54 protein-coding genes (2 of these 54 only partly in view) are annotated in these 57671 nt (G+C 58.4%); 29 read left to right on the top strand and 25 right to left on the bottom strand.

The genetic code is table 11. The features are described from left to right. The 4 genes in view from cyoE to AAF659_RS07910 are tightly spaced (at most 14 nt apart) and all read right to left on the bottom strand, a layout consistent with a single transcriptional unit that may run on beyond the window. Window positions 1-863, bottom strand: the 5' portion of a protein-coding gene (cyoE, locus tag AAF659_RS07925; protein WP_349751190.1) for a heme o synthase. It extends 40 nt beyond the left edge of the window; 863 of the gene's 903 nt are visible here — the first part of the coding sequence; its start codon is at window positions 861-863; its stop codon lies off the left edge, out of view. 14 nt (window positions 864-877) lie between these two features. Next, window positions 878-1942: a COX15/CtaA family protein gene (locus AAF659_RS07920; protein ID WP_349751189.1), complete on the bottom strand. Its 1065-nt coding sequence runs from the start codon at window positions 1940-1942 to the stop codon at window positions 878-880. Between the two features lie 14 nt (window positions 1943-1956). After that, window positions 1957-2553: a redox-active disulfide-containing membrane protein gene (locus tag AAF659_RS07915; protein WP_349751188.1), complete on the bottom strand. Its 597-nt coding sequence runs from the start codon at window positions 2551-2553 to the stop codon at window positions 1957-1959. Then, on the bottom strand, window positions 2554-3264 hold the full coding sequence (locus AAF659_RS07910) for an SURF1 family protein (protein ID WP_349751187.1): 711 nt from the start codon (window positions 3262-3264) through the stop codon (window positions 2554-2556). It lies immediately after the preceding gene. Between the two features lie 46 nt (window positions 3265-3310). Here AAF659_RS07910 and AAF659_RS07905 point away from each other — a divergent pair, with 46 nt between their 5' ends. Further along, complete coding sequence (locus AAF659_RS07905) at window positions 3311-3517, top strand: DUF2909 domain-containing protein (protein ID WP_349751186.1); 207 nt, start codon at window positions 3311-3313, stop codon at window positions 3515-3517. Window positions 3518-3536: 19 nt separating this feature from the next. Here the strand turns inward: AAF659_RS07905 and AAF659_RS07900 are convergent, their stop codons facing one another. The 3 genes from AAF659_RS07900 to coxB are packed head-to-tail and all read right to left on the bottom strand — an operon-like array spanning window position 3537 to window position 6880. Continuing rightward, window positions 3537-4424 carry a cytochrome c oxidase subunit 3 gene (locus AAF659_RS07900; RefSeq protein ID WP_349751185.1) on the bottom strand — a complete coding sequence of 296 codons (888 nt, stop codon included), beginning with the start codon at window positions 4422-4424 and terminating at the stop codon, window positions 3537-3539. A 55-nt stretch (window positions 4425-4479) separates the two neighbouring features. Continuing rightward, window positions 4480-6066, bottom strand: a complete 1587-nt coding sequence (ctaD, locus tag AAF659_RS07895) for a cytochrome c oxidase subunit I (protein WP_349751184.1) — start codon at window positions 6064-6066, stop codon at window positions 4480-4482. A 31-nt stretch (window positions 6067-6097) separates the two neighbouring features. Then, window positions 6098-6880, bottom strand: coding sequence for a cytochrome c oxidase subunit II (gene coxB, locus AAF659_RS07890; RefSeq protein WP_349751183.1), 783 nt, complete (start codon window positions 6878-6880; stop codon window positions 6098-6100). A 261-nt stretch (window positions 6881-7141) separates the two neighbouring features. Here coxB and AAF659_RS07885 point away from each other — a divergent pair, with 261 nt between their 5' ends. From AAF659_RS07885 to AAF659_RS07875, 3 genes are read left to right on the top strand one after another with little or no spacing between them, the layout of a single operon-like run. Continuing rightward, window positions 7142-7795: a hypothetical protein gene (locus AAF659_RS07885; RefSeq protein ID WP_349751182.1), complete on the top strand. Its 654-nt coding sequence runs from the start codon at window positions 7142-7144 to the stop codon at window positions 7793-7795. Between the two features lie 22 nt (window positions 7796-7817). Continuing rightward, the gene (locus AAF659_RS07880; protein WP_349751181.1) at window positions 7818-8204 is read left to right on the top strand and encodes a DoxX family protein; all 387 of its coding nucleotides are present in this window, start codon (window positions 7818-7820) and stop codon (window positions 8202-8204) included. A gap of 12 nt (window positions 8205-8216) precedes the next feature. Continuing rightward, window positions 8217-9122: a transporter substrate-binding domain-containing protein gene (locus tag AAF659_RS07875; RefSeq protein ID WP_349751180.1), complete on the top strand. Its 906-nt coding sequence runs from the start codon at window positions 8217-8219 to the stop codon at window positions 9120-9122. 8 nt (window positions 9123-9130) lie between these two features. Here the strand turns inward: AAF659_RS07875 and AAF659_RS07870 are convergent, their stop codons facing one another. Then, window positions 9131-9403: a YheV family putative zinc ribbon protein gene (locus tag AAF659_RS07870; RefSeq protein WP_349751179.1), complete on the bottom strand. Its 273-nt coding sequence runs from the start codon at window positions 9401-9403 to the stop codon at window positions 9131-9133. 17 nt (window positions 9404-9420) lie between these two features. Continuing rightward, complete coding sequence (locus AAF659_RS07865; RefSeq protein ID WP_349751178.1) at window positions 9421-11472, bottom strand: M3 family metallopeptidase; 2052 nt, start codon at window positions 11470-11472, stop codon at window positions 9421-9423. 82 nt (window positions 11473-11554) lie between these two features. Here AAF659_RS07865 and AAF659_RS07860 point away from each other — a divergent pair, with 82 nt between their 5' ends. Both AAF659_RS07860 and AAF659_RS07855 read left to right on the top strand, forming a co-directional pair. Then, on the top strand, window positions 11555-12094 hold the full coding sequence (locus AAF659_RS07860; RefSeq protein ID WP_349751177.1) for a gamma carbonic anhydrase family protein: 540 nt from the start codon (window positions 11555-11557) through the stop codon (window positions 12092-12094). A gap of 136 nt (window positions 12095-12230) precedes the next feature. Continuing rightward, a complete protein-coding gene (locus tag AAF659_RS07855; protein ID WP_349751176.1) occupies window positions 12231-12689 on the top strand; it encodes an Hsp20/alpha crystallin family protein in 459 nt (152 codons plus the stop codon). A 69-nt stretch (window positions 12690-12758) separates the two neighbouring features. Here the strand turns inward: AAF659_RS07855 and AAF659_RS07850 are convergent, their stop codons facing one another. The 7 genes from AAF659_RS07850 to AAF659_RS07820 all read right to left on the bottom strand — a co-directional run bounded on the left by AAF659_RS07850 (window position 12759) and on the right by AAF659_RS07820 (window position 19075). Beyond that, entirely contained in the window at window positions 12759-13592 is an 834-nt protein-coding gene (locus AAF659_RS07850) for a flagellar motor protein MotB (RefSeq protein ID WP_349751175.1), read from the bottom strand. 12 nt (window positions 13593-13604) lie between these two features. Further along, window positions 13605-14378 carry a motility protein A gene (locus AAF659_RS07845; protein WP_349751174.1) on the bottom strand — a complete coding sequence of 258 codons (774 nt, stop codon included), beginning with the start codon at window positions 14376-14378 and terminating at the stop codon, window positions 13605-13607. A gap of 90 nt (window positions 14379-14468) precedes the next feature. After that, on the bottom strand, window positions 14469-15290 hold the full coding sequence (gene aroE / locus AAF659_RS07840; protein WP_349751173.1) for a shikimate dehydrogenase: 822 nt from the start codon (window positions 15288-15290) through the stop codon (window positions 14469-14471). Beyond that, complete coding sequence (gene hemF / locus AAF659_RS07835) at window positions 15283-16209, bottom strand: oxygen-dependent coproporphyrinogen oxidase (RefSeq protein WP_349751172.1); 927 nt, start codon at window positions 16207-16209, stop codon at window positions 15283-15285. Before hemF ends, aroE begins: the two co-directional genes overlap by 8 nt. Before the next feature lie 31 nt (window positions 16210-16240). Next, window positions 16241-16813 (bottom strand): L-threonylcarbamoyladenylate synthase, encoded by a 573-nt coding sequence (locus AAF659_RS07830; protein WP_349751171.1) that lies wholly within the window; start codon window positions 16811-16813, stop codon window positions 16241-16243. Between the two features lie 58 nt (window positions 16814-16871). Then, window positions 16872-18023, bottom strand: coding sequence for a DNA-processing protein DprA (gene dprA, locus AAF659_RS07825; protein WP_349751170.1), 1152 nt, complete (start codon window positions 18021-18023; stop codon window positions 16872-16874). Window positions 18024-18052: 29 nt separating this feature from the next. Further along, window positions 18053-19075, bottom strand: coding sequence for a LysM peptidoglycan-binding domain-containing protein (locus tag AAF659_RS07820; protein WP_349751169.1), 1023 nt, complete (start codon window positions 19073-19075; stop codon window positions 18053-18055). A gap of 191 nt (window positions 19076-19266) precedes the next feature. On the opposite strand from AAF659_RS07820, the gene def reads away from it, so the two are divergent. Genes def through AAF659_RS07790 form a run of 6 tightly spaced genes read left to right on the top strand, consistent with a single transcriptional unit; the run spans window position 19267 to window position 26833 of the window. Beyond that, the gene (def, locus tag AAF659_RS07815) at window positions 19267-19773 is read left to right on the top strand and encodes a peptide deformylase (RefSeq protein ID WP_349751168.1); all 507 of its coding nucleotides are present in this window, start codon (window positions 19267-19269) and stop codon (window positions 19771-19773) included. A 13-nt stretch (window positions 19774-19786) separates the two neighbouring features. After that, window positions 19787-20728, top strand: a complete 942-nt coding sequence (fmt, locus tag AAF659_RS07810) for a methionyl-tRNA formyltransferase (RefSeq protein WP_349751167.1) — start codon at window positions 19787-19789, stop codon at window positions 20726-20728. Then, on the top strand, window positions 20725-22041 hold the full coding sequence (rsmB, locus tag AAF659_RS07805) for a 16S rRNA (cytosine(967)-C(5))-methyltransferase RsmB (RefSeq protein WP_349751166.1): 1317 nt from the start codon (window positions 20725-20727) through the stop codon (window positions 22039-22041). Before fmt ends, rsmB begins: the two co-directional genes overlap by 4 nt. Window positions 22042-22071: 30 nt before the next feature. Then, window positions 22072-23454, top strand: coding sequence for a Trk system potassium transporter TrkA (gene trkA / locus AAF659_RS07800; protein ID WP_349751165.1), 1383 nt, complete (start codon window positions 22072-22074; stop codon window positions 23452-23454). An 11-nt stretch (window positions 23455-23465) separates the two neighbouring features. Then, window positions 23466-24914, top strand: a complete 1449-nt coding sequence (locus tag AAF659_RS07795; RefSeq protein WP_349751164.1) for a TrkH family potassium uptake protein — start codon at window positions 23466-23468, stop codon at window positions 24912-24914. Window positions 24915-24958: 44 nt separating this feature from the next. Then, window positions 24959-26833: a sensor domain-containing diguanylate cyclase gene (locus AAF659_RS07790; protein ID WP_349751163.1), complete on the top strand. Its 1875-nt coding sequence runs from the start codon at window positions 24959-24961 to the stop codon at window positions 26831-26833. 22 nt (window positions 26834-26855) lie between these two features. Here the strand turns inward: AAF659_RS07790 and AAF659_RS07785 are convergent, their stop codons facing one another. Further along, window positions 26856-28655, bottom strand: a complete 1800-nt coding sequence (locus tag AAF659_RS07785; protein WP_349751162.1) for an ABCB family ABC transporter ATP-binding protein/permease — start codon at window positions 28653-28655, stop codon at window positions 26856-26858. Window positions 28656-28667: 12 nt separating this feature from the next. Beyond that, entirely contained in the window at window positions 28668-29564 is an 897-nt protein-coding gene (locus AAF659_RS07780; RefSeq protein ID WP_349751161.1) for a lysophospholipid acyltransferase family protein, read from the bottom strand. A 116-nt stretch (window positions 29565-29680) separates the two neighbouring features. On the opposite strand from AAF659_RS07780, the gene glyQ reads away from it, so the two are divergent. The 3 genes from glyQ to AAF659_RS07765 all read left to right on the top strand — a co-directional run bounded on the left by glyQ (window position 29681) and on the right by AAF659_RS07765 (window position 33642). Then, the gene (gene glyQ, locus AAF659_RS07775; protein WP_349751160.1) at window positions 29681-30634 is read left to right on the top strand and encodes a glycine--tRNA ligase subunit alpha; all 954 of its coding nucleotides are present in this window, start codon (window positions 29681-29683) and stop codon (window positions 30632-30634) included. Window positions 30635-30636: 2 nt separating this feature from the next. After that, on the top strand, window positions 30637-32718 hold the full coding sequence (gene glyS, locus AAF659_RS07770) for a glycine--tRNA ligase subunit beta (protein WP_349751159.1): 2082 nt from the start codon (window positions 30637-30639) through the stop codon (window positions 32716-32718). 105 nt (window positions 32719-32823) lie between these two features. Continuing rightward, complete coding sequence (locus tag AAF659_RS07765; RefSeq protein WP_349751158.1) at window positions 32824-33642, top strand: substrate-binding domain-containing protein; 819 nt, start codon at window positions 32824-32826, stop codon at window positions 33640-33642. A 12-nt stretch (window positions 33643-33654) separates the two neighbouring features. Here the strand turns inward: AAF659_RS07765 and gyrB are convergent, their stop codons facing one another. The 6 genes from gyrB to dnaA are packed head-to-tail and all read right to left on the bottom strand — an operon-like array spanning window position 33655 to window position 42041. After that, a complete protein-coding gene (gene gyrB / locus AAF659_RS07760; protein ID WP_349751157.1) occupies window positions 33655-36063 on the bottom strand; it encodes a DNA topoisomerase (ATP-hydrolyzing) subunit B in 2409 nt (802 codons plus the stop codon). A gap of 25 nt (window positions 36064-36088) precedes the next feature. Beyond that, entirely contained in the window at window positions 36089-37192 is a 1104-nt protein-coding gene (gene recF, locus AAF659_RS07755) for a DNA replication/repair protein RecF (protein ID WP_349751156.1), read from the bottom strand. Between the two features lie 3 nt (window positions 37193-37195). Next, window positions 37196-37945, bottom strand: a complete 750-nt coding sequence (locus tag AAF659_RS07750) for a glutathione S-transferase N-terminal domain-containing protein (RefSeq protein ID WP_349751155.1) — start codon at window positions 37943-37945, stop codon at window positions 37196-37198. Between the two features lie 10 nt (window positions 37946-37955). Beyond that, window positions 37956-39338 carry an ABC1 kinase family protein gene (locus tag AAF659_RS07745; RefSeq protein WP_349751154.1) on the bottom strand — a complete coding sequence of 461 codons (1383 nt, stop codon included), beginning with the start codon at window positions 39336-39338 and terminating at the stop codon, window positions 37956-37958. Window positions 39339-39364: 26 nt separating this feature from the next. Continuing rightward, window positions 39365-40468, bottom strand: a complete 1104-nt coding sequence (gene dnaN / locus AAF659_RS07740) for a DNA polymerase III subunit beta (protein WP_349751153.1) — start codon at window positions 40466-40468, stop codon at window positions 39365-39367. 46 nt (window positions 40469-40514) lie between these two features. Further along, window positions 40515-42041 carry a chromosomal replication initiator protein DnaA gene (gene dnaA / locus AAF659_RS07735; RefSeq protein WP_349751152.1) on the bottom strand — a complete coding sequence of 509 codons (1527 nt, stop codon included), beginning with the start codon at window positions 42039-42041 and terminating at the stop codon, window positions 40515-40517. A gap of 618 nt (window positions 42042-42659) precedes the next feature. Between dnaA and rpmH the strand changes: the two genes are divergently transcribed. From rpmH to AAF659_RS07710, 6 genes are all read left to right on the top strand, one after another. Continuing rightward, complete coding sequence (gene rpmH, locus AAF659_RS07730; RefSeq protein ID WP_349751151.1) at window positions 42660-42794, top strand: 50S ribosomal protein L34; 135 nt, start codon at window positions 42660-42662, stop codon at window positions 42792-42794. A gap of 10 nt (window positions 42795-42804) precedes the next feature. Next, window positions 42805-43194: a ribonuclease P protein component gene (gene rnpA, locus AAF659_RS15115; RefSeq protein ID WP_502949203.1), complete on the top strand. Its 390-nt coding sequence runs from the start codon at window positions 42805-42807 to the stop codon at window positions 43192-43194. 4 nt (window positions 43195-43198) lie between these two features. After that, complete coding sequence (gene yidD / locus AAF659_RS07725) at window positions 43199-43447, top strand: membrane protein insertion efficiency factor YidD (protein ID WP_349751150.1); 249 nt, start codon at window positions 43199-43201, stop codon at window positions 43445-43447. A gap of 8 nt (window positions 43448-43455) precedes the next feature. After that, window positions 43456-45192 carry a membrane protein insertase YidC gene (gene yidC / locus AAF659_RS07720; RefSeq protein ID WP_349751149.1) on the top strand — a complete coding sequence of 579 codons (1737 nt, stop codon included), beginning with the start codon at window positions 43456-43458 and terminating at the stop codon, window positions 45190-45192. 15 nt (window positions 45193-45207) lie between these two features. Further along, a complete protein-coding gene (gene mnmE, locus AAF659_RS07715) occupies window positions 45208-46575 on the top strand; it encodes a tRNA uridine-5-carboxymethylaminomethyl(34) synthesis GTPase MnmE (protein WP_349751148.1) in 1368 nt (455 codons plus the stop codon). Between the two features lie 338 nt (window positions 46576-46913). Beyond that, a complete protein-coding gene (locus tag AAF659_RS07710) occupies window positions 46914-48965 on the top strand; it encodes a TonB-dependent receptor (RefSeq protein WP_349751147.1) in 2052 nt (683 codons plus the stop codon). A gap of 50 nt (window positions 48966-49015) precedes the next feature. Here the strand turns inward: AAF659_RS07710 and AAF659_RS07705 are convergent, their stop codons facing one another. Then, on the bottom strand, window positions 49016-50836 hold the full coding sequence (locus AAF659_RS07705; RefSeq protein ID WP_349751146.1) for an acyl-CoA dehydrogenase C-terminal domain-containing protein: 1821 nt from the start codon (window positions 50834-50836) through the stop codon (window positions 49016-49018). 165 nt (window positions 50837-51001) lie between these two features. Here AAF659_RS07705 and AAF659_RS07700 point away from each other — a divergent pair, with 165 nt between their 5' ends. From AAF659_RS07700 to atpE, 8 genes are all read left to right on the top strand, one after another. After that, entirely contained in the window at window positions 51002-51550 is a 549-nt protein-coding gene (locus AAF659_RS07700) for a DUF3833 domain-containing protein (protein ID WP_349751145.1), read from the top strand. Between the two features lie 284 nt (window positions 51551-51834). Continuing rightward, complete coding sequence (gene mnmG / locus AAF659_RS07695) at window positions 51835-53721, top strand: tRNA uridine-5-carboxymethylaminomethyl(34) synthesis enzyme MnmG (RefSeq protein WP_349751143.1); 1887 nt, start codon at window positions 51835-51837, stop codon at window positions 53719-53721. Then, complete coding sequence (gene rsmG, locus AAF659_RS07690; RefSeq protein ID WP_349751142.1) at window positions 53722-54375, top strand: 16S rRNA (guanine(527)-N(7))-methyltransferase RsmG; 654 nt, start codon at window positions 53722-53724, stop codon at window positions 54373-54375. A gap of 5 nt (window positions 54376-54380) precedes the next feature. Continuing rightward, a complete protein-coding gene (locus AAF659_RS07685; protein WP_349751141.1) occupies window positions 54381-55175 on the top strand; it encodes a ParA family protein in 795 nt (264 codons plus the stop codon). 46 nt (window positions 55176-55221) lie between these two features. Next, on the top strand, window positions 55222-56100 hold the full coding sequence (locus AAF659_RS07680) for a ParB/RepB/Spo0J family partition protein (RefSeq protein ID WP_349751140.1): 879 nt from the start codon (window positions 55222-55224) through the stop codon (window positions 56098-56100). Between the two features lie 142 nt (window positions 56101-56242). Then, window positions 56243-56584 (top strand): ATP synthase subunit I, encoded by a 342-nt coding sequence (locus AAF659_RS07675; RefSeq protein WP_349751139.1) that lies wholly within the window; start codon window positions 56243-56245, stop codon window positions 56582-56584. Between the two features lie 17 nt (window positions 56585-56601). Next, the gene (atpB, locus tag AAF659_RS07670; RefSeq protein ID WP_349751138.1) at window positions 56602-57456 is read left to right on the top strand and encodes a F0F1 ATP synthase subunit A; all 855 of its coding nucleotides are present in this window, start codon (window positions 56602-56604) and stop codon (window positions 57454-57456) included. A gap of 55 nt (window positions 57457-57511) precedes the next feature. Then, window positions 57512-57671, top strand: the 5' portion of a protein-coding gene (gene atpE, locus AAF659_RS07665; protein WP_077529949.1) for a F0F1 ATP synthase subunit C. 65 nt of this gene lie beyond the right edge of the window; the window shows 160 of its 225 coding nt (coding positions 1-160); the start codon lies at window positions 57512-57514; the stop codon falls past the right edge of the window.

Genomic DNA, 57671 nt, shown 5'->3' with positions numbered 1-57671 from the left:
ACCACAAACAAAAGCATCAGGTAAGTAATGGAATACTTGAATGTATCCAGCGCGACACGCCGATCATCGCCCCACCAGAGCCGGAACGCATACTGCAGAAAGCGCAGCCCCAGCAGGGTGGCCCCCACCAGGTAGATCAAGCCGGACATGCCAGTGGCAACGGGCAGTAGACTCACGGCGAAAAGCATGAAGGTGTACAACAGAATATGAAGCTCGGTGAAACGGTTGCCATGGGTAACCGGGAGCATGGGAATATCCACCTGGGCGTATTCTTCCTTGCGGTGGATTGCCAGAGCCCAGAAATGGGGCGGCGTCCACGCAAAGATGACCAGCACCAGCAGCAATGCATTGGGGTCCACCGAACCGGTGACTGCCGTCCAGCCCAGCAACGGCGGCATGGCACCGGCAAGACCGCCGATCACAATATTCTGTGGTGTCGCCCGCTTGAGGAAGACCGTGTAGATCACGGCATAGCCGACCAGAGACGCCAGTGTCAGCCACGCTGTCAGCATATTCACCTGCCAGACCAGCACGAGCATACCGGCGAGGCCGATCGTAGCGCTGAAACCAAGGGCATCGGCGTTGCTCAGGCGCCCGGTAGCAACCGGCCGGCGTCGCGTGCGCGCCATGCGCGCGTCGATCTCGTGGTCCACTACGTGGTTGATCACAGCGGCAGCCCCGGAAAGCAGGGCAATACCCAGGTTGCCCCAGAATACGGTAGCCAGTGACGGCAGACCCGGCTCGGCCACCAACATACCGATGATGACAGTTACCAGCATCACCGCAACCACCTTCGGCTTGGTCAGTTCAAGGTAGTCGCGCCAGGTGATGGTCTGTTTGGCGTAGGCGGTATTGTCACTCATAAAGGATTCGATACTCACGGATTCGGCGGCGCGACTCGCAGTCTTTCAACCCGCACAAGGAGATTGACGAGGCTCAGCAGCAGAAAGGCACCGAACGCATTATGCGCCACGGCGACCCCGAGGGGAATCTGAAGAACTATGTTCAAAACACCCAGGCCAACCTGCACCAGAAGAAGCGCCAGACCAATGCCGGCAGCCCCGGCGATGGCAGTTCCCCGCGCTTTTTTGATTACCGTCAAGAATAACGCACCAAAGGCCACCAGAACCACCACAGCGCCGATACGATGACTCTGGTGTATGGCAACGCGGGCCTCATTGCCCAGTTTGCCGCCAAGGTAGTTCGGACCTACCGCCTGAAAGAAATTGAAGCCTTCGGCGAAATCCATTTCCGGCCACAGCTGGCCCTGACAGGTGGGCAGATCGGTACAGGCGACGGCGGCATAGTTAGCAGCTGTCCAGGCCCCAAGCGCGATCTGCAGAACCAGCAACACCAGCCCACCATAAAGCCAGGGCCTGAGGGCGAGAACGCTTGCCCTGGGCTCGGGTGGCAGATTAGCACTGCCCTGCTGATTTTCCAGTCGTCGGAATAACAGGAACATCAGACAGAAAGTAGTAAAGCCACCCAGAAGGTGCGCCGCCACGACCTGAGGCCAGAGCGAAAGGGTGACAGTCCAGGCACCGAAGGCTGCCTGCAGCACCACGAAGCCTGCAGCAAAACTGGCCAAGCCAGCGGGAGCGCCAAGTTTCCGGTACCGTATGCAGGCAACGGCAATGGCGAAAATCACAAGGCCAAGGGTGCCGGCCGCATACCGATGGATCATCTCGGGCCAGCCCTTGCTCGCGTCAAAAGGGGTTTCCGGGAACCGGGCCTGGGCCTGGGCGATGGTTTGCTCGCCGCTTGGCACTGTGAGATGCCCGTAACAGCCTGGCCAATCCGGGCAGCCCAGCCCGGCATCGACCAAGCGTGTCCAGGCACCAAGCAGGATCACGATAGCAGCAAGAACCAGCGCAAATAGCGCCACCCGACGCAAGCGTGGAAAGTGAGTAACGCGTGAACAGGCAGAAGTATTTTTACTCATGGGAATTTCCGCATTCAGCCCAACGGGGAAACTTCAAGGAGGTGCTCCATGTCCTCGAGAATATCGTCGCCTGAGTGGCGTTGGTCATAACGCAGCACCAGGTTCCCCATCGGATCTACGATGAAGACGGTGGCCTCCGCATCAGCCGCAGCGTATTCGGCCAGTGGATTGGTCGTGGGAGCGGAGAACAGCACAAGCCGCCGGTCATCCACGTCCTCAGGCACACTCCCGTCCCCACTGATGAATCCCCGGCGTACACGATTCCATTCCCGATGCAGAAGCTGATGAACACTGCCCGTACGGTCGAGCCATTTTTTACAGGAATCGCCGCAATCTTCGGCGGTCACGAGAATCCACCATTTGGCGTCCTCGTTTTCCTGCAGCAGATGCTGGCGGAACGGCTTGCCTTCAGGATCCCGGATACCCTGATCCATAACCTGCTCCCGGCCCTCAACGAACTCCCCATTGTTAGTCGTGCCCCCGGGCATTCCCAGGCCGGTGTAGTACATAACTGTGGCCGCGATCAGCGGCACAATCGCAATGAGAAACAGCAGCGCCGCCTTACGGCGAGCATGCCGGGTTTGCTCTTCAGTGAAACTGTTCTGGCTCAATCAGGATTCCTCATCTCGGCGGAAACTGGTCGCAATGGTCAGGGTCAAAAGCACTATCGCCAGACCGAACCACTGAACGGCATAACCGTAGTGGGTCGCTGCATCCATGCGACTCGGGGTCCATCCGGTGCGCAGCGCCCCTGGCTGGCGGTCATTCACCAGCCGAATGGGGACGATGGCCAGTTCCGGAATACTGCTGCGGGCCTTCGCAAGCTTCAGACTGGCGACGCGCCGCGGCCAGTCGTCTGGGTTCACTGCATCAACAGGGCCAAGCACTAAAGGCGTGGGCCAGTCCCAGACCCGCCCCTGAACCATCTGCCTGCCCTCAGGCACCTCTGGTGCAGGCAGCCTTTGTCTGTCTTCCGGCGCCGGAACCCAGCCCCGATTAACCAGAACGGGTCCGTCCTTGGTATGAAACGGCTGAAGGACCTCGTAACCGGGCCTGCCATCGCGGGTACGGTTATCCAGAAGCCACTGGCGCTGGTCATCATAATGACCCGCAAGCACAACGGGCTGCCCCTCCAGAGGTGACGCAACCGGCCACTCAACAGACCCGTCGCTGTCTGACCAACGGGACCGGCGCTCAGCCTTGTCGAAACCACGGTCAAGCTGCCAGGTTCCCAGTCCCACCAACAAGGGAAACAGGCCAAGCGCAATACCCCACACGGCGCGATTCGGTCGCCAGCGCCAATGGCTCTTAGATCCCATCATGGTCTGTTATAGTGATCGCGTTGATCCAGCGTCAAGAGAAGCCGCCATGCTCAAGTTTCTGATCGTCCTCGTCCTGATCGCTATTATTGCCAGTCTTGCCAGCAGTTTCTTTTTCATGATGAAGGATGAGGGCAGTCGGCACAGGGTGGTGAATGGACTGATTGTCCGGGTTTCGCTGTCTGCACTTCTGCTTGTACTAATTGGGGTGGCTGCGATGACGGGCAATCTCGAACTAAACGCGCCGCCCTTCTGAGGACGGCGAGCCAGCTGGTTCAGATCACATAGACAAAAATGAACAGCATAATCCAGACCACATCCACGAAGTGCCAGTACCAGGCACCCGCCTCATAACCAAAATGGTCATGGGCACTGAAATGGCCCTTGATCAGTCGCATCAGGACCACGAACAGGATTATCCCCCCCAGCAGTACGTGCAAGCCGTGGAAGCCGGTCATCAAAAAGAAGATGCTACCGTAGATCCCGGAATCCAGTGTCAGATTCAGATGGCTGTAGGCCTCGATGTACTCTTCGATCTGGAAAAACAGGAAGACGGCGCCAAGGGCGACCGTCGCTGCCAGCCAATAGATGGTCGGCTTGCGCTTGTCGTATTTGAGCGCCTTATGCGAAAGCGTCAGCGTGATAGAGGACGCCACCAGAATCAGAGTGTTAAGTAGCGGCAGGCCCCAGGGAGCGATGACCGCGTCCGGGCCTGCGAATTGGCTGCTGTCCGGGTTACTCAGCAGCGGCCACTGCGCCTGGAAGCCCTCCCAAAGCATATTGGCACTGCCCTTGGCGCCTTCACCGCCAAGCCAGGGTACGGCAAAGAACCGGATATAGAAGAGGCTGCCGAAAAGGGCTGCAAAGAAAGCCACCTCGGAAAAAATGAACCAGCTCATACCCTGACGGAAGGAGCGATCCATCTGAGCATCGTAGAGCCCAGCGCGACTTTCGCGGATCACATCCCGGAGCCAACCGGTGATCATATAGATCAGAACCAGAGTGCCGACCGTGAACAGGACCCACGCTGTAGTTGTGGGATCCCCGTTAGATTGATTCACCAGAAGGGTGGAAAGCCCGAAGAAGGTAAGCAGCATCCCGATGCTGCCCACAATCGGCCAGATGCTCGACTCCGGGACGTAATAGGACTGGTTGCTCGACATGCAGCCTCCGCTGTTCTTGTTCCGTTACGGTTTCCGTTTTTCCGGTCCGCCGGGGTCAGTTGACCCGCGGCGGCTGCTCGAAGGTGTGATAGGGCGCCGGAGACGGAACCGTCCACTCCAGACCTTCCGCACCTTCCCAGGGTTTAGCTTCAGCCTTGCGGCCGTTCTTCACAGCGCGGTAAACAATGAAGACGAGCAGCAGCTGACTGGCGCCAAACAGGAAGGCACCAATGGTGGAGACCTGGTTGAAGTTGGCGAACTGAGTGGGGTAGTCCGCATAGCGCCGTGGCATACCCGCGAGACCCAGAAAGTGCATTGGGAAGAACGCGATGTTCAGACCAATGAACGACAACCAGAAATGGGCCTTACCCAGTGCTTCGCTGTACATACGGCCGGACCATTTGGGCAGCCAGTAGTAAACGGAGGCGAAAATCGCATAGATCGCGCCAGGAATCAGAACGTAGTGGAAATGAGCCACCACAAAATAGGTGTCGTGGTATTGGAAGTCCGCAGGTGCAATGGCCAGCATCACACCGGAAAGCCCGCCCACGGTGAACAGCACCACAAAACCGATGGCGAACAGCATGGGGGTTTCAAAACTGATCGAGCCACGGAACATGGTGCTGATCCAGTTGAAGATCTTCACCCCTGTGGGTACTGCGATGATCATGGTGGCGTACATGAAGAACAGCTCACCGGGAAGTGGCAGACCGACAGTGAACATGTGGTGCGACCAGACCAGAAACGACAGGATCGCGATGGCAGCTGTGGCGTAGACCATGGAGGTATAGCCGAACAGTGGCTTGCGCGAGAAGGTCGGAATGATCTGTGAGATGATGCCGAACGCCGGCAGGATCAGAATATAGACCTCCGGATGACCGAAGAACCAGAAAATATGCTGGTACAGAACTGGATCGCCACCACCAGCAGCATCGAAGAACGCAGTGCCGAAGTGGATATCCATGAGCATCATGGTTACCGCACCGGCCAGCACCGGCAGAACGGCGATCAGCAGGAAGGCGGTGATCAGCCACGTCCATACGAACATGGGCATCTTCATCAGAGTCATGCCGGGCGCACGCATATTGATGATGGTGGCGATCACGTTGATCGCGCCCATGATGGAGGAAATACCCAGAATGTGGATCGAAAAGATGAAGTAGGTGGTGCTGTCCGGCCCGTAGGTGGTAGATAGTGGCGCGTACGCCGTCCAGCCGAAGTTGGGCGCACCGCCATCCATGAACAGGGTGGACATCAGGATCAGCGACCCGGTGACCAGCAGCCAGAAGCTCCAGTTGTTCATCCGGGGCAGGGCCATATCAGGCGCACCGACCATCAGAGGGATCATCCAGTTGGCGAGCCCGACAAAGGCGGGCATGACACCACCGAAGATCATGATCAGGCCATGCATCGTGGTCATCTGATTGAAGAATGCCGGCTGCACCATCTGCAGGCCCGGCTCGAACAGCTCGGCACGGATAACCATGGCCATGGCGCCGCCCGCGAGAAACATCGCGAACGAAAACACCAGGTACATGGTGCCAATGTCTTTGTGGTTGGTGGTGAATAACCACCGTCCAATCCCCTTGGCGGGGCCGTGATCGTGATGATCAGCGGCGTGAGCGTCTGCAACCGCACTCATGATGAACCCCCGTTATTCAAACGCTGCATACTTAACCGTTTTCGCCGGTTTGCTCGGCGACCCATTCACGATATTCGTCCTTCGGTACTGCCTTGACCTCAATCGGCATATCAGAGTGCCCCTGGCCGCACAACTCAGCGCAGAGTCCATGATAGGTGCCGGGCTCCTCGATTTTTGCCCAGTTCTTATTGATGAAACCGGGGATGGCGTCCTGCTTCCAGCCGAATTCTGGTACCCACCAGCTGTGAATAACGTCGTTGGAGGTGATCAGGAACCGGATCTTGGTATCAACAGGCAGAACCAGTGGATTGTCCACGGAGTACTTGTAATCTTCCGTTTTCTCAATCAGATTCTTTTCGGCATCACGCGGCGTGTCCGGTGAGCTGAAGAAGCTGATGTCCTCGTCCATGTACTCATACTGCCAACGCCACTGATAGCCCGTGACCTTGATCTCCATTTCCGCGCCACTGGAGTCGTACATGTCGACCAGGGTTCCGGTTGCCGGGATCGCCATCATGATGAGAATCAGGAAGGGAATCACAGTCCAGATGATTTCCACGGTGGTGTTTTCATGGAAATGAGCCGGTTTCGCCCCTTTGGAATGGCGATAGGCCAGCACAGACCAGAGAATGGCCAGAAAAACACCAACGCCGATCGCAACACAGATCCAGAACACCCACATGTGGATGCCGTAGATTGTATTGCTGATAGAGGTGGCACCTTTAGGAAGGTTGACCCCCCATTCGGCAAAGGCGCTGGACGGCGCCGTTACAGCAGTCGCCAGGGCACCGGCACGCAGAGCCTGCACGCTCATACCTCGTCTCCAACAAGAATTGTGTTTCGGCCCCGCGCACCATGAATCGGGCCGTGGCGTTGGCCCCAGGGGGCGCGGGCTATGTATGGGTCTGTCGCGCAAAGTTACGCAGAGTTTATCGTTTTTTGCGCGTATGACAACCGTCAAGTGCCAATTCTAGCGCGTCCGGCGGTCCCCTGCCACCCGGCGGGCAGTGTGCACAAACTCGTCTATACTGGAAGAATACCGCCTCGCGGTTCATCCACCAGCGCTGTACGGTTCATGACGCCGGAGTCCATTACCCAGATCATCTCGCAGGCAGTTGAGCGCGAATGCGCCAGCGGCCAGTTCCAGCAGGGGCTCCGTGCCAGGGCGGAGGCCCTGCACTCACTGTTCCGGGTGGACGCCCCCGACCCGGCCGCAGCGCTTCACGGCTTCGCTCGAGAATACGTGGAAATGACCCCCGGTGTTATCCATTGCGTGCAGGTCTGCGCCGAACGCGCTGGGGTGGCAGAGCTGTTCCAGCCCTTTATTGAGACAGCGACCGGTTATTTTGCACATCCATCGGTGCTGCTCGCCGGTTATGAAGGGCTCGACGGGTTGCTTGTGAAGGCCTACCAGTGTCATCGCCTGATGGAGGAAATGTACGAAAACAACCGCTCGTTCCGTGAGAGCAATCTGCTGGAGCCAGAAGCCACCCAGGCCAATCTGCTGGTGCATCATCTCATTGGCGAGCCTTTCGCCAATGAGCTCGATCAGGCCATACTGATCACGGTGCGCCAGATTATTGGGTCGGGCCGCTATTACGATCTGAATCTGGCGCCATTTGTGAATCAGGCCAGCGACGAGGCCTGGCAGTGGATGCGCGAATACTGGACCAATCTTCTGACGCGCAACGGAATCCAGTTCCAGTTCTCGTTCCGCTCGGCACTTTAGGAAATCAGCGAAGGGAGCTCAGTTGCTCAATCACCCCGACATTGCCCGTCTTATGCTGCGGCTGGCGCTGGGTTTTCTGGTTCTTTTGCACGGCATCAGTAAACTGTTCACCGGCGTTGGACCAATCGAGAACCTGCTGGCCGCTCACGGCCTCCCCGCCATACTGGCTTGGGGGGTTGTCCTCGGCGAGGTTGTGGCCCCTGCCATGCTGATTCTGGGCATCCACTCCCGTATTGCATCGCTGCTGGTCGCGATCAATATGATTTGTGCCCTTGCGCTGGCACACCAGCACGAGCTGTTGGTTCTCAAGGCCAATGGGGGCTGGGCTCTGGAACTGCCGGCCCTTTTTCTGGTAAATGCTGTGGCAATACTGATGCTCGGCCCGGGACGCTACCGGGTCCATTCCTGACAGGAGCGGATCATGCTGCACGCAGGGAAGCCTGTGATCTTCCTGCTGGCCCTCCTTGTAACCGCCCCTGTGCTGGCGGGTACAGACGGCAGTGACGAAGCCATCACGCTCTGGAAGCGCAACCATGACAGCCCGGCCATCCGCGAACTTGTAAAGATGGTCCTGGCCAAGACACCGGATTACGGCCGTACAGAGATCCGGCCCAGCTTGCCCATGGCCCAGGGCCGGGCCATCCGGAACCTGCGCGCTGGCAACACGGAATCAGTGCGCATTGCCAATGTCGCCTCTTCGCCGGACCGCAATCGCACACTCAGACCGATTCCCATCCCCATTGATCAGGGCATGCTCGGCTTCCGCATCTGCCTGATCCGCAAAGGCGAACAGCAGCGGTTCGATAGCATTTTCTCCGCCGGGGATTTCCAGCGCCAGGATCTGACCATTGGCCAGGGCGCACACTGGCCGGACACCCGTATTCTGCGTAGCGCCGGCTTTGAGGTGATCACGGCGCCGCGCTTCGGCAACCTGCTGACTATGCTGGAGCGGGATCGCTTCGACTGTTTCCTGCGCGGCGTTGGCGAAGTCCTCATTGATCTGGACCAGTACGAAGGCGAGAGATTGGCAGTGGAGGATCGGCTGATCTTCACTTACCGGATGCCTTCTTACCTGTTTGTGGGCCCGGATGACAGCCGCATGGCGGAACGCATTAAAGTCGGTCTACACCGGGCCATGCTCAGCGGCGATTACGATAAATGGTTCAATACCTATTTCCGCAAGCCGATCCGCGAATTGGACGTCATGGAACGGGTCTTCATTCCGCTGCCCAATCCCTTCCTTGAAGACGGCGGATCTCCAGCACAGTTGCCACTGCTTCCGATACGCCCGGAATTTCTGCTGACGGTTCCCGAAGGCACACGCTGACAACAAGCTCAGTGCTCACTGCCCGAGCCCGAGGGCAGAATGCGCACCGGCTGAGGTGTATCATCCCTCTTCGGCGGATCCGGTTCCGTGGCTGTCACTCGGGTTTTCAATCCCTCCGACGCCTCCGACGCCGGCGTCATGTCGCCTGCCTCAGGCTGGCGATCCTCGAAACCACACTCAACACACTCACGGAAAGTGCCCTCTTCAGTGGTGAACATCACGATCCGGTCCATGGCGCTGCAGCGGGGGCAAACGGCTCCGGCAATGAAGCGTTTCTTCACTCTGGTTCTCCCGCGGCTCAGGCCGCTTTATCCGGTTGCACAATACCCGCCTGGCGCAGCAACGGCTCTTCGCTGGGCTCACGACCCCGGAAGGCGCGATAGAGTGCCGCTGGCTCGCGGGAACCACCCTTTTCGAGGATATTCTCGCGGAAGGCCCGTCCAGCCTCCGGATCAAAAATGCCTTTTTCTTCGAACAGCGAGAAAGCATCCGCTGCCAGCACTTCCGCCCACTTGTAGCTGTAATAACCGGCCGCATAGGGGCCGGCGAAAATGTGCCCAAAAGCCTGCGGAAAGCGGTTGAACGACGGCGGATGCACCACGGCCACCTGGTTGCGGACCTCTGTGAGCAGCGCCAGCGGGTCCACGGGGGCAGCCGGCTCATACTCGCTGTGCAGTCGGAAATCGAAAAGCGAGAATTCCAACTGGCGCACCATCTGCATCCCGCTCTGGAAGTTGCGTGCGGCCAGCATGCGCTCGAGCATGTCATCCGGCAGCGGCTCACCGGTTTCATGGTGCCCGGCGATCAGGGCCAGCGATTCCCGGTCCCAGCACCAGTTCTCCAGGAACTGGCTCGGCAGCTCCACCGCATCCCATGCCACGCCGTTGATTCCGGACACATCCGCCACGTCCACCTGGGTTAGCATGTGGTGCAGCCCGTGCCCGAACTCGTGAAAGAGGGTGACAACCTCATCATGGGTGAGAAGCGAAGGCTGCTCGCCCACCGGGGGCGTGAAGTTACAGGTGAGGAAGGCCACCGGTAGCTGGAGACTGCCATCATCATGACGCCGGCGGATCCGACAGTCCGCCATCCAGGCGCCGCCACGCTTGCCCTGGCGGGCGTAGAGGTCAAGATAGAAGAAAGCCAGCGGCCGGCCACCCCGCTCCATGCGATACGCGGTTACGTCATCATGCCAGGCGGGAATGCTTTCATCCGCCACAATACGCACCTCAAAGAGCTTCTCGACAACCCGGAAAAGGCCATTGATCACCCGGTTCACCGGGAACCAGGGTCGGACTTCCTCCTCGGAAATACTGAATCGTGCCTGGCGCAGTTTCTCGCCGTAATACCCCAGATCCCAGGCCTCAAGCGGTTCCGGGCCACCCTGCTCCCGGGCGAAGGCCCGCAACTCCTCCAGCTCCCGCTCGGCCACGGGCTTGGCACGCCCGGCCAGGCGGTTCAGAAAGCCGAGCACCTCCTGCTCACTGGCTGCCATCTTGGTAGCGAGGCTCAGCTGGGCGTAGTTGTCGTAGCCTAGAAGCTGGGCCTGCTCGTGACGGCGTCTCAGGATCTCATCAAGCAGCGGCGTGTTGTCCCAGCGACCCGCATCTGGCCCCTGGTCCGAGGCCCGGGTGGTGAAGGCCTCATAGACCTCTCTGCGCAGCGCCCGGTTGTCGCAATAGGTAAGAACCGGCAGCAAGGACGGCACATCCAGCGTGATCACCCAGCCGTCCAGGCCCCGCTGTTGGGCCGCCTGGCGGGCGCTGTCCAAAGCCGTCTGCGGCAGGCCGGCAAGCTCGGCGTCATTGGTCACATGACGGCACCAGTTCTGGGTGGCGTCCAGCACATTGTCACCAAAGCGGCTTTCCAGGTCAGCCAGCTCCTGGGAAAGCGTTGCGAAACGCGCCTTCTGCTCCGCAGCCAGATCAACGCCCCCGAGCCGGAAATCACGCAGGGTCTGGCGGATCGCCTCCTGCTGGTCCTCGCGCAGATGCTGGAATTCGTCACTGTCCCCCAAGCGCTTGTAGGCTTCGCACAGAGCCTCGTTCTGGCTGATCTCAGAGCCGTATTCGGTGATTTTCTGGAGGCAGCGCTTATGCACTTCACGGATCGCCTCATCGTTCATCACGCCGTTGAGATGGGAAATCACGGCCCAGGCATTATTGAGGCGGTCTTCCAGCGCCTGCATTGGTTGCGCCAGACTGGCCCAGGTCGGTTCCTGCTGATCCGCCAGCTCCGCCACCCGTTCCCGGTTTTCCTTCAGGATCCGGTCAATCGCCGGCTCCATGTGCTCGACATCAATAGCATCGAACTTCGGCAGCTGATCCTGCGCCAGAAGAGGATTGTTCATGGAGCGTCTCCTGCATGTGACCTTGGTACAATTATAATGACATACTTGTGCAAACCACCCTAAGTCAGACGGAGGTACGACCGTGACCCGTATCCGCAGTCACAAGGGCAATCATCCCCAGCTCGGGGACCGTGTATGGATTGATCCCACCGCCACTGTCATCGGCGACGTGACGCTGGGCGATGACTGCTCGGTCTGGCCCATGACCGCTATCCGTGGCGACATGCACCGGATCTGTATTGGCAACCGCTGCAGCATTCAGGACGGCTCCGTCTGCCACATCACCCATGCCGGCCCCTATAACCCTGACGGTTTTCCACTGACCCTGGGTGATGATGTCACCGTAGGTCACAAAGCCCTTCTTCACGGCTGCACCATAGGCAGCCGGGTTCTTGTGGGAATGGGGGCGATCATCATGGATGGCGCTGTGGTACAGGATGAAGTCATCATCGCCGCCGGTACCCTGGTACCGCCGGGCAAGACACTGGAATCCGGCTATCTGTACCGTGGCAGCCCGGTGCGTCAGGCCCGGCCCATCACCGACGAGGAGCGCGGGTTCTTCACCTACACCGCTACAAACTACGTCAAGCTCAAGGATGAATTCCTGGCCGATACCCCTTGAAAATCAGGTGCGCGTCCTTACTTCGGTTACAAGGCGTTAGGGAAGCGGACTGATGATACGGCGCCGGTCAGCCACGCTCCCCTGACAAAGCTGTTGTCGTGAATGATCTCAGATTCGTTGATAGGAGGTGATAATCATGACAGCCATGACCCGCTGGAACCCACTTGCTGAATTCGAAGATATTCTCGACCGGTACAACCGGCAAATCGCCAACCGTGGAACTGACCCGGATACCAGTGGCAATCGGGAGATCCTGCAGAAAACCGACTGGGCACCGTCGGTGGATATTACAGAGAACAACGATGCCTTTGTCATAACCGCGGAACTGCCCGGTATCCGCAAGGAGGATGTCAAAGTCTCGGTGCAGGACGGCGTACTCACCATCCAGGGTGAGCGCAGTTTCGAGAACACCGAAGATGACTCCAGACGGCATCGCGTGGAACGGTTCTACGGCCACTTCTCGCGCAGCTTCACACTGCCGGAGAACGTGGATGACGAGAACATCAAGGCCAACTACCGCGATGGCGTGCTTGAGCTGACCCTGGCCAAGCAGCACAAGGCCAAGCCACGGGCCATCGAGGTGGAAGTCAACTGACCCCTCGGGGCAGCAAGCCCCATGGTGCTCTGGCGCCGGCTCTCACCGGCGCCTTTTTATGCTCGGAACTCAGCCATCGTCACCGGGGTTACAGTCGGGCTCATAGATTTCGATTTCCACCCGCCGATTCTTTTCCCGCCCTTCAGCTGTATCGTTATCCGCAATCGGTCTTGTCTCAGCACGTCCTGCCGCCACTACATTTTCAGCCGGTATGGCCCGGTTGAGCACCAACTCGTGCACCAGTGACACGGCGCGCGCGGCGGACAGGTCCCAGTTTGAACGGTAACGCTCACTGACCATGGGCCTGTTGTCTGTATGGCCGGTAACAATCACCTCACCATCACAGCGGGCTACAATATCGACGATATCGCCCACTACGGGTCGGATTTCCGGGATCAGTTCGGCACTGCCGATCGGGAAGGTGGCTTCGTCATTGAACCGGATTACGACCCGCTGGCGATCAAACCCGACATCAATTTTATCTTCACTGACCGCTGATTCCATCTCCGAGATCAGCATACTGGAAAGCTGCTCCACACCCGGATGCACATCCGGGCTGGGTGGATCCGCCGAAGCCTGATCGCGCAGTATGGCGTCACCTTCAGAAGGTGCCGCAGGGGCGCCCTCGAGGGGAATTGGCGCGTCCTCGCTGATGGCCGGGGATTCCACGTCTTCATCGGCCAGGCCCTGCGGTTCCGGGAGTTCATCAGGGGCCATATTGAAGGCCTCGACCATGGACTGGACCATGGCCCGGTATTTTTCCGTATCCATGTTGGAAAACGACAGCATCAGGATGAAAAAGGTCATCAGCAACATGAACATGTCCGCCAGGGTGGTCATCCACCCCGGCGAACCGCTGCTGGTATTACCGCGTCTGGGCCGGCGCTTGGGCGGCATCGCCATGAACGGTCTCCGTCAGGCCTGCTGGCCCTGGTTGAGCCGCTCACGCGCCTCGGGTGACAGGTAGGCAGCCAGTACATCCTGCATCACGCGCGGGTTCTGTCCCTGCAGGATATTCTGCATGGAGGTCAGAACCAGCGTCATGTTGCGCTGCTCGTCCTGCATTTTGAGCTGAAGCTTGTCCGCCAGCGGCAGAAAGATCACCTGGCCGATGGCGACCCCATAGAACGTTGTCAGCAGCGCCACTGCCATGGCGGGCCCGATGCCCGCCGGATCATCCATCTGATTGAGCATCTGCACCAGCCCTACCAGGGTGCCGATCATGCCCAGCGCCGGGGCAGAGTCGCCGATGCCCCGGAAAACCCTCTCGGCATTTTCATAGCGCTCGAGCGTCTGCTGAAGTTCGTGGCTCATAGCCTCTTCTATGAATTCCGGCGGATGGCCGTCCACTGCCAGCTCAATGCTCCGGGCCAGAAACCGGTAGCGGGTGGCATAATCCTCCAGCCCCAGGATACCTTTCTTGCGCACGATATCCGCCAGGTCCCGAATCTGCAGGATGAGATCCAGTGGATCCTCGGTGCGGTCCCGGAAAGCCTCACCAAACGCCATGCGGAAAGCACTGACAACGGAGGTCAGGCGGTGTTTGATCAGGGTCACTGCGAGCGTTCCCACCACCACGATCAGAAGCCCCGGAATATTCAGAAACGAGGCCAGTCCGGAACTGGTGGCAATCGCCGCAATGATGGTGGTAATACCGACCAGCAGGCCGAGCAGTGTCAGAAGATCCATGGCGCCTCACTGTCTCTGAAAGGGACCGGGCGGAACCAACCCGGCTGACATCCATGACCCCAGCATAGTCCAGAATACGCACAACAGCTTTCAGTCGGGTCGCAACATGGCCATAACCGGTTCCGTCTGCGGGCGTTTGCCACGCCACTGAACGAAGGACTCCGCTGCCTGCTCCACCAGCATGCCCAGCCCGTCCAGACGCAGTGCCACGCCCTGCTGTCGGGCCCAGCCATTGAAAGCCGTCTCCGTCTGGCTGTACATCATGTCGTAACAGACAGTTGCCGGGTTGGTCAGCCCTTCCGGTAGGGGCGGCAGACCGCCCTGTAAGCTGGCACTGGTGCCGTTGATGATTACGTCAAAGGGCCCCACCAGAGCTGCGAACGTGCTGGCAGCCAGCGACCCGGTATCAGCAAACAGATCCCGCACCTCTTCAGCCCGCGCTAGGGTGCGGTTGGCGATCACCACTTGCGCCGGCGCCGCCGCGAGCAGCGGCTCAAGAATCCCCCGCACAGCGCCCCCGGCGCCCAGAACCAGAACTCTGGCCCCAGCCAGAGTCACATCGTTGTTGACCCGCAGATCCCGCACCAGCCCGGCACCATCAGTATTGTCACCGATCAGGATGCCGTGGTTTTCCCGCCACAGGGTATTCACCGCTCCGGCCCTTGCCGCCCTGGGCTGGTGACGGTCGGCCATTTCCCAGGCCTGCTGCTTGAATGGCACGGTCACGTTGAGCCCTGCGCCACCGTCATCGAAGAACTGTTCAAGAGTCTCACGGAACCCTTCCAGGGGCGCCAAAAGGCGCTCATAAACCAGTGATTCCCCGGTCTGTTCCGCAAAAGCGGCGTGGATGCGCGGCGACAGACTGTGCTCAATCGGGTTGCCAATCACGGCATAACGGGCCTTTTCAGTCATCCGTCTCCTCCAGCCAGTTGCGGGGTTGTAGAAAATAATTCACGAGCCGCGCCTCGGGGGTGCCAGGTTCCGGCTGCCAGTTATAATCCCAGCGCACCAGCGGCGGCAACGACATAAGGATGGATTCCGTGCGCCCACCGGACTGCAGCCCGAACAGGGTTCCCCGGTCATAGACCAGATTGAATTCCACATAACGGCCCCGACGGTAGAGCTGGAACTGGCGCTCGCGGTCGCCGTAGGGCGTATCGCGGCGGGCCTGCACGATGGGGATATAGGCAGTCAGATAGCTGTCGCCAATGGATTGCATCAGCTCAAAGCTGTGCTCGAAAGACGCTTCGTTGTAGTCGTCGAAAAACAGTCCGCCAATGCCGCGCTGCTCGCCGCGGTGCTTGAGGTGGAAATAGTCATCGCACCATTGGCGGAAGCGATGCCAGGTGTCATCGCCGGCCGACGCACAGGCGACTCGCGCGGTTTCGTGCCAATACCGGCAGTCTTCCACAAAACCGTAATAGGGCGTCAGGTCGAAGCCACCACCAAACCACCAGACCGGATCACGGCCTTCCGGTCTGGCAATGAAGAACCGGACATTGGCGTGCGAGGTGGGCACATAGGGGTTGTGCGGGTGGATCACCAGGGAGACGCCCATGGCTTCCCAGCTGGCGCCGGCCAGCTCAGGTCGGCTGGCGGAGGCCGAGGGCGGAAGCTCCGCGCCCATGACGTGGGAAAAGTTCACACCGCCCTTTTCGAACAGGCCGCCATCTTCAATCACGCGGCTGCGACCACCCCCGCCGGCGTCCCGTTCCCAGGTTTCCTCACGGAATTCCGCAACGCCATCCAGTTCACCCAAGGTACTGGTAATACGGTCCTGAAGATCGATCAGGTACTGGTAAACGGCGTCCGGGTCGGGGGTGTTATTCATGGAGCCTCCTCGGCTGTCCGCAGGGACGTTATCAGTCACGCAGGAGGGTACCATTCATGGGGTCGATAATGCGGCTCGGGCGGCGTGCCCCGCCCAGCGACCCATTAAGGATGCCATCCAACTCGCTGGCAAAACGCTGATGGATCTGCCATTGCCAGCGCAACGGAGGCCCGCCAGCCCGATTGCAGGAGGTAGATACCAGAACGCCGCCAAAAGCCCGGCAGAGACGCCGCACCTGGGGATGAGCAGGCACTCGCACGGCCACCCGCCGATGCCGGCCACGCACCAGCTCTGGTACCTGCTGACCCGGGTCCGGCAACAGCAGCGTATTGGCACCGGGCCAGCCATCGCGCACTGCCTGCCATACTGGCGGTGGCGCGCCCTGGAGCAGAAAACCGAGTTGATCGATATCGGCAGCGACCAGGATCAAGCCCTTGTGCCAGGGGCGACCCTTGAGGGCCAGGATCCGCTCCACAGCCTCTGCGTTCCAGGGGTCACAACCCAGACCCCAGACCGCTTCTGTAGGGTAAGCCCAGACGCCCCCCATCGCCAGCGAATCCGAGGCCTGCTGGATGTGCCACCAGTCGGGGCTTTGCACTGTCACCGGTCACCTCCGTCTGCCGAATCGTCAGCCGGAAGTCTATCCGTCGCCGGAGGCCGCGTCAGCCCGAACGGCGTCGGTAGCCACCTGATGTGGACTCCACCAGCCCTTCCATTTCCAGCAGCAGCATGGCCTGGAGCAGATCGGATGCCGCCATGCCGGTAGCGCGGCAGAGGCTGTCCGAATCCACCGGCTCGTAGGTCACCGCTTCCAGAACCCGGCGACTCGCTTCATCAAGATGGGCGGGGGCGGTTTCCGCCTCCGGTTCCATCTGAGACGAAACAGATTCCCAGACACCCAGTTCCGAGACAATGTCTTCCACCGTCTCCACCAGCACCGCGCCCTCCCGGATCAGCCGATGACAGCCCCTGACACTCGGCTGGTGGATGGAGCCGGGGATGGCGAAGACCTCCCGCCCCTGTTCCATCGCCAACCGCGCCGTGATCAGGGAACCGCTGCGCAGCCCCGCCTCCACCACCACGACACCCCGGCAAAGGCCGCTGATCAGCCGGTTGCGCTGGGGAAACAGATGCGCGCGAGCCGGGGTTCCGGGTGGCCGCTCTGACACCAGCAGGCCACCTGCCTGTAGCAGGTCCCCGGCCAGCCCCTCATGGCGCCTTGGGTAGGGGCGATCCACCCCATTGGCGAGGATCCCCACTGTAGTGCCGCCGCTTTCCAGCGCGCCTTCGTGAGCGGCTCCGTCGATACCCAGGGCGAGCCCACTCACCACACTGAACCCACCTGCGGCCAGAGCATGAGCAAAACGACGCGCATGGTTATGGCCATCACGACTGGCGTGGCGGCTTCCGACCATGGCCAAACAGGGGCGATCAAGGGCCGCGATGTCACCACGGCAATAGAGAACGGGGGGCGGACCATGAATATGCCGAAGTACCTCGGGATACTCAGGGTGGCACCAATGGATCACACGGATGCCGAGATACCCACATTGCTGCTGGGCGTGAGCCAGGCGCTGGCGCGTGGTCGGCTCCAACCCATGGGCCTGCCATGCGGTCAGGGCCTGGCGGGTGGCGGGCGGTAATCCCAGAGCCCGCAGGCTGTCAGGTGTCATGCCCAGAATCTGGGTGGGATCCTCAAGCTGATCCAGCACCACCTGCCAGTGTTCCGGATTCATACCGGGCAAAAGGGCGAGAAGATGATAGGTATCGCCCGTTTCCAGGCCGGAAAAGGGCGGTCGTTCCATGACCGTCATCGGTGACTTCCTCTGTCAAAGGGGGTGTTTCATGGGTTGCGGACTTCGTCCATGATCTCCAGCGGCCGCGTAGCCTGCAGCACCAGCCCATAGCTGAGCTTGTCATAGGTCCGGAATACCATTACGAGCCCAGCCCGCTCCGACGGCAGCTGAAGCAGTTCGTCCGTCACCGGGTCCCGTGCCTGATTGCCCTGCTTGTAAACCGCCAGCACATTGCCCGATTCCAGGCCCTCGCGCTCGCCGCGATTAATCGTGACCACATTATACTGACCGATGTTGCTCACGCCATCCTCAACATCGATCATCCGCCCGCGGATCTCGGTGTCCGGCGCGCGCGGCTCAAAACGCGTGGTGATCTCGCGTTCCTCAGTAGGCAACAGCCGATTCTTTGCCTCGATCTCTTCACGGCTTGCGGTCAAGTCTACGCTGAGCAGTTCGCCATTGATCTCAGCCACCCGCCCGCGGCCCAGAGAGCGGGCCTCAAGGCCCAGAAACTCGCCCGTTTCCGGATCCACATGCCGGGTGCCACGCTGGAATACGGCCATGGTTTCCCCAGCAGCGGCTTCACCCCGCGCGTAAACGCGATCGCCGGCACCGGATATGGAGCGCCGATCCTGCCCCTGGACAATGTAAGGGGCCTGTTCGAGCGTAGCTTCCCCCACAATCCGGGTATTGGAAAGAAAGCTACGTATCGCCTCAAGGGGAATCGTGGGTATGGGACTATCCAGCGGTGTCTCCTTGACTTCCGGAGACAGCTTGACTTCCCGATCCTGATCGGTGGCGCGGCTCAAACGCGGTTCACCATCCACCCAGGTCAGCTTCAGCACATCGCCAGGGTAGATCAGGTGGGGATTAGCCACCTGCGGGTTCGCCTGCCAGATCTCCGGCCAGTTCCAGGGCTCTTTCAGAAAGCGCGCGCTGATGTCCCAGAGCGTGTCTCCGGGTTGGACGGTATACTGGTCGGGATGGTCGTCCCGCAGCTGCGTCTGGGCGGTAACCCCCGCGGCGCCCAGCGCGAGGGCGACCGTGAGCAGAATCGACAGAATCCTCATGCTCGGTTTCCTTGCTGGCTTGTTTCGATCGATCGACATCATTGTTGCATCACTATAGAAGAAATAACGCCATTTGCGATCCCTGGATGTGGACAACATCCACAACCCTGCAATGTTTTGTAAGCACAGCCGTTTGTACGGCCATCGCCTGATGCGTGATAATGTTACTTGTACCCTTTCGGAGCAGCACCATGACTCTCAGCATACTCGAATTTCCGGATCCGCGGCTGCGAACCGTGGCAGAGCCGGTTGAATCCGTCGATGACAATGTGCGCGCCTTGGTCGATAACATGATCAAGACCATGTATGGCGCCCCCGGGATCGGGCTGGCGGCAACCCAGGTCAATGTGCATCAACGGGTGCTGGTGATCGACCTGTCCGAGGAGCAGAGCGATCCCCGGGTCTTTATCAACCCGGAGCTGGAGATTCCCGAAAGCGAAAAGGAACCCATGCAGGAAGGGTGCCTGTCGATACCGGGCGTCTACGAGGATGTCACCCGGTCCCAGTCCGTCCGGGTCCGCGCCCTGGATTATCACGGTGAACCCTTTGAACAAGCGCACACCGGGCTCATGGCAGTATGCCTCCAGCATGAGGTGGATCACCTCAATGGCAGGCTCTTCATCGACTATCTGAGCCAGCTCAAGCGCAGTCGTATCCGGCGGCGGGTCGAGAAACAGCAGCGCCAGAAAGCATCCTGAGGAGTCCCTGACAGTGCGGATCGTTTTCGCAGGCACCCCGGATTTTGCAGCGACCAGTCTCAGCGCCCTGATTGAGGCGGGGCACGACATCATGGCCGTCTACACCCAGCCGGACCGCCCCGCCGGCCGGGGCCGCAAGGCGCGTCGAGGCCCTGTCTCCCAGCTTGCCCATGACCATGGGCTCCGGATAGAACAGCCAGAGAGTCTGCGTAATGACGAGGCCCAGGCAACTCTGCGCGACATCGCCCCGGATGTGATGGTCATCGCCGCTTACGGGCTGATCCTGCCACAGCCCGTACTTGATATTCCAGATCATGGCTGCCTGAACGTACACGCCTCACTGCTGCCCCGCTGGCGTGGCGCTGCGCCAATCCAGTGGGCCATTGCAGCCGGTGACAGCGAGACCGGCATCAGCATCATGCAGATGGACGCCGGGTTGGACACCGGGGATGTTGTCAGCCGCCACCGGATCCCGATTATGGATGACGAAACCGGTGGCAGCCTGCACGACCGGTTGGCTGAATCGGGCGGCAAAGCGATTACCGGGGCTTTGCACGAACTCGCTCACGGCAGCCTGGCCCCTGAGCCGCAGGATGATCACAGAGCCACCTACGCCCGCAAGCTCGAACGCAGCGATGGCCGCATTGATTGGCAGAGCACGGCGCAGTCGCTGGCGCGGCGCATCCGTGCCTTCAATCCCTGGCCGATGGCCCATTCCACGATGGATGATGACGCCATCCGTGTGCTCTCTGCGGAAGCGGTGAACACCGATGTGACCGATTCCAAGCCCGGAACCGTACTGGCACGCGAGCCCGCAGGCGCTCTGGTTCAGTGCGGTGAGGGTGTCATCCGTATCACCCGGGTTCAGCTCCCCGGCGGCCGGCCCCAGTCTGTCCGGGATCTCATCAATGGCGGCCGGCCTGTGCTGCTGCCCGGCCAGAGACTCGGACAATGAGCGGCGTTACAGGGGGATCGCTGCGTGCCACCGCTACCCGCATTATCCATCAAGTAGTACACCAAGGGCAGTCGCTCGGCCAGCTTCTGCCGCCCGCGCTTGAGGGCCTCCCGGCGGAAGAACGCGGGCGGCTCCAGGACTGGTGCTTCGGCAGCTGCCGCTGGTGGCATCGGCTCAATGCGGAGCTGCAGCAGCGGCTGCACAAGCCTTTGCCCAAACGTCAGGGGTTGCTCGAATCCCTGCTCATCCTCGGTCTTTATCAGCTGCGCCACACTCGTATCGCTCCTCACGCGGCCATCCACCAGAGCGTCGAAACCGCCAGGGAGCTGGGGTCACATCAACTCACCGGGCTGATCAATGGCATACTGCGCAAAAGCCTGCGTGACGGCGAACCAGAACCCGGCTCCGAGGCCATGCGCCACAGTCACCCGCAATGGCTGATGGCCAAGCTCAGCGCCAACTGGCCGGAGCAGTGGCAGACGATACTGGAAGCCAACAACCGCAAACCGCCCATGAGCCTGCGCTTTAATCCCGGCCATCATGATCAAACCTCAGCGCTCGCAGCACTTGCCGACGCGGGCCTGACCGCTCATCCGGGCCAGCTTGCGGCGCATGCCATTCAGCTGGATGAGGCCTGCCCCGTGGATCGCATTCCCGGTTTCAACCAGGGTCACTTCAGCGTTCAGGACGAGGCCGCCCAGCTGTGCACGGAATTGCTTGAACTGGCACCGGGCCAACGGGTTCTGGATGCCTGCGCCGCGCCGGGTGGCAAGACCGGCGCCATTCTGGAAAACCAGCCCGCCCTGGCGGAAGTTGTAGCACTGGATTCGGACCGTGAACGGCTGGGCAGGATCACGGAGAACCTTGAGCGCATCGACGCCAACGCCCGGCTGGTGGCAGCGGATGCAGGCGACCCGGGCGCATGGTGGGACGGCGCCGCCTTCGACCGGATACTGCTCGATGCCCCCTGCAGCGGCACCGGCGTCATCCGCCGCCATCCTGACATCAAGCTCCTGCGCCGCGAGACGGACATCCGCGATCTGGCGGATACCCAGCTGCGCCTGCTCGAGGCCTGCTGGCATACTCTCGCCACCGGCGGGCGGTTGGTCTACGCCACATGCTCTGTGCTTCAGCAGGAAAATACGCGTATCATACAGCGCTTTATCAATGGCCACATGGATGCCCAGCTGGTCCCCATAACGCTGGACTGGGGCATCGAGACCGGTTACGGTCGCCAGTTAATCACGGGGGAGCGGGATCAGGATGGCTTTTTCTATGCCTGCCTGGAGAAGAACCCGGCCCACTGGGCCTGACGGATCCGGCGAGGGAGTCAGTAGTCACCCATGAAGATCATCATCCTTGGAGCCGGGCAGGTGGGGGGAACCCTTGCCGACAACCTGGCCAGCGAAGCCAACGACATCACCGTGGTGGACAACAACCCGGGTCGGCTGCGTGAACTCCAGGACCGGCTCGACATCCAGTCCGTTCTGGGGCGCGGCTCTTACCCCCGGGTGTTGGAGCAGGCCGGCGCCCCGGATGCGGACATGCTGATCGCAACCACCAACAGCGACGAGGTCAATATGGTCGCCTGTCAGGTGGCCTGGACCTGCTTCCGCACGCCAACCAAGATCAGCCGGGTTCGCACTGGTGCCTACCTGGCACGTCCAGAGCTGTTCGACCGCAATAAAAAGGAAGGCTTCCCCATTGATGTGTTGATCAGCCCGGAGCAGGTGGTCACTGAGCACATCACGCGCCTGATCGAATACCCCGGTACCCTTCAGGTACTGGACTTCTCACGAGGGCTGGCTCGGCTGGTCGCGATCCGCGCCACCGAGGGTGGACCGCTGGTGGGGCATGAGCTGTCCTATCTGCGCGCGCACATGCCCCGCATCGATACCCGAGTGGCGGCCATATTCCGACACGATCGCCCCATCATCCCCCAGGGTGACACCGTGATCGAGGAGGGCGATGAAGTCTTCTTCATCGCCGCCAGCGACCATATCCGTTCGGTAATGAGCGAACTCCAGCCCTTGGAGAAACCCTATAAACGCATCATGATCACCGGCGGTGGCAACATCGGCCACCGCCTGGCGCGCACGCTTGAAGACCGTTTCCGCGTGCGGATCATCGAGCGCAGCCAGGACCGCTGCATCGAGCTTTCCGAGAACCTGGACAACACCATCGTCCTGCAGGGGGATGCCGCCAACAAGGATCTGCTGCTGCAGGAAAACATCGAGGACACGGACGTGTTCTGCGCCGTCACCGACGACGACGAAGCCAACATCATGGCCTCGATGCTGGCCAAACGCCTGGGCGTGCGCAAGGTCATGACGCTGATCAACAACCCGGACTACGTGGATCTGATCCAGGGCGGCGAAATTGATGTGGCCATTTCACCTCAGCAGACCACCATTGGCAGCCTGCTCACGCACGTGCGCAAGGGCGATGTGGTCAATGTGCATTCACTACGCCGGGGCGCGGCCGAGGCCATTGAAGCCATCGCCCACGGCGACCAGCGCTCCTCCAAGGTCGTGGGTCAGAGGCTGGACGAAATCCCGCTGCCGGAAGGAACCACCATCGGCGCCATCGTGCGCAACAACGAGGTGCTGATCGCCCATGATCACGTCCGGGTCCAGCCGGACGATCACGTCATCCTCTTCTTGGTGGACAAGACACGGATCCGGGAAGTGGAGAAGCTCTTCCAGGTCGGACTCACGTTCTTCTAGAAGGGCACGCCATGCGTTACGGAGTCATTGCCAGAATCCTCGGCCTGCTGATGATGCTCTTCAGCCTGACGCTGCTGCCACCGATTCTGGTATCGCTGATCTATCAGGACGGGCAGTCTCTCGCATTTCTGGAAGGGTTTGCGGTTGTGCTTTTCTCCGGAGCCCTGATCTGGTGGCCTAATCGTCGGAACAATATGGAACTGAGGGTGCGTGATGGCTTTCTGATCACATCGCTATTCTGGATTGTTCTCAGCCTGTCAGGCGCCGTTCCGTTTTTCTTCAGCTCCGAACCCAGCATGGTTTTCGTGGATGCCCTGTTTGAGTCGGTTTCCGGGCTGACAACGACTGGTGCCACTGTGTTGACCGGTCTCGATGACCTTCCCAAGTCCATTCTCTGGTATCGGCAACAGCTTCAATGGCTGGGCGGCATCGGCATCATCGTTCTGGCAGTTGCCATGCTGCCCATGCTCGGTATCGGGGGCATGCAGCTGTATCGAGCTGAGGTCCCCGGACCAGTCAAGGACAGTAAGCTCACACCACGCATTGCGGAAACCGCAAAAGCGCTTTCCTATATCTACGTGATACTGACTATTGCCTGCGCCCTGTCCTACTGGGCGGCTGGAATGACGCTTTTTGATGCGATCGGTCACAGCTTTGCGACCATCGCCACAGGTGGTTTCTCCACCCATGATGCCAGTTTCGCCTATTTCGACAGCTCAACCATTGAACTGATCGGCTCTCTTTTCCTGTTCCTGAGTGGCATCAATTTCGCTCTGCATTTCATGGCGTGGAATCAAAAGGGGCCCGGTCAGTACATCAGAGACCCTGAATTCCGCTTCTATGCAGGCGTAATGGCCGGGGGCTGCGTCATTACGATCGTTCTGCTTTTGATCAATGACGTCTATGTCCCCCTCAGCAGCATTTCCAAAGGTCTTTTCCAGGTACTCTCCGTTGCGACAACGGCCGGGTTTGGAACGGGGGATTTCGCATCCTGGCCCGGAATCCTTCCGGTCATGCTGATTCTCATGGCCTTCATGGGGGGCTCCGGAAGCTCAACGACCGGCGGAATGAAAGCCATGCGGATCCTGTTGATCTATCGTCAGGGTGCACGGGAAATCCGCCGGATCCTTCACCCCAATGCGGTTATTCCCATCAAACTTGGTAACCGCCCGGTTTCCGACCGCATCCTCCAGGCAGTCTGGGGCTTCTTCTCCATGTATATGGTGGTGTTCGTTGTACTACTGATGATCAACCTCGCGGTGGGCCTGGATCAGGTAACCGCGTGGACCGCCGTTGTAGCCACCCTGACCAACCTGGGTCCGGGGCTCGGCGAGGTCTCGAGCACCTTCCAGACCATGCCGGATCTCACTAAGTGGAGCGGCATGGCAGCGATGATCCTGGGACGCCTGGAAATTTTCACGCTGCTGGTGCTGTTCACGCCCGAATTCTGGCGACGCTAACCCGCCGGTATGACAACCGGCAAGGTTCGACTAGACTGCGAAACATGAAACGATTTTCCGGTGCCCGCCTAATGCTGGTCGTCTTCGTGCTCCTGGCGGGGGTCACCAGCCACGCCAGTGCCCTGGAGGTCGTTAAAGTCAGCGAAAAGCCGGAACGGGATCTCAACCGCCATATGCGGTGGGTAATGGATCCAGACAGCAAACTGAGCGCGCAATCGTTGTTCATCGAGCCCGCTGCTCCGGACTGGCAGAACACGGAAGAAAAAATACTCAATCTGGGACTGGAAAGTGCGCCGGTCTGGATGGGGGTATGGCTCGAAACGCCCGCCGAAGCAGATCGTTACCTGCAGATTGCCTATCCACCGCTGGACGATGTCCAGATTCACCTGATCCGTGCCAGTACAGGCGAGAGGGTCACGCATGTCCGTACCGGTGATACGGTTGCGTTCGACACCCGCCCCGTATCTCACCACGACTTCGTTGCCCGCTTGAGCATGGAGGCGGACTCGCGCTATCTGTTGCTTGTCCGATTGCAGACCGAAGGTGCCCTGCAGGCACCGGTCCGCCTGTGGCAGCCGGATGCCTTCCTGCAGAATGCCCAGGCATCCTCCGCACTGCACATGATGTTTTTCGGCATCATGGGCGCACTGGCCATCTACAACCTGCTGCTCTACTTTGCGGTCCGGGATAGCGCCTATCTCTGGTATGTGCTCTATCTTCTGGCCTTCGTGCTCTCGCAGGCGGCACTGCGGGGGTTCGGTTTCCAGTATCTATGGCCCGGCGCCCCCTGGTTCAATGCCGTCAGCGTAACACTGCTGCTCTCGCTGAGCCTTGCCGCCGTGGGCTTTTTCACACACCAGTTCCTCAACGCACCACGTCACAGTTACCTGTGGTCGCTCGTATTCCGCATCATTGGTTGGTCCGGATTCGGCCTGGCCGCGATCAGTCTTGTGGTGCCTTATCACAGTGCTATCGGCCTGTTGCTGGTGGTAGTCAGCAGCGGGGCCCTTCTGGCGCTGATCGGGGCCTGCTACCTTTGGTGGCTGGGTGAGGTGCTGGCCCGCTTTTACGTCATTGCGTGGGGCATCTTCCTGTTCGCCAATATCGCGTATACCGTCAGCAAGGCTGGAGTAATTCCGACCACTATACTGGTGGATCACGGGACCCAGATCGGGGCGATCATCCAGGCGCTGCTGCTATCCTTTGCTCTAGCCTGGCGGATCAACCAGGAACGCGAGCGACGCCAACAGGCCCAGGCGCAAGCCCTCGAGACCCAGCGTGATGCGAATCTCCAGCTGGAAGCACGGGTGGAGGAGCGCACCGAAGAACTTCGCCAGGCTTACGACCAGCTCAAGCAGCTCAGCGAGCTGGATGGCCTCACGCAGCTCAAGAATCGCCCCTACTTCGACCAAGCGCTGGAGCGCGAATGGCGACGCAGTTGTCGCGAAAAACAGGCTCTATCCCTACTGATGCTGGATATTGATCACTTCAAAGCAGTAAACGACGAGCACGGTCACCTGTGCGGCGACGAGGCGCTGCGCCGGATTGCAGGGATCTGCCAGCAGACCGTCGGTCGGGTCGCGGACACGGTCGCACGCTATGGGGGAGAGGAGTTCGTGATCCTTCTGCCCATAACGGAATCAGAAGGCGCCACAGTGATTGGCGAACGTATCCGCAAAGCTGTAGCTTCACTCGAGTTTGAATGGGAGGGACGCGCTATCCCGCTGACCGTTTCAGTAGGTATGGCCTGCTGTAAACCCGACCGGCAACGAAACTACGAGTGGTTGATCCGCAGCGTGGACGACGCACTCTATGGGGCCAAAGCGCGTGGTCGTAACAAGACCGTCATCGCTCGTGAAACCGATGATGGCAGCATGGAGCTAATCTCGCTTGCAACATTCCATGCCACTCGCAACTGACCCTCCAGTCACACCGTCAGAATCAGCCGGGTAGGTTGCTGGTCTCCACCTGTCGGCGCCAGAGACTGGCATAACGTCCCTCCCGAGCCAGCAGCTGATCGTGGGTACCGCGCTCAACAATGCGCCCACCGTCCATCACAAGAATGGCATCAGCATCACTCACCGTTGACAGGCGGTGGGCAATGGCAAGCGTGGTGCGGTTACTTGTAACTTCATTCAATGCGGCCAGAATATGCTGTTCCGCCACGGAATCCAGCGACGATGTTGCTTCATCCAGAACCATTATGGGCGGATCCTTGAGGATGACCCGGGCGATAGCCACGCGCTGCTTCTCACCACCGGAAAGCTTCAGGCCCCGCTCTCCAACACGGGTTTCAAGGCCGTCAGGCAAGGTCGCTACAAAGTCCGCCAGATGCGCCATTTGAAGCGCGCGCTGCAGCTCCTGCTCGCCAGCATCCGGCTTGCCATAGAGAATATTGCGCCGCAGAGTATCATTGAACATGACCGTATCCTGAGGCACCACACCAATCGCCTGGCGTAGGCTCTGCTGGGTAATCTCACGGATCGCCTGGCCATCAATGCTGATACTGCCCTCATTCACATCAAAAAACCGGAACAGCAACCGTGCCAGCGTTGACTTACCGGCACCGCTGGCACCAACCACGGCTACCCGGGCACCGGGCGGAACTTCAAATGACACATCACTGAGAATAGGCTGGTCAGGACGGTAACCAAAGTCCACGTTGCGAAAATCAATGCGGCCTCCGGTCACCGTCAGTGCCTGGGCATCCGGCGCATCCACCACCGTCGGCGGGGTTTCAAGCAGACCGAACAGGCGTTCCACATTCACCAACGCCTGCCGTATCTCACGATAGACAAAACCGAGTGCGTTCAGCGGGATGAAAAGCTGAAGCAGGTAAGCGTTGATCATGGTGAAATCACCCAGGCTGATCTCTCCCGCTGCGACATCAGTAACGGCCATGATCATGATGGCAGTCAGCCCGAGTCCGATGATCAGTGCCTGCCCGGCGTTCAGAGTCGCCAGGGACAGCCGATTATTGAGGCGGGCCTGTTCCCACTCGGCCAGGTTGCCGTCGTAACGCTCGGCCTCAAATTCCTCGTTACTGAAATACTTGACCGTCTCGTAATTGAGAAGGCTATCCACGGCACGGCTGTTGGATTCGTTGTCCTTGGCATTGGCTTCACGCACGTAACGGGTTCGCCATTCGGTAACCCGGATGGAAAACATCACGTAGATCACCACAGCAACCAGCACGGTCAGCATGTAGCCCGGGTCAAAGGCGACCAGCAGGATACCGCAGACCAGCACAAGCTCCAGAATGGTAGGGATGATGTTGAACAGGGTGAAACGCAGAAGGAAGCTTATGCCGTTGGTGCCACGCTCAATATCCCGGGCCAAGCCACCAGTACGCCGATCAAGGTGGAAGCCCAGCTCCAGTCGGTGCAGATGACGGAAGACCTGGAGTGATACCCTGCGCATGGCGCGCTCCGCGACCCGGGCAAAGACCGCATCCCGGATCTCGTTGAACAGAGTGCCACTGAACCGCAGGAGTCCGTATGCAACCACCAGCAGAACCGGGATCCAAAGGGCAATGCCGCCACTCCCCTCAGTATCCAGATAATCGACAATGTATTTGAGAGCCACGGGTGTTGCCACCGTTGCCAGTTTGGCGACGATCAGGCACGCGGCGGCAATGGCCACCCGGCCACGGAATTCCTTCAGGTAGGGCCAGAGGCTAGCGATCACCCGCCAGTCGGGTCGATAGTCAGCCGGGTAGTCATTATCCGCGTAGGATCGCAATCAAACACTCCGTTATAGATCTCTGTAGGGATTGGGTTCACCCGGGGGACGCTTGCGGAACCGCTTGTACTCCCACTGATACTGCGCCGGAACACGGCGAACGACAGATTCCACTGTTGCGTTAAGGGCCGCCACCGAGGTATCCGTATCGGGCTCGTAGAGCGCCTGATCCACTTGGTCCGCCACTAGACGGAAGCCCCGGGCGTCCGGCAAGCGCTCACAGTAGGTGACCACAGCACGGGCGCCCGTCTTGTGCACAAGGCGCGAAACCAGCTTCATGCTCAACACATCGATCCCGAAAAAAGGCGCATAGGTACCGCCGCTGGCATCCGGCACCTGATCGGGCAGAATCCCCACCACGCCGCCCTCACGAAGAATGCTCACCAACCGTAATACGCCTTTGCGATCCGCGCGGACCAGCTCAGAGCCTCCGCGACCGCGGACCTGCGACATGTAGCTTTCCATTTCTGCCAGCTTGGGGGGGCTATAGAGCGCAGCCATGGAAAACTGTGTGGAGTAATACAGGCCCAGCAACTCCCAGTTCCCCAGGTGTGGCACGATCAGCACGACACCCCGCCCCTCTGTACGTGCTTCATTTAGAAGATGCTGACCCTGGAATTCACGGATCAGGTCGAGACAGCGCGGGACTGGGCTTTCCCACATAATGGGGATCTCGGCGATGAGTTTGCCGGTCTCGCGCAGACTATCGCGGACCAGTGTGCGGCGATCGGCATGTGACATCTGTGGATAGGCCAGGGCGAGGCTGCGTTCGGTTACTTTGCGGGTACGATCGCGCGCAGCCCATAGGCAAAAGCCGATAATACAACCCAGCCGTTGGGCGAGCGCCAGCGGCAGATGGCCAATGAGCCAGAGCAGGACGCGCAGGCTTCTGATACGCAGACTTGTCATGGAAATTTGAACGACTCCCAGGCCGGGGGCTTTCCTAAGCACCGGAGGCGCAGCGTATAATACGCGCCTTTGGTACAACGAGAAACCTATCACCTCAATCCCAGCAGGTGGACGCCGTGAGCGAACAGGCACAACCCGATGTAACAACCTTCCAGGGGCTGATCCTGGCCTTTCAGCAATTCTGGGCCGAACGCGGCTGCATTATCCAGCAACCGCTCGATATGGAAGTGGGCGCGGGGACCTTCCATCCCGCCACCTTTTTGCGCAGTATCGGGCCGGAAAACTGGCATGCCGCCTATGTCCAGCCCAGTCGCCGACCCACGGACGGGCGCTACGGGGAGAACCCCAACCGGCTGCAGCATTACTATCAGTTCCAGGTGGTTCTCAAACCCTCCCCGGACGACATTCAGGAGCAGTACCTGGACTCGTTGCGGGTGCTCGGGCTGGACCCGCTGGTTCACGACATCCGATTCGTGGAGGATAACTGGGAGTCGCCAACTCTCGGCGCCTGGGGCTTGGGCTGGGAAGTCTGGCTCAACGGCATGGAGATTTCCCAGTTCACCTATTTCCAACAGGTGGGCGGCATCGAATGCTACCCGGTAACCGGCGAGATCACCTATGGCCTGGAACGCATCGCCATGTACCTGCAGGAAGTGGACAGCGTCTATGACCTGGTCTGGACACGAACGCCGGCCGGCGAGGTTACCTATGGCGATGTTTACCACCAGAACGAGGTGGAACAGTCGACCTACAACTTCGAGCAGGCGGACGTCGAGTTCATGTTCCATGCCTTTAGCGTGCATGAGCGTGAGGCGCAGCGCCTGGTGGACGCTGGCCTGCCCCTACCGGCCTACGAGCAGGTGCTTAAGGCCTCCCATACGTTCAATATGCTGGACGCCCGGCATGCGATCTCCGTCACGGAGCGCCAACGCTACATCCTGAGGGTACGCACTCTTGCCCGGGCCGTGGCGCGGGCCTACTACGACCGGCGCCGAGATCTCGGCTTCCCCATGGCGGACGAAGCCATACGGCGCGAACTGCTCGCCGACGACACTCAGAAGGAGGCATGATCATGGCCACACCGGATTTCCTGGTTGAAGTCGGCACGGAAGAATTACCGCCGAAGGCTTTGAAGAAGCTATCGGAATCCTTCGGAGAAGGCCTGCGCAGTAGGCTTGCGGACGCGGGCATTGAACATGGCGAGATCGAGACCTTCGCCACACCACGGCGACTGGCTGTCCGAGTGAATAAGCTCGCGGATGCCCAGCCGGACACGCCTTTTGAGAAAAAGGGCCCGGCCGTGAAGGCCGCCTTTGACGGTCAGGGCAACCCCACCCGTGCCCTGGAGGGCTTTGCCCGCAACCTGGGCATCCAGCCGGACGAGCTGGATACCATGGAAACCGAGAAGGGCGCCTGGCTCGTCTACCGTGGCGTGGAAAAGGGCCGTCCCACCGCCGAGCTTCTTCCCGGCATGGTGGAACAGTCGCTCAACGGCCTGCCCATCCCCAAACGCATGCGCTGGGGTGCCCGCCGCGAGGAATTTGTGCGGCCAGTGCACTGGCTGATCATGCTGTACGGCAGCAAGGAGGTACCCTGTACCCTCCTTGGCTGCGAGGCCGGTCACGCGACCCGTGGACACCGCTTCCATCATCCGGGCGAACTCATCATTTCCACACCCGCTGATTATGAACTGGTACTGCGCCAGAACGGCTGGGTCGAACCGGATTTCACCGCCCGACGTGAGCAGATCCGTAACGGGGTTACCCGTGTCGCGGACGAGCAGGCCCGGGGGCGGGCGGTGATCAATCCCGGCCTGCTGGACGAGGTTACTGCCCTGTGTGAATGGCCGGTGCCCCTGCTGGGGCGGTTCGAGGAGCGCTTCCTTGAAGTACCGCCAGAGGCGCTTGTCTCCTCCATGGAGGAACACCAGAAATACTTCCACGTTGTAGACGGTAACAACACAATGCTGCCGTGCTTCATCACGGTGGCGAATATCGAAAGCCGGGATCCATCTGCAGTAATTGCCGGTAACGAAAAGGTCATACGGCCACGCCTGGCGGATGCAGCCTTTTTCTATGACACGGATCGCAAGACACCGCTCATTAACCGGGTCAATGACCTCAAGCCGATTGTGTTCCAGCAGGATCTGGGCAGTCTGCACGATAAGACCTTGCGAATCGCCTCCCTGGCCGGACGCATCGCCGGCGCTATTGGTGCTGATACGGAGGAGGCCCGCCGTGCGGGTACGCTGAGCAAGACTGACCTGCTGACCGAGATGGTTCAGGAATTTGATGACCTTCAGGGTGTGATGGGCGAATACTATGCCCGCCATAACGGTGAGCACGATGCGGTAGCTCGGGCACTCAGTGAGCAGTATCTGCCGGGCTTTGCCGGCGACCGCATTCCAGCATCCGACATCGGCGCCTGTGTTGCACTGGCGGATCGGCTCGATTCACTTGTGGGCCTGTTCGGCGTCAACCAGCCGCCCAGCGGCACGCGCGACCCGTATGCACTGCGTCGGGCAGCTCTGGGCGTGATCCGCATTCTGGTGGAGCGCGAGCTTAAGCTCGATTTGGAGGAGTTAGCCGGATGGGCGGCGAGCGAATTCAACAGCCTCACAGTCGCTGACCCCATCAACCCAGTGGTCGACTACGTCCTTGAGCGGTTCCGCGCCAGTTTCGAAGACCAGGGCGTCGCGGCAGAGGTGTTCCTGTCGGTTCAGGCGCGCCGACCCACTCAGCCGCTGGATTTCAACCGCCGGGTAATGGCAGTGAATAACTTTATCGCGCTTCCTCAAGCGCAAGCGCTGGCTTCCGCCAACAAACGGGTATCAAACATTCTGGAGAAGCAGGGCGGCACCCAGTCCGATCAGGTCAAACCGGAATACTTCCACGAAAATGCCGAACAAGCGCTGTTCGAAGCGGTTCAGACACAGCAGGAGAAGGTGGCACCGCTTTTCGCGCAAGGTGACTATGACGCCGGCCTGCAAAGTCTGGCACAACTGCGTGAGGTTGTGGATATGTTCTTCAATGACGTCATGGTGATGGCGGAGGATGAATCGCTCAGGGCCAACCGCCTGGCATTGCTTGAACAGCTGCGGCAGCTATTCCTCCGGGTTGCGGATATCTCGCTGCTGCAGACCAACAGCGAATAGGCGGATGCGCCGCTCATTATGGGTGCGAACAATTCTCATTGACATATAGGGTAGGGACGGCAATACTGATGATTCAATGATCCGTCAGGGCCGCGTTGAATCATCATGAGCCAACCTCCCACTAGCCTATTACCTGAACTTCAAGCCAGTATTGGTGCCTGCATCGAAACCGCGTTGGTTCTGCATGCCACAACCATGCCTCAGATCAGGCATGTCATGGCAGGCGATGCAGTGATCGAGGATTACGTGAGAACACTTGGTTTCGGTGACAGACTCGTGCCCTGGCAGCATCTGGGCAGCGATGGTGTTGCGGATCCGGATCTCATCCTTGCTCATCAAATCGCCGGTGGTACCAGCCTTTGCCCTACGTGGCTTCCCGCACGCTACGAACCACGGCTTTCACTGGTCCAGGCTGCCCAGACGCCCGGTGAGGTCCAGAGCAATCTCAAGCGTATTGCCCGGGTTCTGGGCAATACCATGGGAGAAATGGTGCCCGCCCAGCGCTTTAGGGAAACCTTTGAAGGATTGCGTGAACGACTCCATATTTCAGGGCCATGTGTTCTGGTCCTGGTGGAAACCGGCCGAGGGCGTTACCGTCTTGCGGGGCATAATCACCCCTGTCACACGCTTTTTGCGCAGCTTGGCTGGAGCAGTGCTCCTTCAGACCGAATCGCCGGTGAGAAGATCAGCCCCCGTACTCTCGATAAGCTCAATTACGACGCCGTTCTGATTCTCGAAGCCTGGCCGGGCGAAGCAGGGGAACACGCACTGGAACGCCACTGGCCATTGATGCTGTCGCTCGCTTCGGAGACGGAACGATGGGCCCGGATGCCGGTGATGGAACTGATGTGTCTCGGACCATCGCTGCCCGAGAGACTGGCGGATCTAGCCTCCCGATTCCAGGCTCTGAAACCCGGAATCTGAAAGCCTTACCCCTCAGATATCCAGATTGGCCACTTCAAGTGCGTTGGTCTGGATAAAGTCCCGTCGTGGCTCAACCTCGTCACCCATCAGGGTCGTAAAGATCTGGTCCGCAGCGAATGCGTCCTCAATCGTTACTTTCATCAGCCGGCGGGTTTCCGGATCCATGGTGGTCTCCCACAGCTGATCCGGGTTCATTTCACCCAGGCCCTTATAGCGCTGAATAGTCAGCCCCTTCTGACCCTCACGCATAAGCCAGTCCAGGGCACCTGCAAAGGTATCCACTGGGTGCTTGCGTTCGCCACGTTGAACGTAAGCGCCTGCCTCCAGCATGTCATCGAGTTTTTCACCAAGCCGCGCGATTGCATTGTACGAAGGTGATTCAAAAAACTCATGGCGGAACACATACTCATAGGGAATACCGTGGATCAGCAGGGTGACCTTGGGCAGCGTCAGCTTGCGTTCCGGATCTTCCTTGGTTGAGAACTCATACCGAATTCCGGTGCGGGTATCGAGAACCAGTCTTTTCCCCAGATCGGCTACCCACTGCTCAATGGCTTCAGAGTCTTCAAGGTCTGCCGGCGTCAGTGTTCGGTGCGTGATCATCTCCTGAAGAACCCGTTCCGGATAAACGCGGGTCAACCGGTCGATGGTTTCCATCACGCTCTGGTATTCCTGCACCAGCTCTTCCAATGCCTGACCAGCAAGAGGTGGTGCATCCGGATTTACATAGAGCCCCGCGTTTTCCAAGGCCGACTGAGTGACATAGGCCGTCTTGGCTTTTTCATCCTTAAGGTACTGCTCCTGCTTGCCACGCTTGACCTTGTACAGCGGCGGCATGGCGATATAGACATGACCGCGCTCAATCAGCTCCGGCATCTGCCGATAGAAAAAAGTAAGCAGCAGAGTACGGATATGGGAGCCATCCACATCAGCGTCCGTCATTAACACAATACTGTGGTAACGGAGCTTGTCCGGATCATAATCTTCCCGGCCAATACCACAGCCAAGCGCTGTAATAAGAGTTCCTACTTCCACCGAAGCCAGCATCTTGTCGAAGCGTGCCTTCTCAACGTTCAGGATCTTGCCCTTGAGAGGCAGTATTGCTTGGGTACGCCGCTCGCGTCCCTGCTTTGCACTACCGCCAGCCGAATCACCCTCGACTATGAACAGTTCAGAAAGAGCCGGATCTTTTTCCTGGCAGTCTGCCAGCTTGCCCGGTAACCCAGCGACATCCAGAGCCCCTTTACGGCGAGTCATGTCTCTGGCTTTACGAGCGGCTTCCCGGGCGCGGGCCGCATCGATCATCTTGTTGACGATGGCCTTGGCTTCCTGGGGGTACTCCTGAAGATAATCAGTGAATGCCTGATTCATCTCCTGTTCGACCGCGGTTTTGACTTCGGACGAAACCAGCTTGTCTTTGGTTTGAGAGGAGAACTTAGGGTCCGGCACTTTGACACTGACGATGGCCGTCAGGCCTTCGCGGGCATCATCACCGGACGTATTGACCTTGACCTTTTTGATCAGGCCTTCCTGTTCCATATAACTGTTAAGGGTCCGGGTCAAAGACGCCCGGAAACCCGCCAGGTGGGTGCCCCCGTCGCCCTGAGGAATGTTATTGGTAAATGTGAAGATGTTTTCCTGAAACGCGTCATTCCACTGCATTGCGATTTCCACCACGATGCCGTCATCACGCTCCCTGGTGAAATGAAAGACTCGGTTCAGGGCTGTTTTATTCGTGTTCAGATGCTCGACAAAGGCTCTCAGGCCTCCCTCGTACTCGAACACTTCATCTTTACCAGTCCGCTCGTCAGTAAGCCGGATTCTTACGCCACTGTTCAGGAACGCCAGTTCACGAAGCCGCTTGGCGAGGATATCGAAATGGAATTCGATATTCGTAAAAGTCTCATGCGACGGTATGAAATGGACCTCGCTGCCTGACGCCTCTGTGTCGCCAACAATCCGTAGCGGCTCTTCCGGGATACCATTGTGATACACCTGCTCATGAACCTTACCACTACGTCGGATCGTGAGCCTGAGGGTAGAAGAGAGGGCATTGACCACAGAAACACCCACACCATGCAGACCGCCGGATACCTTGTAAGTATTGTCATCAAACTTACCACCGGCATGCAGGACGGTCATTATGACCTGGGCAGCTGAAACCCCTTCATCTTCGTGGATATCGGTTGGAATACCACGTCCATCATCCCTGACCGTTACCGATTCATCAGGGTGGATAACGACACCGATTTCGGAACAGAAACCCGCCAATGCCTCGTCGATGGAATTGTCCACCAGCTCGAAAACCATATGGTGGAGACCTGTACCATCGTCGGTATCACCGATGTACATACCAGGCCGTTTGCGTACGGCATCCAGACCTTTAAGTACTTTGATGCTTGTAGAAGTGTAATCAGACATTCGCAGGGTTCCCCCAGCTTGGCGTTCATTGTTCCGTGAATCGCCCATGTTCCACGTGAAACATCGACGGTTCATGCTCGCGCATCAGGTTCCCCAGCGCTCCGGCATCAGGAGTTTTGATGCCGGTTAGGAAAACCTGAGTGTTCAGTGCTAGAAGTTCACTGGCCAGGAGAGCCTGATTATCCGCATCAAGCTCTGCATGGATATCATCAAGGAGACAGATGCCCTGACAACCAACTGATTGAAGAACCCGCATTTGGGCGACCTTCATCAGAACCACCAGCGACCGCTGCTGCCCGCGGGACAGCACCTCGCTAGCTGGCTGCTTGCCAACTCGGATTCGGATATCAGCCCTGTTGGGGCCGTAAAGACTAAACCCGGCGCGCGCCTCCGCCTCCAGATTACCTGCGAGAACGGCGTCGAGACGTTTCTCAGTATCCCAACCAGGGCTAAAAACAAGAGAGACAGTTGCCAGCCAGCCGGTACCAGACCGCTTCTGCATTGCCTCAAATTCGTCCCGAAAACGCCGAAAACCCTCTTCGCGACCCTGATTCAGACGCTCACCTAGGTCAGCTACCCGTGCATTCCATGGGCCAATAGAAGCCGCATCAATTATACCATGACGAAGGAGGTGATTGCGCTGCTTAAGTGCCCTCTGTGCCTCCTGCCAGACCCCACTAAACCAGTGTTCCACGTGGAACACCAACCAATCCAGAAACCTTCGACGATTACCCGGGCCACCTGCAACAAGCTCGAAAGTACCAGGCTCAATTACCGACACCGGGAGCAAACGCGCAAGTGCGGCAATCGACCGTATCGACTCACCATTGCGTTGCAACCGAACCCCTCTCTTGTTCCCTGGTTCCCTTTCAAGGCCAAGCCTAATTGACCCCCTTACAGGATCGGATACAGACCCGAAGAGCGTTAATGAAGCGTGCCCTTCCTGGACCACGCGTCTATGGTTCGAAGAACGAAAAGAGCGCGCTGTTGCAAGATAATAGACCGCTTCAAGCAGACTGGTTTTACCACTGCCATTGTCACCATGGATAAGATTGAGGCGGGGAGAAAACTGTAGTTTCTGATGTTCTATATTGCGGAAGTGATGGATGCGAAGCTCGTCCAGCGCCATTGATCAGATCTGATAATAATCGCGCAGGTGCGCCAGAATCGCACCACTTTCAAAGAGTGCTGTATCTTGGTTCGGATCGACCAGATAGGGCACCGCACCCCGTCCGGTTATGTTAACAAGCTCTTGACGGTTCCTCGAGCCAGGCCGATAACCGATTCCCATCCAATCACCGATCACCGGAAGAAGTAATTCGCCAACTCTTGATTTTCCACAATTGCGCAAAACATAAGGAATTTCGAGTTCGCAAAGGCGTTCACGCACCTCCCGCGAATAGGGGCTGGATTCGAAACTATAGAGCTCCAGTAAACGTGCCGGCGTACATGAGGGCTTCGCATAAAGACCCTTGCCAAATCTAGCGAAAGACGCCAGTAGCACGCGCCCTTTATCAACCGGTTGCCGACTACTCAATCCTGGAACAGAGCGCCCTCCGTACTGTTGCCACAGGTACTCCCGAATCCGCTGACTGTCATAAATCACCTCGCCCTTAACCGGTTCCACAAGCAGCGGAAATTCACATCGTCCACCCAAATCAAAAGCCCGATTACGGAACCGATGGCCCCCTTTAGGGCAGGGGAAAATCACCGCATCAATACCAAGCTCCGTGAGCGTTTCCCGCACCAATCGACAGTGGGGACACCCTTCCATCTCGAACAGCTGGAGTGGTTGCTCAGGCACTACGACTTCTGAACGACAGATCCAAGTTCCTCGCCAAAGCGCAAGCGACGACGTCAGAAGCTGAGGCACAAGCGCCATTATAGTGGCCTCATTGCAGCATGCTCAGCCGTTCGTCCAGAAACATGTCCATTTCTGGCGCTAGAATGTGGACGTAACGATCAAAATACAGAAACTGCTTTATCAAAAGCGCAAACTCACGAGGGAAGTGCAGACCCTGATCCTCACCAATGCGGACAAGCTGCATGAGAAGCTCATTCACATCGTCGTCAGTTTCTTCAGACAGTGTCTCTATATCTGGCATCTGATCCGGATCCGTCGGTACAACGGTCTCCATGTGCTGTTGAAGCCCCGACAGATCGCGTGCCAGAGCACTGACATCCACCCCCTCACGCGTGACACCGATACGCGTCATAGCATCCGCCATCGCTTCGAAATCACTCCCCATCAGTGCGCCCATAAAATCGGAAACTGCCGTCCAGGTGTCAGGAGCAATCCGACCAACGATGCCAAAATCAATAAACCCCACACGCCCGTCCTCCAACACCATCAAGTTGCCGGCGTGCACATCGGCATGAAAGAACTCACACTGTGTCAGACTCGCAAACCATGTATTCATCGCCGTGATCAGGGTCCGCTCAGGATCATCACTGTAACGCCGGATACTATCCAGATCGGTCAGAGACACCCCTCTAAAACGTTCCATCGTCAGAACCCTGCTCGTGCTCAATTGGCGATATACCTTTGGCACAGTTGCCTCTGTATTCCCTGTACGATCAAGGAACTCCCGAAATGCTTCGAGGTTATTCGCCTCCTGGACGAAATCACACTCTTCCATCATGGTTCGCTGGATTTCCTGAATGATACCGGAGAGCGATGTCCATGCCAGTTTAGGGGCAAGCGTTTCCACCACCCGTGCCGATACATACAGAAAATTCAGGTCAGTCAGCAGAATATTCGAAACACCGGGCTTCTGGATTTTCAGCACCACCTCTTCGCCACTGGCCAATCGGGCGCCATGAACCTGAGCGATTGAAGCAGAAGCCAATGGCGCCCGGTCGATACGCGAAAACTCCGTATCAACCGCTTCGCCCAGTTCTTCTTTCAGGATCCGTTCCATGAGGGTATAGGGAAGGGGCTGGGTCTGGTCCAGACAATTCTGAAACTCGTCGACGTATTCACGCGGAAAGAAAGTCGGAGAAGACGCAATCAACTGACCCAGCTTAACGTAAGTTGCGCCCAAGCGTTCAAACGTATCACGCATCAACCAGGGCATGGGCTGTCGGTTACCCCAAAGCCACCGCACGCTCTGGCCTCCAAGCACCATTGCTGTCTGTCCAATCCGGAGCGCACCTTTAATACCATCACCCACGACACGCGCCGATCTGGCTCCCGAATAAGCTATCTGACTCTTGTCGCCGCCGCTCGCATTCTTGCGCCGCATGAACGGCGACTTTTCAATTAATGCATTCATACCAAGCTTCCCTGTTTTGTCTGACCCTATAACCGCATCGGCATCACAACATAAAGATTGTCGTCCGGCCCGGTACTTTCGATAAGCGCACTCGCGTTCGGTCCGGACAGCACGATCCGAACCTGCTCTTCCCGTATGACGTTCATCACATCAATGAGATAACCAACATTGAACCCAATCTGAAGGGCTTCACCCTGGTACTCCACCGCCATGGTGTCCTCAGCCTGTTCCTGATCGGGGTTGTTGGCATACACGTGCAGTTCCCCCGGCTCCAGCTCAAGCCGGACCCCACGGATATTCTCATTGGACAGGATGCCCGCTCGCTGCAGGATGCTGCGGAGGGTCTCACGGTCTGCAATCACCGTTTTATCACCCCCGCTGGGAATGACCCGATTATAATCCGGAAAACGCCCCTCGATGAGTTTGGACGTAAAAGTGAACCCATCGACTGTTGCCCGTATATGGCTGCCTCCGATCGTAACTGCAACCGTCTCTTCACCGTCTCCCAGTAACCGGATAAGTTCCTGAACCCCTTTTCGAGGCACAATGATCTGACGGGTTTCATCCAGATAGGTGGGCGCCGCAAGGTTCGAAAGCGCAAGCCGATGCCCATCGGTCGCCACCGCTCTCACCAGGTCATCGCTAATTTCAAGGAGAAGTCCATTCAGATAATAACGAACATCCTGCTGTGCCATGGCAAAGGCTGTACTGCTGAGCAGACTCTGGAAGCTTCCCTGTTCCAGATTGAGCGTAAAACTATCCTCATCATCCTCTACATTCGGAAAATGATCCGCAGGCAGGGTCGCTAGAGTGAACTGGCTTGCCCCAGCGCGGATCCGAAGCCGATCGCCTTCCAGCCCCAAAGTCACCTCCGCAGCGTCAGGCAGCGACCGGCAGATATCCACCAACTTACGCGCCGGCACGGTTATGCGTCCTTCCTGTTCCAGATCCAGATCAGTCAGCGTAGCAACCAGCTCCACTTCCATATTAGTACCGGTAAGCGTCAGCGCCTGGTTCTCCGCCACAAGCAGTACGTTCGCCAGAACGGGCATAGTCTGTTTCTTTTCCACCACGCCGGCGATCGCCTGGAGTGGCTCGAGAAGGGATTCACGACTGGTCCGGATTTTCATGATTGTCGGATTCCGCCTGATTCGGATGTGGGTTTTGGTCGGTAATTCAGGTCGTCAGCAGCCGAAGAAAGTTCTGATAATCCTCACGGATATTAGCGTCTGACTCCTGCAGCTCTTCAATTTTCTTGCAGGCGTGGAGAACCGTGGTGTGATCCCGGCCCCCAAAGGCATCGCCGATCTCGGGCAGGCTATGACTCGTCAGCTCTTTAGCAAGCGCCATAGCCATCTGGCGGGGCCGCGTGATCGACCGCGTGCGGCGTTTTGAGTGCAGATCCGCCACTTTCATTTTATAGTACTCTGCCACGGTCCGCTGAATATTGTCGATGCTGACCTGTTTTTCATGCAGTGCCAGCAGGTCCTTAAGACTTTCTCGGATGAACGCCGGCGTAATCTGTTGTCCGGTAAAATGAGAATTTGCAATAACCAGCTTGAGTGCTCCTTCCAGCTCGCGCACGTTAGAGCGAATCTTTTGGGCAATGAAAAAGGCTGCCTCATTGCTGATACTGACCTGAGCCTGCTCCGCCTTTTTCATGATGATTGCCACCCGGGTTTCAAGTTCTGGTGGCTCCACCATCACCGTTAAGCCCCAGCCAAAGCGTGACTTGAGACGTTCTTCCATGTTCACAATTTCCTTGGGAAATCGATCACAGGTAAGAATCACCTGCTGGCCGCCCTCAAGCAGGGCATTAAAGGTATGGAAGAATTCCTCCTGGGAACGCTCTTTGCCGGCGAAGAATTGGATATCATCAATCAGAAGGGCATCTAACGAGCGGTAATACCGCTTGAAGTCATTGATGGCATTGAGTTGCAAAGCCTTGACCATATCCGCCACGAAACGCTCGGATCGCAGATAGGCCACACGTGCGCCGGGATTACGCCGAACAATCTCATTACCTACGGCATGCATCAGGTGCGTCTTACCCAGGCCAACACCACCATAAAGGAACAGAGGGTTGTACGACCCCCCGGGGTTTTCCGCCACCTGACTGGAGGCTGCCCGCGCAAGCTGGTTGGATTTACCCTCGACAAAGGTTTCAAACGTAAACTGCTGGTTGAGAAATGTCTCATTATGCTGGACACCCCCTTCAACATTGGCCCGCCGGTCGTCGCGTCCGCCATTAGCCCGACCCGCAATCCGGGCCGCCACCGGTGAATCTTCGACCGGCCGTTCATCAGCCGTACTCAATTCCGCGTCATTAACCGGAGGAGCCACTTCGGCACGCGCCGATTCAACTTCCCTTCTCTCACCCTGTGACGACTCAGACTTTGCCGCAGAACCCCCGCCATTAACCCCTGCCGGACTACTACTATTACGGCTCCTGGCGTCATCCGCTGACCCGACTTTCACCTCGACCTGAAGCCCTTTGGCCCCGTTGAGGTCACGGACCAGCTCTTCAATTCGATCCAGATACTTCTGACTGACCCAATCCCGAACAAACCGGTTCGGCGCAAGAAGAACCAGTGCGCCCCCGTCATCCCTGGACTGCAACGGCCGCAGCCAGGTATTGAACTGCTGGGCAGGAAACTCATCCTGTAAAAGTTCGAGACATTGCTGCCAGATTTCCTGCGCCACGACTGCTGACCCCACCTAATTCTTCTCGGAGCCGGATCCTCTCCGGCAGGGACGGTATTCTACGCTGACCACAGCGCCCGTGAAAGCCCCCAGACTCACGATATAAACAGCATGTGGATATTTTTTTCTTTTATCATCAGATTTTTAGCTACTTACAAACAGACTCGTGCACAGAATTACAAATCGATTCCATGAGATATTTTTATCCACAGGAAACTGTGCACACACCGTTTGTCACTCCCTGCATAACCCCCGCATAACCCCGTTGATAAACCGAGGCCCCTAAGCACCCCATGATTTGCACCCATACCATCCCTCCTTAAATCTCAGGTTACGCACCGCTCCTGAACAGACCTGTCCCAACTCTCAGCATGCCCCACAACAGCCTCTAATGAGGTTATCCACAGAAATCGACTCCCTTAATAATAATAACAACAGTCTTATTAATCCCTTAAAGATAAAGACTTTGTGTCTGTTATAACTAACAGGGAAACAACACTGCCCATTGTCTGAACGCTTCAAATTGACTAGAATCTCGCATCCCGGTGGCGCTCCGTGCCTGGCCCATCGGCCGAGACCATTGATCCGACATTCGCAGCCCTGAACAGGACCACCACCATGAAACGAACCTTTCAGCCGAGTAATCTCAAGCGCAAGCGGACCCATGGTTTCCGTGCCCGCATGGCAACCCAGAATGGCCGCAAGGTTATCGCCCGGCGTCGCGCCAAGGGCCGGAAGCGTTTAAGCGCCTGATTCCGACCAGTTGCTCCCTGACCTGAGATTTCCCCGCGAAGCAAGACTGCTCAAAAGTCGTGATTACACGCGGGTATTCAACAGCGTTCAGTTCAGAGCCGGTAGCCGCGGGTTTCTAATACTTGCCCGAAGTTCTGAGGAACCTGAGGCACCGGCAAGACTCGGCGTCATCGTGGCCCGAAGACATCTGCCGAAGGCGACGGCACGCAATCGATTCAAGCGTGCAGCACGTGAATCGTTCAGACACCGACAGTGCGAGTTACCGTCTTTTGATGTCATCGTACTGGCGCGGCCTGGTGGCAACACCATGGAAAACTCCGAACTTTTCCATGAACTGGATCGAGCATGGCGAAAGCTAGGCAAACAAGCACGGTCTCAGTCTCCGGCAAAAACAGGGTAAGCCCATGCGCTGGCTGTTTCTCATTCTGATTCGAGCCTACCAGTACGGGATCAGTCCGATGATGCCGCCACACTGTCGGCATGTACCCTGCTGTTCGGAATACGCCATCATTGCGATCCGCCAGCACGGCATAATCCGTGGTGGACGTTACGCATTGAATCGTTTTCTCAGATGCCATCCCTGGGGCACATCCGGATTTGATCCGGTTCCAGGCACTTCCCCGTCCCATCAATCCTGTTCACGTAAAGGATGAACCAATCAATGGATATCCCCCGCGTCGCCATATGGCTTGGTCTGGCCATTGTCAGTTACCTCCTCGTCATGGCATGGAACGAGGATTATTACCAGCAGCCAATTTCCAACGAACCAGTAGCCGCTGAGGAATCTCAGCCGAGTTCCAGTGACTCTGCATCACAACAGGCCTCGGATGGCCAACCACAGGGCGATACCGGGAATGCTTTTGATCGTCCAGAATCAGGTATGGGACCTTCCAGCAACCAACAGAACCCAGAGCAAAATAGCGAATCAGCCAGCAGCGGCGTTGTGGATAACAGCAACACGGTCAGTGTGAAAACCGATGTTCTGGATACCCGCATCAGTCTGGATGGCGGTCATCTCGTACAAGCTTGGTTGCCTGAGCATACCCGCACGATGAAGTCTGACGAGCCGTTGCAACTGTTGCATAACAACAGTGAGCTCACCTATATCCTTGAAAGTAGCCTTCTGGGTGACGGCGGTACTGAACGTGGCCATGGTAATCTGACGTTCAGCAGCAAGGCTGACAGCTACCAACTCGATGAGGGCGAGGATCAACTGACCGTTGACCTAACCCATAAAACCGATTCCGGTATAAAAATCATCAAACGTTATACCTTCGAACGGAATCATTACCGTTTCAGGGTGACGTACCACATCCGGAACGAGTCCAGTCAGCCTTGGAGTGGCTATTTCTCCGGACGCATTGTGCGTGACGAAAGTGGCGATCCCACTGGTCAACGTATCCTCGGTGTCCAGGCTTTTCTGGGGATGGTTCTGAGTACACCACAAGAACCCTATACCAAATACGAATTCTCTGACCTGAAAGACACCCCTCTGAACCGACAGGTGGAAGGCGGCTGGATGGCCTTCTTGCAGCACTATTTCATGAGTTCCTGGATCCCGGATCAGGGTGAGACACATCGTTATCAGACTCGCCAGCGTGGCGATAATCTCCATGTCATGGGATTTGTCAGCCCGGGAACCAAGGTTGCACCCGGGGAAGAAAAAGAAATTGGTTCCCGCGTCTACGTTGGTCCCAAAGTCATTGAACGACTTCAGGGCGTTGCACCAAACCTCGACCGAACGGTTGATTTCGGTTGGCTGTTCTTTATCTCTCAGCCGTTATTCTATTTGTTGGACTGGTTCCACGGCCTGACGGGTAACTGGGGCGTCGCCATCATCTTACTCACCGTGGTTGTGAAGTTGGCGTTTTATAAACTTTCGGCCACAAGTTATCGCTCTATGGCCAATATGCGCCGTGTTCAGCCAGAGATGCAGCGTCTCAAAGAACAGTACAGTGACGATCGCCAGAAGCTGTCCCAGGAGATGATGAATCTCTACAAGAAGGAAAAAATCAACCCACTGGGGGGCTGTCTGCCCATACTGGTCCAGATGCCCGTGTTCATTTCCCTCTACTGGGTGCTGTTCGAGAGTGTGCAGCTGCGCCACGCGCCCTTTATGCTCTGGATCAATGATCTGTCGGTGATGGATCCGTACTTCATCCTGCCAATCCTGATGGGTGGTTCGATGTTCCTGCAGATGCAGTTGAATCCGACGCCACCAGATCCCGTTCAGGCGAAGGTGATGAAGATCCTGCCAATCATGTTCACCTTCTTCTTCCTGTGGTTCCCGGCAGGTCTGGTGCTGTACTGGCTGAGCAACAACGTGCTCTCCATGGCGCAGCAGTTCTTCATCTACCGCCAGATCGAGAAGGAGCAGGGACAGCCCGCCAAGGGCTGATCCCCTGACCACGCCATGAGCGGTGCCGACCGGGATACCATTGCCGCCGTCGCCACGCCGCCGGGCCGCGGCGGCGTGGGCGTTATCCGGCACTCAGGCCCCCAGGCCCAGGCCCTCGCCCGGGCTTTCCTGGGCTTTGAGCCCCGAGCCCGTTACGCCCATTACGGCCCCTTCCTGGATGAGGCCGGGGAGGTTCTGGATGAAGGTATCGTCCTGTACTTTCCGGGTCCGAACTCCTTCACCGGCGAGGACGTCCTCGAGCTTCAGGGTCACGGTGGGCCGGTTCTCATGGACCGGATCCTCGCTTCGGCCACGGCCCGGGGAGCCCGCCTGGCGCGGCCGGGAGAATTCTCCGAAAGAGCCTTCCTGAACGATAAACTGGACCTGGCCCAGGCCGAAGCCATTGCCGATCTGATCGAGAGCAGCTCGGACCAGGCGGCTCGCAGTGCGCTCCATTCCCTGCAAGGGGCCTTCTCCCGGGTGGTCTCAGGACTGATCGATGAGCTGGTCCAGCTGCGGGTCTATGTGGAAGCTGCCATCGATTTTCCCGACGAGGATGTGGACTTTCTAGGCGACGGCAAGGTGGCGGCAGATCTTCAGGCCCTCCTGGAGTCACTGGACCGCACCCTCAACGAAGCCCATCAGGGGACTCTGCTGAGAGACGGTATGCAGGTCGTGATTGCCGGTAAACCCAATGCCGGAAAATCCAGCCTTCTCAACGCGCTATCCGGTCAGGACACCGCCATCGTGACCGAGATCGAGGGTACCACCCGTGATGTCCTCCGTGAGCAGATCCAGATCGATGGTATGCCGCTGCATATCATCGATACCGCAGGTCTGCGTGACAGTAACAATGAGGTGGAGCGCATCGGCATTGACCGGGCCTGGGCGGAAATTGAGAAGGCGGACCGGATACTGTTGCTGGCCGACAGTACAACCACACCTGACACCAGCCCTGACAGCCTGACCACAGGGCTACCCCGCGATTTGCCGGAGGAACTGCCGGTAACCGTGCTGCGCAACAAGGTAGACCTCTCCGGTGAAAGCGCCGGCTATACCGACGACCATCACGCTCCGGTCATCCGGCTTTCGGCGCAGTCGGGCGATGGCGTGGAGGTGCTCCGGGAACACCTCAAGGATTGCATGGGGTACCAGACGGCGTCTGAAGGGCGTTATATGGCCCGCCGGCGGCATCTGGATGCGCTGGAACGGGCACGCGCCATAGTGGTTCAGGGTCAGGCCCAGCTCAGTGAATTCGGGGCCGGAGAGCTGCTCGCCGAGGATCTGCGCCAGGCCCAGGATGCGCTCGGCGAGATTACCGGCGCCATGACGCCGGATGAACTCCTGGGCGAGATCTTCGGCTCGTTCTGTATCGGTAAATGATCGGGCCCGAGATCTTCTAAAGCACCCGACTACCCCCAAAATCAGTTTTTATCCGTTGTCGTTGCGCTTTCGACCCGCAATTGGATTCACTTGCCTTCTGTTAAAGTTATGGTATAACATTATGTACTGGCTGATCGCGGTCATTGGTTAACCAGCACTAAAAGCTGTGTAGCGGTATTTTTTAATGTAACGATATAACGTTTTATAGGTGACATATGGAACTGAAAGGTTTAATCGGAACGATACCGACACCACCGGTTGCCCACGCTGTCTTGGCCCCAGGGCTGTTGGTCCTCGCTTGCGCTGTGTCGGTACAGGCAGAGGAAACCTCCCGAACAATGGCGCTTGAGGACGTCATTGTGGAAGCTGGAACACCTTCACCAGGGTCCCCGTTGTATCAGGCGTCCCAGATCAATGTTCTACAGGGGACGGAAAAGGCTCGACGCGAGAGTGCGACATTGGGTCAGACCCTGGATCATCTGCCAGGTGTTGATACCGTCAGTGCTGGCAACCAGGTCGGAAAACCGGTTATCCGGGGGCTTTCCGGTAACCGGGTGCGTATCCTGTCCAATGGCATAGGAACAGACCATCAGCAGTTCGGCACCCGGCATTCGCCGAATGTTGAACCTTTCCTGAGTGAACGGATTGAAGTGGTGCGTGGTGCATCAAGCATCCTTTACGGATCCGATGGGCTTGGCGGAGCGGTTGATGTCAAACCTCTGCCATTGACCTTCAGCGATGATGGCGGCCGCCACAACGGCGGTCAGGCGCTGCTCGGGCACGCCACTAACAATGATCAGAATGATCTCGGGCTGAAGGGATCGAGCGAAGGCGCCAACTGGACCTTCGCGGGCGGTCTTATTCATCGCAACGCCGGCAACGTAACCGTGCCGGATGATCCTACCTTCTTTCCGCCACCCTCAAGTGATCCGAGTAAACGCCACGCTCCTGCCTACACGGGCGAGCTGGACTATACAGATTTCGAGCAACTCAACGCACAGCTTGGTGTAGGGTATAAAGCCGGTTTCGGTGAACTGCGCCTGCGTTACACCGGATGGCGTAATGAGCACAATTTCCTGCTGCCACCCCCGGCGGGTAAGAAACCACCGGCGGAAGGCTATGAGGGTGTTGGCCAGCGCCTGGAGAACGATGAGCTGCGCCTCGATGCCATGATTCCGCTGGACGGCAACTGGACGTTCAAGCCAACTCTGGCCTGGCAACGCAACCAACGTCAGTCCAACGGTGGCGGTGTGCCGAGGAACGAGCTTTTTGACGGCACCATTGATATTGAATTCGATCAGTACACCACCCGCCTCGAAGCAGAGCACGCTCAGCTCGGGGTCTTTGATGCCGGGCGTGTCGGTCTTGAATACCGGACGAAACAACAGGAATCCCGGGGCACCACTCAGCTGAGCCCTGGTGGTCAGGTTGATAACCTTGGTGTTTTTGCCTTCGAGGAACGCACCCTGGGTCGCCTGACACTGCAGGCCGGGCTGCGTCAGGATTGGACCGAAACGGTAGGCGAGAGTAGCGAGACCGCCGCGCCAACCTCATTCAACGGGCGTGACGGGAATGACTACTCGGTGACATCGGGCTCCTTTGGGGGGTCTTATGCCCTGACCGACAGACTAACCCTGGCCAGTAATGTGGGTCGGGGCTTCCGTGCTCCCAGCCTCTTCGAGCTCTACGCGGACGGCCAGCATACCGGTGTTGCGGCTGTCCAGAAGGGCAACCAGGACCTGGATGCTGAAAAATCCCTGAACACGGACCTTGCCCTGCGCTGGCGTTCCACGCGGACGGCTGCGAGCGCCACCGTCTACCGTAATGCCATCGACGATTACATCTATCTCCAGGATACCGGCAATAACGACAATGGCCTCCCTGTTTTCCGCTATCGTCAGACCGACGCCGTGCTGAGCGGTGTGGAGCTGACCGCCCGTGCGAATGTGACGGAAACTCTGGAACTGAGTACGACCTATAGCGCCGTGGACGGGGAAAACGACCGCACGGGGAACGACCTGCCGTTGCAACCCGCGGACGAACTGCAGGTGGAAGGCACCTGGACACCCAGCAGCTGGGGGCCACTGCGCAACCCCAGGGTCCGGCTCAGCCTGCGGCATAACGCCTCTAAGAAGGCCGCGCCGGGTGAACCCTTCTCCCAGTTCGATAACGCGCCTTTCGGTACTGCCTCTACGGACTCGTACACGGTTGCGGACCTCAGAGTGGGTTTCTCCATTGGCAGCAGCGTGGGTAGTCCGGTCCGGTTCAATCTTGAAGTACGCAACCTGACGGACAAGAGCTACCGGGATTTCCTGGATACCTACAAAGGGTATGCGCTGAGTCCGGGGCGTGATGTGCGCATGACCGTCAAAGTGCCACTCGGGGGTTGAAACGTAGAAAGCCGGCCCGAAGACCGGCAGGGGGAGGGGTAAAGCGTGCGTCAGTAATCGAAGGCGAATGCCTCGTTGCTGAGCTGCATCAGCGTCTCGCTGGGGCTCAGCATACTGTCGGCGTGACCCTGGGCCTGGGGCAGCATGCGTTCGAAGTAGAACGCGGCGGTCGCCAGCTTGGCGTTGTAGAAATCCTCGCTCTGGTTACCTCCTTCTTCTAGGCCCCTGCGGGCAGCCGCGGCCATGCGCAGCCACATGAAGGCCAAGTAAACGTAGCCGCTGTACATCAGGAAGTCGTGGGCGGCGGCCGAGACCATGTCGCGGTCCTTGCGCGCGATGACCATCAGGCGCAAGGTCAGCCAGTTCCACTGGGTGGCCAGCTTCAGGATCCGCCACGCCCAGGGGCGCAGGGTGCTGTCGGTGAGGTGCTTACGGGCCTCGTTGCTCATGCGCAGGGTGAACTCGCGCACCGCGCCCCCCTGGGTCATCATCAGAACCTTGCGGCCGAGCAGGTCCAGTGCCTGGATGCCGGTGGTGCCCTCGTAGAGCGTGGCGATCCGGGTGTCGCGCACGATCTGCTCCATGCCGTGTTCCCTGATGTAGCCATGGCCGCCGAACACCTGCATGCCCAGGTTGGTGGCCTCGTAGCCTTTCTCGGTGAGGAAGCCCTTGAGGATCGGGGTCAGGAAGCCGAGTTTGTCGTCGTACTTCTGGATCTTCTTCTCGTCCTTCTCCAGGTGCCCGCAGACCATGTGGTCAGCGTACTGGGCAGCGTCATAGAGCATGGCACGCCCGCCCTCGGCCACGGCTTTCTGGGTCAGCAGCATGCGGCGCACGTCGGCGTGATACATCAGGCTGTCCGCCACCTGGTTCGGTTCCTTCTTGCCGGAGAGCGCGCGCATGGAGCGGCGTTCCTTGGCGTAGGCCAGGGCATTCTGGTAAGAGAGCTCCGCGGGACCCACGCCCTGGATGGCGGTGCCGATGCGGGCCGTGTTCATGAAGGTGAACATGCACTCCAGGCCCTTGTTCTCCTCGCCCACCATATAGCCCTTGGCCTCATCGAAGTTCATGGTGCAGGTGGCGGAGGCCTTGATGCCCATCTTCTGCTCGAGCGCACCCACGGAGACGCCGTTGACTTGGGCCGCGTTGCCCTCTTGGTCTGGCAAATACTTGGGCACGATGAACAGGGAGATGCCCTTGGTGCCCCTGGGCGCTTCCGGCGTGCGCGCCAGCACGATGTGAACGATGTTTTCAGCCAGATCATGGTCGCCGGAGGAAATGAAGATCTTGGTGCCGGTAACGCGGTAGGAGCCGTCGTCCTGGGGCACGGCCCTGGTGCGGATCTGGCCCAGGTCGGTGCCGCATTGGGGCTCGGTGAGGCACATGGTGCCGGTCCAGCGGCCTTCGGTCATGGGCGTGAGGTAGGTCTGGCGCTGGCCCTCGTCTCCATGGAGCTGTAGGGTGTTCATAGCCCCCATTGACAGGCCCGGGTACATGCTGAAAGGCCAGTTGGCGGTGCCCATCATTTCCTGTTTCATCAAGCCCAGGGAGGCGGGCAGACCCTGGCCGCCGTATTCCTCCAGGCTGGAGAGCCCTTGCCAGCCGGCGGCGACGTATTGGTCGTAGGCTTCCCTGTAGCCGGAAGGCGTCTTGACCTCACCGTCTACCAGCTCACAGCCCTCCTGATCGCCGCTTTGGTAGAGCGGAGACAGGGTGTTCTCACAGAACTTGGCGCATTCACCCAGGATGGCGTCGACCATGTCCGGCGTCGCCTCGGCTCCGTTGCTCAGGGTCTGATAGTGACCCGGAAAGTCAAAGACTTCGTTGAGCAGAAAATTCATGTCGGTCAGAGGCGCCTTGTAGGTAGCCATTACGGACCCTCCCTTCAGGTAGCTGTACGACACAGTCTCAGATAGTGTTGCTTGCGGAACCAATGGCGACCTGTACAGTTGCGTACGTCGCTGCGGCCACCCACTGAACCCGGAAGGCCCTAACCACGTAAGGTCTAGAGTCACTTATTATTTGGAGATTAATTCATGGCAGCTCTTTTAAAGAGTCGGTATTTAACCCCCATTTTACTGCTCATTCTTCTCTTTATGTCCGGCTGCTCTGGACCCGCCATTAACGATTACGCGGGACAGGAGCCGGAGCTAGTGCCCAGTGAATTCTTTCAGGGCGAATTGAGTGCTCGCGGGGTGGTCAAAGATCGTTCCGGTAAGGTGATCCGTCACTTCGATGCCACCATTGATGCTTCCTGGGATGCGAATGGAGTAGGCACTCTGGATGAGGTCTTTGAGTACAGTGACGGCGAAACGGACACTCGGGTCTGGACGCTAGAGCCCAGACAGGGCGGTTATCATGCGACTGCCGGGGATGTAACGGAACCGGGTTCCATGGAATTTGAGGGTAATGCCATACACATGAATTACGTGCTGGAAGTGCCTTACGGTGACAGTACCATCAATGTCCGCATGGATGATTGGATGTACCGTGTTACCGAGAATACCGTCATCAATGAGACAGAAATGACCTATTGGGGCGTAAAGGTTGGTGAGATAGTGCTGGTTATCCAGAAACAGCCGTAATGCGTAATCTGTGGAAAAGTCTGTTTACAGAAAAGGGAGAACGCTGGAATAAAAATAAAAAACCGTTCAAAACCAGGAACCTGTATTTCCTTTAAGGCCTTTATCCCCTGTTTATTTTTGTGGATAATTTTTTGAGCGGTTTGTGATGACTAGGCGCTAGTGCTCTGTTCTTGAACGATTCCCTAAATCTGTGCAGAAAGTGGCCATCCTAGCTGCAAAGGCTTGACGCCTCGGGTTATACTTCTCGATTCATTCAAAGAATCCGGTAAGCCCTGAGGTCCAGCGTGGAATATCCCAAGCACTTCGACGTCATCGTGATCGGCGGCGGCCATGCGGGCACTGAAGCGGCGCTTGCCGCGGCCCGCATGGGGCGCGACACATTGCTTCTGACGCACAACATAGAAACCCTCGGTCAAATGTCCTGCAATCCCGCCATCGGCGGCATCGGCAAGAGTCATCTGGTCAAGGAGATCGATGCGCTGGGCGGTGCGATGGGTCTGGCCACCGAACAGGCTGGCATCCAGTTTCGGGTGCTCAATTCCAGTAAAGGCCCTGCGGTGCGCGCCACTCGTGCTCAGGCGGACCGTGCTCTGTATAAAGCCGCCATCCGGAACATGCTTGAGAACCAGCCCAACCTGCATATTTTCCAGCAGGCGGCTGAGGATCTGGTCGTTGAAGACGGCCGGGTTCAAGGTGTGGTCTCTCAGACCGGCGTAACCTTCCGCGCCCCCACGGTGGTGCTGACTACGGGCACGTTCCTGGGCGGCGTCATCCACATTGGCATGCAGAATCAGCAGGGTGGCCGTGCGGGCGATCCACCGACTATTGGGTTGGCAAAACGGCTTCGGGAGCTGCCGTTTACCGTTGGCCGCCTCAAGACCGGTACGCCCGCCCGGGTTGACGCCAAGACAGTGGATTTTTCCAAGATGGAAGTCCAGCCCGGCGACGAGCGTGAGCCGGTTATGTCCTACATTGGTAGTGCGGCCTGGCATCCAAAGCAGATGTGCTGTTATATAACCCATACCACGTCGGAGACGCACGAAATCATCCGTGGGGCCCTCGACAGCTCGCCCATGTTCTCCGGCGACATTGAAGGCGTTGGGCCACGCTACTGTCCGTCCATTGAAGACAAGGTTCACCGTTTCGCGGACAAGGGCTCACACCAGATTTTTGTTGAGCCGGAAGGTCTTAACAGCCAGGAACTCTATCCGAACGGTATTTCCACCAGCCTGCCGTTCGACGTACAGATGGCCTTCATCCGAACCATTCCTGGTTTCGAGAACGCCCATGTCACCCGGCCGGGTTATGCCATTGAGTACGACTACCTGGACCCGCGCGACCTTCACCATACGCTGGAGACAAGGTTCATCGGCGGTCTTTACCTGGCGGGTCAGATCAACGGTACCACTGGATATGAGGAGGCGGGCGCCCAGGGGCTTTTGGCCGGGCTCAATGCGGCTCTGGCCGCGCGCGGTGAGCAACCCTGGTACCCGAGACGTGACGAGGCGTATCTCGGTGTTCTGGTGGACGATCTCATCACCATGGGGGCTAAAGAACCCTATCGCATGTTCACAAGCCGCGCGGAATACCGGCTGGTACTGCGTGAGGACAATGCGGATCTGCGCCTGACTGAAACCGGCCGTAATCTGGGACTTGTGGATGACCAGCGCTGGGCGGCCTTTGAGGCTAAGCGTGATGCCATCCATGCGGAGCGCCAGCGTCTCGACCGCACTCGTGTACAGCCGGGCACCGAGGCGGCAGCTGTGGCCGACCATTACCTCAAGCAGCCGTTGAAGAAAAACCAGACCTTGTCCGATCTGCTGCGCCGGCCCGAAATCAATTACGAGGCGGTGGCTGCGATTGGTGGTGAGCGGGCTGATGATCCGGTGGTGGCTGAGCAGGTTGCCATCCAGGTGAAATATGAGGGCTACATCTCGCGCCAGGAGGCAGACATCGAGCGCCTGCGTCGGCATGAGAACATGGGTCTGCCAAAGGACCTGGACTACGACAGCGTCGGCGGTCTGTCCAATGAGGTGAAACAGAAGCTCGAAGAGACACGGCCAGAGACCATCGCGCAGGCCTCGCGTATTCAGGGGGTGACGCCAGCAGCGGTTTCACAGCTGTTGATCCATCTGAAAAAACGCGACCTCCTGCAGCAGGAAAGTGCCTGAATGAACGCGGAACGCCGTGAACTGGAGGCGGGGGCCCGGGCGCTTGGCGTCAGTCTAGTCCCGGAGACGGCGGATCGCATGTGCCGCCTCCTCGACCTGCTGGAGAAGTGGAACCGGGCCTATAACCTGACGGCTGTGCGTGAACGCATGGCCATGTGCGCCCGGCATCTTCTCGACAGTCTGACGCTGGTGCCCCGGCTCCATTCCGGTCCCCTGTTGGATGTTGGCTCCGGTGGTGGCTTTCCGGGGCTGGTGCTGGCATTGCACTCGCCAGCGAGACAGGTGACACTGCTGGACAGCAACAGTAAGAAGACCCGGTTCCTCACCCAGTGCCGGCTGGAGCTGGGTCTGGATAACATGCAGGTGGTGCATGCTCGTGTTGAAGACTGGCAGGGTGGCCCTTTCCCGCAGATTACCAGTCGCGCGTTCGCCTCATTGGCGGACATGGTACCCATGACGGCCCATCTTCTGGCGCCATACGGACAGCATCTGGCCATGAAGGGCCCGGAGGCCACTGCTGAAGTCGCGGGGTTGCCAGCGGGGTGGGACGTATTTGAAGACAGCCGTGTAGCGGTTCCGGGTGTGGATGCGGAACGGCGGATTCTGCGTATTGAACGCAGCACGGTGGATTCCACGGGCGAGACAGGAGATTGAAGGCAATGGCGCGCATCGTGGCGGTAACCAACCAGAAGGGTGGCGTGGGTAAAACTACGACCTGCGTGAACCTGGCAGCCTCGCTGGCAGCGACTAAACGCCGGGTGTTATTGGTGGATATGGACCCACAGGGCAACGCCACCATGGGTAGCGGGCTTGACAAGAACGAACTCCAGGTCAGTGGTTTTGATGTTCTGACCCGCCGCCAGGAAGCCGCCGATGTGTGCACGCAAGCGCCGGATTCCGGTTTTGATGTGCTCGCCGCCAATGGTGATCTCACGGCTGCTGAGGTCGAGCTGATGAACGAGATCGGCCGTGAGCACCGTCTACGCCTCGCTCTCAAGCCCATCACCGAGCAGTACGATTTTATCCTGATCGACTGCCCGCCAGCGCTTAATCTGCTGACAGTCAACGCCCTGGCCGCTGCAGACTCCGTCCTCATTCCCATGCAATGTGAATATTATGCGCTGGAGGGGCTGGCCGCGCTCATGGGAACCATCGAGCAGATCCAGGAAACAGTGAATCCGGAGCTGAAAATCGAGGGCCTTCTGCGTACCATGTATGACCCCCGCAACAGCCTGACCCTGGACGTATCACGTCAGCTCAGTGATTACTTCGGCGATCGGGTGTATTCGGCCGTGATTCCGCGCAATGTGCGGTTGGCGGAGGCACCCAGTTATGGCATGCCAGCACTACGCTATGATCGCAGTTCCAAGGGCGCGATCTCCTACCTGGCACTGGCAGGCGAGATGGTACGACGTAATGGCAGTGAGCAATCGCAGGACGCCGTTGCCGTCTGACGGCAGGCTCCGGACCCAGACACAGACAGGATAATCAACAACCATCATGGCATCGCGCAAACGCGGACTGGGCCAGCGAGGCCTCAACGCCCTTCTTGAAGGGTCTCAGACCAACCTAGAGGACGCCCCGGATCCGGCCATTGAGGCTGAACTGAAAGAGCTGCCCCTGGATCTTATCCAGCGCGGGCGCTATCAGCCGCGCCGGGATATGGACGAAGAGGCGTTGCAGGAGCTGGCTGAATCCATAAAGCAACAGGGCGTCATGCAGCCCGTCGTGGTGCGACCGCTTGAGAGCGGCCACTATGAACTGGTTGCCGGTGAGCGCCGCTGGCGCGCCACACAGCTTGCTGGCTTTGACCGTATTCCGGCATTGATCCGCCAGGTCCCGGACGAAGCAGCCATCGCCCTGGGACTGGTTGAAAACATCCAGCGTGAAAACCTCAATCCGATTGAAGAAGCCGCTTCCCTGCACCGTTTGCAGGAAGAGTTTGGTCTGACCCAACAGCAGACAGCCGATGCTGTGGGTAAATCGCGTACCACCATTACCAATCTATTGCGGCTCATGGGACTGGTGGAAGAAGTCCGGATCATGCTCGAGCATGGCGATCTTGAAATGGGGCATGGGCGTGCTCTTCTGGGCCTGCCAGAGCAGCAGCAAGCGCCGATCGCCCGCCAGGTGGTGAGTAAGTCATTATCCGTGCGCCAGACCGAGGCGCTTGTGCGCAAGACACTGGATCAGCCGCAGGATAATCCAAAGCCTGAACCCGAAAAGGAGGACCCCGATATCCGACGCCTTCAGGATCGCCTTGCGGATCGTCTGGGTGCCCGTGTGGCAATCAATCACGGCAAGCGGGGTAAAGGTAAAGTAGTGATTGAGTACAACAATCTGGATGAACTGGACGGCATTCTCGAGCACATCCAGTAGCGGCACAGGGCAGTCAATGGTTCGAATTTTCATCCAAATTTATTGATCCGGATCACCCAAAGCCCTATAATCTGCCCGGCTTAAACGGCCGACAAGGGTTGGCAATTTGAACATCAGGCGGCCTCCGGTAGGCCGACTCATCATGCTCCAGCTGGGAATACTGCTGCTGGTCAGCGGTCTTTTCCTTTTCGAGTCGGCGCTTGGTGCACGCTCCGCTCTGTTCGGGGGGCTCGCTCACTGGATTCCGAACAGCCTGTTCGCCCTGCGCTTTTTCCGTCATCGCGGAGCGCGGCGGGTCGGAGCGGTTTTCGCGGCCTTGATGGCAGGCGAGATGTTCAAGCTGTCCGCAACAGTGGTTCTACTGGCGGGCGCGCTAATGCTGATCCAGCCAATTAACGGGCCGGCCCTGTTTACGGGGTTCGGCACCATGATCCTCAGCCACATGCTGACGCCGCTTGTGTTCAGTAGGGTTGCACACCGATGACAGGGCGAGAGTAGAACATGGCAGGTGAATCTCCAGCGGAATACATACAGCACCATCTGACGAACCTCACCTACGGCAAACTGCCGGAAGGCTATGAGCGTGCCAACGGCACCGTGCTCGACGAAGCCACCTGGACCATTGCCAAGTCCGGAACCGAAGCCTCTGATATGGGCTTCATGGCGTTTCACGTTGACACTCTTTTCATGTCGGCATTGACCGGCATCATCTTTCTGGTCCTGTTCCGGATGGTTGCCAAAGCCGCGACCCCCGATCAGCCCGGTAAGCTCCAGAATGCCGTGGAAATGGTAGTGGAGTTCACCCAAGACCTTGTGAAAAATACCTTCCACGGGCGTAACCCAATGATTGGCCCGATCGCGCTTACCGTGTTTGTCTGGGTGTTCCTGCAGAACTCGCTCAAGCTGATACCGGTTGATTACATCCCGGCGTTGACCTCAGCGATGGGCATCGAGTACAGCAACATCGTCCCGACCACCGACCCCAACGCCACGTTTGGCATGGCTATCGGTGTGTTTCTGATGATGCTCTATTACAGCATTAAGGTGAAAGGGCTCGGGGGCTTCACCAAAGAGCTTAGCTTCTCGCCTTTCAATCACTGGTCAATGACCTGGTTCAATCTCGTCCTTGAGACCGTGGGCCTTCTGGCCAAACCGTTCTCTCTCGCGCTGCGGTTGTTCGGCAACATGTACGCGGGTGAAGTGATCTTTATCCTGATCGCGTTGCTGCCATTATGGGCTCAGTGGACGCTGCAGGTGCCTTGGCTGATTTTCCACATACTGGTGATCACGCTACAGGCCTTCATCTTTATGGTGCTCACGATCGTGTATCTGAGCATGGCCCATGAAGAGCATTAACCATCAAACTTTGATGACCCTAAACCCCTAAACCGTCGTTAAATCAGGAGTTGTTATGGAACTCGTAATCATCGCTGCCGCAATCATGATCGCCTCTGGTGCTCTGGGTACTGCTGTCGGCTTCGCCCTTCTGGGTGGCAAACTGCTTGAAACCACCGCGCGCCAGCCGGAAATGGCTGCTGAGCTTCAGACCAAGACCTTTATTATGGCGGGTC

The sequence above is a fragment of the Salicola sp. Rm-C-2C1-2 genome, assembly GCF_040196175.1.
Lineage (GTDB): Bacteria > Pseudomonadota > Gammaproteobacteria > Pseudomonadales > Oleiphilaceae > Halospina.
This window is presented reverse-complemented; position numbering and strand designations above follow the sequence as displayed.

What these genes read in the sequence shown, in the direction of transcription:
- AAF659_RS07920 (WP_349751189.1), bottom strand. Translation starts at nt 1,942, where the DNA reads ATGAGTAAAAATACTTCTGCCTGTTCACGCGTTACTCACTTTCCACGC.
- AAF659_RS07910 (WP_349751187.1), bottom strand. Translation starts at nt 3,264, where the DNA reads ATGATGGGATCTAAGAGCCATTGGCGCTGGCGACCGAATCGCGCCGTG.
- AAF659_RS07905 (WP_349751186.1), top strand. Translation starts at nt 3,311, where the DNA reads ATGCTCAAGTTTCTGATCGTCCTCGTCCTGATCGCTATTATTGCCAGT.
- AAF659_RS07900 (WP_349751185.1), bottom strand. Translation starts at nt 4,424, where the DNA reads ATGTCGAGCAACCAGTCCTATTACGTCCCGGAGTCGAGCATCTGGCCG.
- ctaD (WP_349751184.1), bottom strand. Translation starts at nt 6,066, where the DNA reads ATGAGTGCGGTTGCAGACGCTCACGCCGCTGATCATCACGATCACGGC.
- coxB (WP_349751183.1), bottom strand. Translation starts at nt 6,880, where the DNA reads ATGAGCGTGCAGGCTCTGCGTGCCGGTGCCCTGGCGACTGCTGTAACG.
- AAF659_RS07885 (WP_349751182.1), top strand. Translation starts at nt 7,142, where the DNA reads ATGACGCCGGAGTCCATTACCCAGATCATCTCGCAGGCAGTTGAGCGC.
- AAF659_RS07875 (WP_349751180.1), top strand. Translation starts at nt 8,217, where the DNA reads ATGCTGCACGCAGGGAAGCCTGTGATCTTCCTGCTGGCCCTCCTTGTA.
- AAF659_RS07865 (WP_349751178.1), bottom strand. Translation starts at nt 11,472, where the DNA reads ATGAACAATCCTCTTCTGGCGCAGGATCAGCTGCCGAAGTTCGATGCT.
- AAF659_RS07855 (WP_349751176.1), top strand. Translation starts at nt 12,231, where the DNA reads ATGACAGCCATGACCCGCTGGAACCCACTTGCTGAATTCGAAGATATT.
- AAF659_RS07850 (WP_349751175.1), bottom strand. Translation starts at nt 13,592, where the DNA reads ATGGCGATGCCGCCCAAGCGCCGGCCCAGACGCGGTAATACCAGCAGC.
- AAF659_RS07845 (WP_349751174.1), bottom strand. Translation starts at nt 14,378, where the DNA reads ATGGATCTTCTGACACTGCTCGGCCTGCTGGTCGGTATTACCACCATC.
- aroE (WP_349751173.1), bottom strand. Translation starts at nt 15,290, where the DNA reads ATGACTGAAAAGGCCCGTTATGCCGTGATTGGCAACCCGATTGAGCAC.
- hemF (WP_349751172.1), bottom strand. Translation starts at nt 16,209, where the DNA reads ATGAATAACACCCCCGACCCGGACGCCGTTTACCAGTACCTGATCGAT.
- dprA (WP_349751170.1), bottom strand. Translation starts at nt 18,023, where the DNA reads ATGACGGTCATGGAACGACCGCCCTTTTCCGGCCTGGAAACGGGCGAT.
- AAF659_RS07820 (WP_349751169.1), bottom strand. Translation starts at nt 19,075, where the DNA reads ATGAGGATTCTGTCGATTCTGCTCACGGTCGCCCTCGCGCTGGGCGCC.
- def (WP_349751168.1), top strand. Translation starts at nt 19,267, where the DNA reads ATGACTCTCAGCATACTCGAATTTCCGGATCCGCGGCTGCGAACCGTG.
- rsmB (WP_349751166.1), top strand. Translation starts at nt 20,725, where the DNA reads ATGAGCGGCGTTACAGGGGGATCGCTGCGTGCCACCGCTACCCGCATT.
- trkA (WP_349751165.1), top strand. Translation starts at nt 22,072, where the DNA reads ATGAAGATCATCATCCTTGGAGCCGGGCAGGTGGGGGGAACCCTTGCC.
- AAF659_RS07795 (WP_349751164.1), top strand. Translation starts at nt 23,466, where the DNA reads ATGCGTTACGGAGTCATTGCCAGAATCCTCGGCCTGCTGATGATGCTC.
- AAF659_RS07790 (WP_349751163.1), top strand. Translation starts at nt 24,959, where the DNA reads ATGAAACGATTTTCCGGTGCCCGCCTAATGCTGGTCGTCTTCGTGCTC.
- AAF659_RS07780 (WP_349751161.1), bottom strand. Translation starts at nt 29,564, where the DNA reads ATGACAAGTCTGCGTATCAGAAGCCTGCGCGTCCTGCTCTGGCTCATT.
- glyS (WP_349751159.1), top strand. Translation starts at nt 30,637, where the DNA reads ATGGCCACACCGGATTTCCTGGTTGAAGTCGGCACGGAAGAATTACCG.
- AAF659_RS07765 (WP_349751158.1), top strand. Translation starts at nt 32,824, where the DNA reads ATGAGCCAACCTCCCACTAGCCTATTACCTGAACTTCAAGCCAGTATT.
- gyrB (WP_349751157.1), bottom strand. Translation starts at nt 36,063, where the DNA reads ATGTCTGATTACACTTCTACAAGCATCAAAGTACTTAAAGGTCTGGAT.
- recF (WP_349751156.1), bottom strand. Translation starts at nt 37,192, where the DNA reads ATGGCGCTGGACGAGCTTCGCATCCATCACTTCCGCAATATAGAACAT.
- AAF659_RS07750 (WP_349751155.1), bottom strand. Translation starts at nt 37,945, where the DNA reads ATGGCGCTTGTGCCTCAGCTTCTGACGTCGTCGCTTGCGCTTTGGCGA.
- AAF659_RS07745 (WP_349751154.1), bottom strand. Translation starts at nt 39,338, where the DNA reads ATGAATGCATTAATTGAAAAGTCGCCGTTCATGCGGCGCAAGAATGCG.
- dnaN (WP_349751153.1), bottom strand. Translation starts at nt 40,468, where the DNA reads ATGAAAATCCGGACCAGTCGTGAATCCCTTCTCGAGCCACTCCAGGCG.
- rpmH (WP_349751151.1), top strand. Translation starts at nt 42,660, where the DNA reads ATGAAACGAACCTTTCAGCCGAGTAATCTCAAGCGCAAGCGGACCCAT.
- yidD (WP_349751150.1), top strand. Translation starts at nt 43,199, where the DNA reads ATGCGCTGGCTGTTTCTCATTCTGATTCGAGCCTACCAGTACGGGATC.
- yidC (WP_349751149.1), top strand. Translation starts at nt 43,456, where the DNA reads ATGGATATCCCCCGCGTCGCCATATGGCTTGGTCTGGCCATTGTCAGT.
- mnmE (WP_349751148.1), top strand. Translation starts at nt 45,208, where the DNA reads ATGAGCGGTGCCGACCGGGATACCATTGCCGCCGTCGCCACGCCGCCG.
- AAF659_RS07710 (WP_349751147.1), top strand. Translation starts at nt 46,914, where the DNA reads ATGGCGCTTGAGGACGTCATTGTGGAAGCTGGAACACCTTCACCAGGG.
- AAF659_RS07705 (WP_349751146.1), bottom strand. Translation starts at nt 50,836, where the DNA reads ATGGCTACCTACAAGGCGCCTCTGACCGACATGAATTTTCTGCTCAAC.
- AAF659_RS07700 (WP_349751145.1), top strand. Translation starts at nt 51,002, where the DNA reads ATGGCAGCTCTTTTAAAGAGTCGGTATTTAACCCCCATTTTACTGCTC.
- rsmG (WP_349751142.1), top strand. Translation starts at nt 53,722, where the DNA reads ATGAACGCGGAACGCCGTGAACTGGAGGCGGGGGCCCGGGCGCTTGGC.
- AAF659_RS07685 (WP_349751141.1), top strand. Translation starts at nt 54,381, where the DNA reads ATGGCGCGCATCGTGGCGGTAACCAACCAGAAGGGTGGCGTGGGTAAA.
- AAF659_RS07680 (WP_349751140.1), top strand. Translation starts at nt 55,222, where the DNA reads ATGGCATCGCGCAAACGCGGACTGGGCCAGCGAGGCCTCAACGCCCTT.
- AAF659_RS07675 (WP_349751139.1), top strand. Translation starts at nt 56,243, where the DNA reads ATGCTCCAGCTGGGAATACTGCTGCTGGTCAGCGGTCTTTTCCTTTTC.
- atpB (WP_349751138.1), top strand. Translation starts at nt 56,602, where the DNA reads ATGGCAGGTGAATCTCCAGCGGAATACATACAGCACCATCTGACGAAC.